Annotated in this window: 59 protein-coding genes and 1 tRNA gene (2 of these 60 only partly in view); 17 read left to right on the forward strand and 43 right to left on the reverse strand. The window is 56.7% G+C overall.

Annotated elements, in window-relative coordinates; genetic code table 11:
- The 3 genes in view from IM303_RS10825 to IM303_RS10835 are tightly spaced (at most 47 nt apart) and all read right to left on the reverse strand, a layout consistent with a single transcriptional unit that may run on beyond the window.
- On the reverse strand, positions 1-182 hold the beginning of the coding sequence (locus IM303_RS10825; RefSeq protein WP_193359901.1) for a DUF445 domain-containing protein. It extends 1,096 nt beyond the left edge of the window; the window shows 182 of its 1,278 coding nt (coding positions 1-182); its start codon is at positions 180-182; the stop codon falls past the left edge of the window.
- 3 nt (positions 183-185) lie between these two features.
- Positions 186-839: a LysE family translocator gene (locus IM303_RS10830; protein WP_048999301.1), complete on the reverse strand. Its 654-nt coding sequence runs from the start codon at positions 837-839 to the stop codon at positions 186-188.
- 47 nt (positions 840-886) lie between these two features.
- The gene (locus IM303_RS10835; RefSeq protein ID WP_048999302.1) at positions 887-1,630 is read right to left on the reverse strand and encodes an AraC family transcriptional regulator; all 744 of its coding nucleotides are present in this window, start codon (positions 1,628-1,630) and stop codon (positions 887-889) included.
- 151 nt (positions 1,631-1,781) lie between these two features.
- Here IM303_RS10835 and IM303_RS10840 point away from each other — a divergent pair, with 151 nt between their 5' ends.
- On the forward strand, positions 1,782-3,152 hold the full coding sequence (locus tag IM303_RS10840) for an NAD-dependent succinate-semialdehyde dehydrogenase (RefSeq protein WP_192986774.1): 1,371 nt from the start codon (positions 1,782-1,784) through the stop codon (positions 3,150-3,152).
- Between the two features lie 44 nt (positions 3,153-3,196).
- Here the strand turns inward: IM303_RS10840 and IM303_RS10845 are convergent, their stop codons facing one another.
- Both IM303_RS10845 and IM303_RS10850 read right to left on the reverse strand, forming a co-directional pair.
- Positions 3,197-3,517: a hypothetical protein gene (locus tag IM303_RS10845; RefSeq protein ID WP_028015390.1), complete on the reverse strand. Its 321-nt coding sequence runs from the start codon at positions 3,515-3,517 to the stop codon at positions 3,197-3,199.
- Entirely contained in the window at positions 3,517-4,062 is a 546-nt protein-coding gene (locus IM303_RS10850) for a YfaZ family outer membrane protein (RefSeq protein WP_028015391.1), read from the reverse strand. Before IM303_RS10850 ends, IM303_RS10845 begins: the two co-directional genes overlap by 1 nt.
- Before the next feature lie 410 nt (positions 4,063-4,472).
- Here IM303_RS10850 and IM303_RS10855 point away from each other — a divergent pair, with 410 nt between their 5' ends.
- Complete coding sequence (locus IM303_RS10855; protein WP_192986776.1) at positions 4,473-5,831, forward strand: esterase-like activity of phytase family protein; 1,359 nt, start codon at positions 4,473-4,475, stop codon at positions 5,829-5,831.
- A gap of 53 nt (positions 5,832-5,884) precedes the next feature.
- Here the strand turns inward: IM303_RS10855 and yjiA are convergent, their stop codons facing one another.
- The 14 genes from yjiA to hpaG all read right to left on the reverse strand — a co-directional run bounded on the left by yjiA (position 5,885) and on the right by hpaG (position 20,662).
- Positions 5,885-6,838, reverse strand: a complete 954-nt coding sequence (gene yjiA / locus IM303_RS10860; RefSeq protein ID WP_193359902.1) for a GTPase — start codon at positions 6,836-6,838, stop codon at positions 5,885-5,887.
- Positions 6,839-6,848: 10 nt separating this feature from the next.
- The gene (locus IM303_RS10865; protein ID WP_003856610.1) at positions 6,849-7,052 is read right to left on the reverse strand and encodes a YbdD/YjiX family protein; all 204 of its coding nucleotides are present in this window, start codon (positions 7,050-7,052) and stop codon (positions 6,849-6,851) included.
- Positions 7,053-7,106: 54 nt separating this feature from the next.
- A complete protein-coding gene (locus IM303_RS10870; protein WP_028015394.1) occupies positions 7,107-9,260 on the reverse strand; it encodes a carbon starvation CstA family protein in 2,154 nt (717 codons plus the stop codon).
- 191 nt (positions 9,261-9,451) lie between these two features.
- Positions 9,452-10,369 (reverse strand): YafY family protein, encoded by a 918-nt coding sequence (locus IM303_RS10875; protein WP_048999305.1) that lies wholly within the window; start codon positions 10,367-10,369, stop codon positions 9,452-9,454.
- A 176-nt stretch (positions 10,370-10,545) separates the two neighbouring features.
- Entirely contained in the window at positions 10,546-11,058 is a 513-nt protein-coding gene (locus tag IM303_RS10880; RefSeq protein ID WP_041911318.1) for a 4-hydroxyphenylacetate 3-monooxygenase reductase subunit, read from the reverse strand.
- Between the two features lie 17 nt (positions 11,059-11,075).
- Positions 11,076-12,638, reverse strand: a complete 1,563-nt coding sequence (gene hpaB / locus IM303_RS10885) for a 4-hydroxyphenylacetate 3-monooxygenase, oxygenase component (protein ID WP_058678933.1) — start codon at positions 12,636-12,638, stop codon at positions 11,076-11,078.
- A gap of 195 nt (positions 12,639-12,833) precedes the next feature.
- On the reverse strand, positions 12,834-13,724 hold the full coding sequence (hpaA, locus tag IM303_RS10890) for a 4-hydroxyphenylacetate catabolism regulatory protein HpaA (RefSeq protein WP_048999306.1): 891 nt from the start codon (positions 13,722-13,724) through the stop codon (positions 12,834-12,836).
- A complete protein-coding gene (gene hpaX / locus IM303_RS10895; RefSeq protein ID WP_045259531.1) occupies positions 13,696-15,039 on the reverse strand; it encodes a 4-hydroxyphenylacetate permease in 1,344 nt (447 codons plus the stop codon). Before hpaX ends, hpaA begins: the two co-directional genes overlap by 29 nt.
- 21 nt (positions 15,040-15,060) lie before the next feature.
- Entirely contained in the window at positions 15,061-15,855 is a 795-nt protein-coding gene (gene hpaI / locus IM303_RS10900) for a 4-hydroxy-2-oxoheptanedioate aldolase (protein ID WP_059354706.1), read from the reverse strand.
- Between the two features lie 10 nt (positions 15,856-15,865).
- Positions 15,866-16,669, reverse strand: a complete 804-nt coding sequence (hpaH, locus tag IM303_RS10905) for a 2-oxo-hept-4-ene-1,7-dioate hydratase (protein WP_045259529.1) — start codon at positions 16,667-16,669, stop codon at positions 15,866-15,868.
- Positions 16,670-16,677: 8 nt separating this feature from the next.
- Positions 16,678-17,058 carry a 5-carboxymethyl-2-hydroxymuconate Delta-isomerase gene (locus tag IM303_RS10910; RefSeq protein WP_193359903.1) on the reverse strand — a complete coding sequence of 127 codons (381 nt, stop codon included), beginning with the start codon at positions 17,056-17,058 and terminating at the stop codon, positions 16,678-16,680.
- Positions 17,059-17,067: 9 nt separating this feature from the next.
- Positions 17,068-17,919, reverse strand: coding sequence for a 3,4-dihydroxyphenylacetate 2,3-dioxygenase (gene hpaD, locus IM303_RS10915; protein ID WP_041911312.1), 852 nt, complete (start codon positions 17,917-17,919; stop codon positions 17,068-17,070).
- A gap of 2 nt (positions 17,920-17,921) precedes the next feature.
- A complete protein-coding gene (gene hpaE / locus IM303_RS10920) occupies positions 17,922-19,388 on the reverse strand; it encodes a 5-carboxymethyl-2-hydroxymuconate semialdehyde dehydrogenase (RefSeq protein WP_048999309.1) in 1,467 nt (488 codons plus the stop codon).
- The gene (gene hpaG, locus IM303_RS10925; protein WP_193359904.1) at positions 19,385-20,662 is read right to left on the reverse strand and encodes a 4-hydroxyphenylacetate degradation bifunctional isomerase/decarboxylase; all 1,278 of its coding nucleotides are present in this window, start codon (positions 20,660-20,662) and stop codon (positions 19,385-19,387) included. The genes hpaE and hpaG overlap by 4 nt, the downstream gene beginning before the upstream one ends.
- Before the next feature lie 271 nt (positions 20,663-20,933).
- Between hpaG and hpaR the strand changes: the two genes are divergently transcribed.
- Positions 20,934-21,374 carry a homoprotocatechuate degradation operon regulator HpaR gene (hpaR, locus tag IM303_RS10930; RefSeq protein WP_023334396.1) on the forward strand — a complete coding sequence of 147 codons (441 nt, stop codon included), beginning with the start codon at positions 20,934-20,936 and terminating at the stop codon, positions 21,372-21,374.
- 83 nt (positions 21,375-21,457) lie between these two features.
- Positions 21,458-23,122: a methyl-accepting chemotaxis protein gene (tsr, locus tag IM303_RS10935; RefSeq protein ID WP_045259638.1), complete on the forward strand. Its 1,665-nt coding sequence runs from the start codon at positions 21,458-21,460 to the stop codon at positions 23,120-23,122.
- Positions 23,123-23,214: 92 nt separating this feature from the next.
- Here the strand turns inward: tsr and IM303_RS10940 are convergent, their stop codons facing one another.
- From IM303_RS10940 to IM303_RS11020, 17 genes are all read right to left on the reverse strand, one after another.
- Positions 23,215-23,721 (reverse strand): GNAT family N-acetyltransferase, encoded by a 507-nt coding sequence (locus IM303_RS10940; protein WP_192986782.1) that lies wholly within the window; start codon positions 23,719-23,721, stop codon positions 23,215-23,217.
- Between the two features lie 29 nt (positions 23,722-23,750).
- A complete protein-coding gene (locus IM303_RS10945; protein WP_048999312.1) occupies positions 23,751-24,224 on the reverse strand; it encodes a hypothetical protein in 474 nt (157 codons plus the stop codon).
- A 1-nt stretch (position 24,225) separates the two neighbouring features.
- On the reverse strand, positions 24,226-24,966 hold the full coding sequence (locus tag IM303_RS10950) for a winged helix-turn-helix domain-containing protein (RefSeq protein ID WP_193359905.1): 741 nt from the start codon (positions 24,964-24,966) through the stop codon (positions 24,226-24,228).
- A gap of 123 nt (positions 24,967-25,089) precedes the next feature.
- Positions 25,090-26,046, reverse strand: coding sequence for a spore coat U domain-containing protein (locus IM303_RS10955; protein ID WP_193359906.1), 957 nt, complete (start codon positions 26,044-26,046; stop codon positions 25,090-25,092).
- Positions 26,037-28,325 (reverse strand): fimbria/pilus outer membrane usher protein, encoded by a 2,289-nt coding sequence (locus IM303_RS10960; protein ID WP_227014148.1) that lies wholly within the window; start codon positions 28,323-28,325, stop codon positions 26,037-26,039. The genes IM303_RS10955 and IM303_RS10960 overlap by 10 nt, the downstream gene beginning before the upstream one ends.
- On the reverse strand, positions 28,246-29,022 hold the full coding sequence (locus tag IM303_RS10965) for a molecular chaperone (RefSeq protein ID WP_192971576.1): 777 nt from the start codon (positions 29,020-29,022) through the stop codon (positions 28,246-28,248). Before IM303_RS10965 ends, IM303_RS10960 begins: the two co-directional genes overlap by 80 nt.
- Before the next feature lie 2 nt (positions 29,023-29,024).
- The gene (locus IM303_RS10970; protein ID WP_028015413.1) at positions 29,025-29,519 is read right to left on the reverse strand and encodes a spore coat protein U domain-containing protein; all 495 of its coding nucleotides are present in this window, start codon (positions 29,517-29,519) and stop codon (positions 29,025-29,027) included.
- A 178-nt stretch (positions 29,520-29,697) separates the two neighbouring features.
- The gene (locus tag IM303_RS10975) at positions 29,698-30,336 is read right to left on the reverse strand and encodes an EAL domain-containing protein (RefSeq protein WP_048999315.1); all 639 of its coding nucleotides are present in this window, start codon (positions 30,334-30,336) and stop codon (positions 29,698-29,700) included.
- A gap of 180 nt (positions 30,337-30,516) precedes the next feature.
- Positions 30,517-32,808, reverse strand: coding sequence for a phosphatidylglycerol--membrane-oligosaccharide glycerophosphotransferase (opgB, locus tag IM303_RS10980; protein ID WP_063438201.1), 2,292 nt, complete (start codon positions 32,806-32,808; stop codon positions 30,517-30,519).
- 268 nt (positions 32,809-33,076) lie between these two features.
- The gene (locus tag IM303_RS10985) at positions 33,077-33,559 is read right to left on the reverse strand and encodes a DUF2501 domain-containing protein (protein ID WP_028015416.1); all 483 of its coding nucleotides are present in this window, start codon (positions 33,557-33,559) and stop codon (positions 33,077-33,079) included.
- Between the two features lie 84 nt (positions 33,560-33,643).
- Positions 33,644-34,381 carry a DNA replication protein DnaC gene (gene dnaC / locus IM303_RS10990; RefSeq protein ID WP_028015417.1) on the reverse strand — a complete coding sequence of 246 codons (738 nt, stop codon included), beginning with the start codon at positions 34,379-34,381 and terminating at the stop codon, positions 33,644-33,646.
- Positions 34,378-34,923: a primosomal protein DnaT gene (dnaT, locus tag IM303_RS10995; protein WP_028015418.1), complete on the reverse strand. Its 546-nt coding sequence runs from the start codon at positions 34,921-34,923 to the stop codon at positions 34,378-34,380. The genes dnaC and dnaT overlap by 4 nt, the downstream gene beginning before the upstream one ends.
- Positions 34,924-35,070: 147 nt before the next feature.
- A complete protein-coding gene (locus IM303_RS11000) occupies positions 35,071-35,499 on the reverse strand; it encodes an organic hydroperoxide resistance protein (RefSeq protein WP_013095463.1) in 429 nt (142 codons plus the stop codon).
- 84 nt (positions 35,500-35,583) lie between these two features.
- Positions 35,584-36,036, reverse strand: coding sequence for a MarR family winged helix-turn-helix transcriptional regulator (locus IM303_RS11005; RefSeq protein WP_028015419.1), 453 nt, complete (start codon positions 36,034-36,036; stop codon positions 35,584-35,586).
- Between the two features lie 41 nt (positions 36,037-36,077).
- Positions 36,078-36,719 (reverse strand): TetR family transcriptional regulator, encoded by a 642-nt coding sequence (locus IM303_RS11010; RefSeq protein WP_028015420.1) that lies wholly within the window; start codon positions 36,717-36,719, stop codon positions 36,078-36,080.
- Positions 36,720-36,786: 67 nt separating this feature from the next.
- On the reverse strand, positions 36,787-37,260 hold the full coding sequence (locus tag IM303_RS11015; protein ID WP_041911301.1) for a threonine/serine exporter: 474 nt from the start codon (positions 37,258-37,260) through the stop codon (positions 36,787-36,789).
- Positions 37,251-38,027, reverse strand: a complete 777-nt coding sequence (locus IM303_RS11020) for a threonine/serine exporter ThrE family protein (RefSeq protein ID WP_028015422.1) — start codon at positions 38,025-38,027, stop codon at positions 37,251-37,253. The genes IM303_RS11015 and IM303_RS11020 overlap by 10 nt, the downstream gene beginning before the upstream one ends.
- A 410-nt stretch (positions 38,028-38,437) precedes the next feature.
- Between IM303_RS11020 and IM303_RS11025 the strand changes: the two genes are divergently transcribed.
- Positions 38,438-39,175, forward strand: coding sequence for a LuxR C-terminal-related transcriptional regulator (locus IM303_RS11025; protein ID WP_041911300.1), 738 nt, complete (start codon positions 38,438-38,440; stop codon positions 39,173-39,175).
- Positions 39,172-39,807 carry a DNA-binding transcriptional activator BglJ gene (gene bglJ / locus IM303_RS11030; protein WP_041911299.1) on the forward strand — a complete coding sequence of 212 codons (636 nt, stop codon included), beginning with the start codon at positions 39,172-39,174 and terminating at the stop codon, positions 39,805-39,807. The genes IM303_RS11025 and bglJ overlap by 4 nt, the downstream gene beginning before the upstream one ends.
- Positions 39,808-39,847: 40 nt before the next feature.
- On the opposite strand, the gene IM303_RS11035 is transcribed toward bglJ, so the two are convergent.
- On the reverse strand, positions 39,848-40,306 hold the full coding sequence (locus tag IM303_RS11035; protein ID WP_023331967.1) for a YbaK/EbsC family protein: 459 nt from the start codon (positions 40,304-40,306) through the stop codon (positions 39,848-39,850).
- Between the two features lie 328 nt (positions 40,307-40,634).
- Here IM303_RS11035 and IM303_RS11040 point away from each other — a divergent pair, with 328 nt between their 5' ends.
- On the forward strand, positions 40,635-41,981 hold the full coding sequence (locus IM303_RS11040) for a PTS sugar transporter subunit IIC (RefSeq protein WP_028015425.1): 1,347 nt from the start codon (positions 40,635-40,637) through the stop codon (positions 41,979-41,981).
- A 96-nt stretch (positions 41,982-42,077) separates the two neighbouring features.
- Here IM303_RS11040 and fhuF read toward each other — a convergent pair whose 3' ends face one another.
- Both fhuF and IM303_RS11050 read right to left on the reverse strand, forming a co-directional pair.
- Positions 42,078-42,866, reverse strand: a complete 789-nt coding sequence (gene fhuF / locus IM303_RS11045) for a siderophore-iron reductase FhuF (RefSeq protein ID WP_028015426.1) — start codon at positions 42,864-42,866, stop codon at positions 42,078-42,080.
- A 94-nt stretch (positions 42,867-42,960) separates the two neighbouring features.
- Complete coding sequence (locus IM303_RS11050) at positions 42,961-44,025, reverse strand: GGDEF domain-containing protein (RefSeq protein WP_048999318.1); 1,065 nt, start codon at positions 44,023-44,025, stop codon at positions 42,961-42,963.
- A gap of 216 nt (positions 44,026-44,241) precedes the next feature.
- Between IM303_RS11050 and IM303_RS11055 the strand changes: the two genes are divergently transcribed.
- Positions 44,242-44,511, forward strand: coding sequence for a DUF1435 domain-containing protein (locus IM303_RS11055; protein ID WP_048959803.1), 270 nt, complete (start codon positions 44,242-44,244; stop codon positions 44,509-44,511).
- A 41-nt stretch (positions 44,512-44,552) separates the two neighbouring features.
- Here the strand turns inward: IM303_RS11055 and IM303_RS11060 are convergent.
- Both IM303_RS11060 and rsmC read right to left on the reverse strand, forming a co-directional pair.
- Positions 44,553-44,639, reverse strand: a tRNA-Leu gene (locus tag IM303_RS11060).
- A 174-nt stretch (positions 44,640-44,813) separates the two neighbouring features.
- Positions 44,814-45,842: a 16S rRNA (guanine(1207)-N(2))-methyltransferase RsmC gene (gene rsmC / locus IM303_RS11065; RefSeq protein WP_047367286.1), complete on the reverse strand. Its 1,029-nt coding sequence runs from the start codon at positions 45,840-45,842 to the stop codon at positions 44,814-44,816.
- A 102-nt stretch (positions 45,843-45,944) separates the two neighbouring features.
- On the opposite strand from rsmC, the gene IM303_RS11070 reads away from it, so the two are divergent.
- The 8 genes from IM303_RS11070 (at position 45,945) to IM303_RS11105 (ending at position 52,307) form a co-directional block, all read left to right on the forward strand.
- A complete protein-coding gene (locus tag IM303_RS11070; protein WP_041911296.1) occupies positions 45,945-46,358 on the forward strand; it encodes a DNA polymerase III subunit psi in 414 nt (137 codons plus the stop codon).
- Positions 46,327-46,770, forward strand: a complete 444-nt coding sequence (gene rimI / locus IM303_RS11075; RefSeq protein ID WP_028015431.1) for a ribosomal protein S18-alanine N-acetyltransferase — start codon at positions 46,327-46,329, stop codon at positions 46,768-46,770. Before IM303_RS11070 ends, rimI begins: the two co-directional genes overlap by 32 nt.
- 19 nt (positions 46,771-46,789) lie before the next feature.
- Entirely contained in the window at positions 46,790-47,467 is a 678-nt protein-coding gene (yjjG, locus tag IM303_RS11080; RefSeq protein WP_041911295.1) for a pyrimidine 5'-nucleotidase, read from the forward strand.
- A 91-nt stretch (positions 47,468-47,558) separates the two neighbouring features.
- On the forward strand, positions 47,559-49,148 hold the full coding sequence (prfC, locus tag IM303_RS11085; RefSeq protein ID WP_028015433.1) for a peptide chain release factor 3: 1,590 nt from the start codon (positions 47,559-47,561) through the stop codon (positions 49,146-49,148).
- 300 nt (positions 49,149-49,448) lie between these two features.
- Entirely contained in the window at positions 49,449-50,066 is a 618-nt protein-coding gene (gene osmY, locus IM303_RS11090; RefSeq protein WP_028015434.1) for a molecular chaperone OsmY, read from the forward strand.
- A gap of 127 nt (positions 50,067-50,193) precedes the next feature.
- Positions 50,194-50,355, forward strand: a complete 162-nt coding sequence (locus IM303_RS11095; protein WP_003856556.1) for a DUF1328 domain-containing protein — start codon at positions 50,194-50,196, stop codon at positions 50,353-50,355.
- Positions 50,356-50,475: 120 nt separating this feature from the next.
- Positions 50,476-51,528 carry a patatin family protein gene (locus tag IM303_RS11100; RefSeq protein ID WP_032644971.1) on the forward strand — a complete coding sequence of 351 codons (1,053 nt, stop codon included), beginning with the start codon at positions 50,476-50,478 and terminating at the stop codon, positions 51,526-51,528.
- Positions 51,525-52,307, forward strand: coding sequence for a TatD family hydrolase (locus IM303_RS11105; protein ID WP_193359907.1), 783 nt, complete (start codon positions 51,525-51,527; stop codon positions 52,305-52,307). The genes IM303_RS11100 and IM303_RS11105 overlap by 4 nt, the downstream gene beginning before the upstream one ends.
- Here IM303_RS11105 and IM303_RS11110 read toward each other — a convergent pair.
- Positions 52,302-53,162, reverse strand: a complete 861-nt coding sequence (locus IM303_RS11110) for a YjjW family glycine radical enzyme activase (protein WP_193359908.1) — start codon at positions 53,160-53,162, stop codon at positions 52,302-52,304. The genes IM303_RS11105 and IM303_RS11110 overlap by 6 nt on opposite strands.
- Positions 53,137-54,672 (reverse strand): YjjI family glycine radical enzyme, encoded by a 1,536-nt coding sequence (locus IM303_RS11115; RefSeq protein ID WP_049001327.1) that lies wholly within the window; start codon positions 54,670-54,672, stop codon positions 53,137-53,139. The genes IM303_RS11110 and IM303_RS11115 overlap by 26 nt, the downstream gene beginning before the upstream one ends.
- Positions 54,673-54,934: 262 nt before the next feature.
- Between IM303_RS11115 and deoC the strand changes: the two genes are divergently transcribed.
- Positions 54,935-55,328 carry the 5' portion of a deoxyribose-phosphate aldolase gene (deoC, locus tag IM303_RS11120; protein ID WP_032644972.1) on the forward strand. It continues 386 nt past the right edge of the window, so 394 of the gene's 780 nt are visible here — the first part of the coding sequence; it begins with the start codon at positions 54,935-54,937; its stop codon lies beyond the right edge, outside the window.

Genomic DNA, 55,328 nt, shown 5'->3' on the forward strand with positions numbered 1-55,328 from the left:
AGCGCGACGACGGCAAACCAGTCCGCCAGCGCGCCGACCATCGCCGCCTCGGCAATGGCTTTGACGCCGCGCACCCAGAAGGTCTGCGGCAGGAAGAGGGTGGTGACAAAGGCCGCGGCGGCAATCAGCAGCAGCGACAGCGCCAGCAGCTTGGCGCGTTTGAGTTCAGCGATTTTTTCCATGGGTTAAGGATAGAGGGAAGCGGGGGAAAAGTGCAAAAATCGCCACAGCACCCACCCGCCAAACCCCATCAGCACCACGCCCGCCGTGCGCTCAATCCACCACAGCGAACGCCTGAGCTTCTGTTGCACCGCCGATAGCCCCATCATCGACACCAGCGCCAGATCCCACGCCAGCACCACCATCACCATCCAGACGCCGCAGGTCGCCTGCTGAAGCAGCGTGACGTCCGGCCCGAGTAACGCCGTCATCAGCGCCAGGTAGAACAGCGCATTTTTCGGATTTAACAGCGCCGACCCCAGCCCCAGCAGGATCTGCTTCATCAGAGAAGGGCACCGCTGTCGGGTTTCTGCAAGCGCCAGCGCCTGCGTTTGGCTGCGCACCAGATGCGAGCCGATCCACAGCAGGTACAGCGCCCCGCAAAGCTCTATCAGCGTAAACAGCCACGCAAACTGCCGCAGCGCGCTCCAGCCGATAATCACCAGAACAATATAGAGCGCGTTACCCGCGGCGATGCCGACGCACAGCCCGGCGCTGCCGCGCAGCCGATAGCGCGCCGCGTAGCCCAAAAGCAGGAAAAAATCCGGACCCGGGCTCAACAGCGCAACAAAATGCGCCAGCGCCAGAGCGAGAAAAGCGGAAGGGAAGAACAGTTCCATAGCGACCTCAGTTAACCATCTGAGGACAGGATACGGCGCTGCAGATCCTATTTATTGTCTGATATTGATCGGCCCGTGGCGTACTGGCGCGGCGTGGCGGCGGTATAGCTGACGAAGGTCTTATGAAAATGGCTCTGGTCGGCAAAGCCGCTCTGGTAGCCGACGTCGGCGATGTCGTCCCCGGCACGTAGCCGCGCTTTGGCGAACTCCACGCGGGAGATGTTGAGGAAGCTGCCCGGCGTCAGGCCGGTGTCCTGCCGGAAGGTGCGGATCAGCGTCTCCTTGCGCAGCGAGAAGCGTTGGGCAAGTTCGTCGAGAGAGGGCGGGCTGGTGAGATTGGAAAGAAACGCCTCCTGAACCTGCTGGCTGGTTGGCCGAAGCGCGTCTGCGTTATCTGCGCAGCGGGGAAGGGCAGAAAGCAGCGCCTCCACGGACGCTGGAGACATTGTCTTAACGACGTCCAGGTAATGGGCAAACAGGGCAGGGTTACGAATCACCTGTAGCGCCAGAGGAAAATCGGTGTCGATATAGAGCATATGGTAGCTGCGCGGCTGCCCGTCGACGGGGTTGCAGCTGTGCGGCACATAAGCCGGGATCGCAATGAGGTCCCCGGGATGAAGAATGTACTCTTGGTCATGACACACGCAGCAGGTCTGGCCCTCAACAATCGCGCCGATGGAGAGTTGAGGGTGACAGTGGCGTTTGTACGCCTGCGTGCTCTGCCAGGTGCTGCGCAGCTCAAGGCCCCTGGCGCGGTGAAAAGTCTGGCGAACGTGTCGGGTATCGGTCATGGAAACTCCTTCTGGACGTTTTTTATACCACGTCAGCGAACCGTCCGGCACTGCTTAACTCAGAACCTTCCGGATATACCCAACTTTACGTCCACAGCCAGTCATGTTGACTACCCTTAATACCCTAAGCGGTAAAACATGGAGATTCGATATGGCTTATCAGACAGTAAATTCTGCCACTAACCAGCTCATCAAAGAATACCCCTCACATACCGACGCGGATATCGAAGCGGCGCTGAAGGCGGCCGATGCGCTTTACCATTCGGAATGGGCGAAAGGCGACATCAGCCAGCGCCTGCCGGTGCTGCATAAGCTTGCCGACCTGATCGACGAGCGCGTGGAGGATCTGGCCAAAATCGCCAGCCAGGAGATGGGTAAGCTCATCGAACAGAGCCGCGGCGAGGTGAAGCTTTGCGCGCAGATCGCCCGCTACTACGCCGACAACGCGAAGCAGTTCCTCGCCCCGGTGAAGTACGACTCTGAACTTGGGGAAGCGTGGGTGGAGCATCACCCCATCGGCGTGCTGATGGCCGTCGAGCCGTGGAACTTCCCGTACTACCAGCTGATGCGTGTCCTGGCACCAAACCTGGCGGCGGGTAACCCCGTTATCGCCAAGCATGCCAGCATCGTGCCGCACTGCGCCGAGACCTTTGCGCATCTGGTGCGCGAGGCGGGCGCGCCGGAAGGGGCGTGGACGAACCTGTTTATCTCGTCCGAACAGGTGGCGAATATCATCGCAGACGATCGCGTGCAGGGCGCAGCGCTAACCGGCTCCGAAAAGGCGGGCAGCGTGGTGGCCGCGCAGGCGGCGAAGCACATTAAGAAATCGACCCTCGAACTGGGCGGTAACGACGTCTTCGTGGTGCTGGACGACGCGGACCTGGATAAAGCGGTTAAGATTGGCGTGAATGCGCGGCTCAACAACGCCGGGCAGGTCTGTACCGCGGCGAAGCGCTTTATCCTGCACGAGAAAATTGCCGACGCGTTCCTCAGCAAATTTACCGAGGCGTTTAAGCAGGTGAAGATTGGCGATCCGCTGGACGAGAGCACCACGCTGGGGCCGCTCTCTTCCAAAGATGCGCTGGAAACGCTGACCAAACAGGTTAACGAGGCGGTGAAAAACGGTGCCACGCTGCACTTTGGCGGCAAGCCGGTGCAGCGCGACGGGAGCTTCTTCGAACCGACGATCCTGACGAATATCTCCCGCGATAACCCGGCGTACTTCGAAGAGTTCTTCGGCCCGGTTGCGCAGATGTACGTGGTGAAAAACGACGACGAGGCGGTCGCGCTGGCGAACGATTCCCACTACGGCCTGGGCGGGGCGGTGTTCAGCCAGGACATCGAGCGCGCGAAGGAAATGGCGTCGCGGATCGAGACCGGGATGGTGTACATCAACTGGCTCACCGATACCGCAGCAGAGCTGCCGTTCGGCGGCGTGAAGCGTTCCGGCTACGGACGCGAGCTGTCGGATCTGGGGATCAAAGAGTTTGTGAACCAGAAGCTGGTGGTGGTGCGTAAGTAAGAGGTAATAAAAAAACCTGCCGGTTGGCAGGTTTTTTCAGTTGATTACTGTACTTCGATCTTGTCCCAGCCGCTTTTAAACATGCAGCTGTCGACTAACGTATCCCGGCGATATTCATTCGCGTCTTCAACCGTGTAGCTCGTGGAAATATCCTTTTTCTTGTTCTTTTTGTCCGTTTTTTCCGAGCTCGAACCGGTCACTACGTTATCCGGAGGCAGATCGATCAGGGCCTGCGCTTCGCATTCCGTGAGCTTTTTATTCATCTCAGCGTCGCTCACGCCCGGTTTTACCCATTTGTACTGGACGCAGCCGGTGAGCATCAGCGTGAGGCTCAGAACGCAAAGCGCGGTAATGCGGTGTTTCATCAGAAGCTAACTCCACCGCCGACATATGCGCCATCAATCAGGGTGTGGTTTGGACGACCATCTTTACCGTCAACGCTCACGTGGCGGTAGCCTACTTTCAGCGTAACCGGTTTGATTGGGGTCCAGCTTACGCCGCCGTTAGCTTCAACGTAGTTTTTCACGCTGTTGTTCAGGCCTTCTGGTGCCGCATAGCCTTCGCCATAGACGTGGATGCTGTCGGTCAGCGCAACGTTTACGCCGCCGCCAATCGGGAAGGCCACGCCGTTATCGCCTTTTTTCGGGCCGATGTAGATGGCTTTTGCGCCCGCATTCAGCATCACCGGGCCCACTTCCAGGTTGTAGCCTGCGCCCACGCCACCGGTCTGGGTACCGTCGTCGGTGTTTTTCAGCCAGTTACTTTCGAGATAAACACCGGATGAGGATTTGCCCATTTCCAGGTTGAGGTTGGTAAAGTTTTTACCCTGCTCAATGCTGCCGCCCATTGCCAGTGCGGAACCCGAGATGGCGGTCAGTGCAGAAAGAAGAAGAATGTTCAGTTTTTTCATGTTTCGTGCCTCATCATCAAATTAATCTGGGGGCACCTTAACAAGCGATGTTTATGACTGCAAATGTGATGCAAATCGACTTTTCATGCTGTAATTGTTAATTCTTTTATATTTATTTGTAACGCTTAAGTTGGGTTGTCGGTGTGTCAACGCGCAAATTTCAGATGTTGAGGAATAGTTTAATTTTTTGACTAAACGAAATCTGAACGAGGCAGGGATAGTGATTTGAGATGCATTAATTGCGCTTCTAATAATTTCCAATTCCATTTCTAAAATCACATAAAAAAACGAATTTTTACATTTTTATGGTCATTATTCGTTCAGATGTCCGGCCACGTTTCCTTTCCATGTCATTTTTCTGACACGTTTGTTCATTACGTTGTGGGCTTCACTTTCCGGATGCTAACAATATGAAAAGAAAAATCATTCCTGTGCTTATCGGCTGTACGCTCTCTTTCTCTGGCCTGGCGGCGCAGCCCACGGCTGAGCGCTATGTTGTCAGCTTCCCTGACGGCTCACACGTGAAATACAGCGGCGCGTTTGCCGGTGCGTTTCCGAATGGACTCCCGGTAGGGATTGGCTCCGGCCTGCTGTTTACGGGCAAGCAGGGCGATGCTCTGACCTTCGCGACCGTGACCGATCGCGGTCCTAACGCCGATGCGCCCAAAATGGGTAAAAACGAAGCCAAAATTTTTGTCACGCCGGATTTCGCGCCGCTGCTGATGACCATCCGCGTTCAGAACGGCAAAGCGGAGGCAACGGATGCCCGCCCGCTGCATGATGATAAAGGCGAGATTAACGGCCTGCCGCTGCAAAGCGGCGTGATTGGAGCCACCAATGAGGTGGCGTTCAGCGATACCCTCAAAATTCTGAAGGGTGACAACCGCGGGCTGGACACGGAAGGCATCACCCCGGACGGCAAGGGCGGTTTCTGGCTGTGCGACGAGTATGGCCCGTTCCTGATTAACGTCGACAGCAAAGGAAAAATTCTGGCGATCCACGGGCCGCAGGCGGCGGAAGGGGAAAAATCCATCGCGGGCGGTCTGCCAAACGTTATCAAATGGCGCCAGCCGAACCGGGGCTTTGAAGGCCTGACCCGGATGCCGGACGGGCGGATTATCGCCGCCGTGCAAAGCACGCTGGATATCGACGGTAAGAGTAAAAAGCAGGCGCTGTTTACGCGTCTGGTCAGCTTCGACCCGGCGACCGGGAAAACGGCGATGTACGGCTACCCCATCGACAGCGCGGCCTACAGCAAAAACAGCGACGCCAAAATCGGCGACATCGTGGCGCTGGACGACCAGCACATCCTGCTGATTGAACAGGGTGAGGATAAAAATGACGCGATGCGTAACCTTATCTACAAGGTGGATCTCAGCAAGGCGAGCGACCTGACCGCTTTCGACAAGCCGGGCGAGTACCCGGAGTTTGATGATGAGAAAACCCTGGCACAGCGCGACATTACCCTTGCAGCAAAAACGCAGGTCGTCGATCTGCGCGCGCTGGGCTGGAAACAGGAGAAGGCCGAAGGGCTGGCGCTGATCGACGGCAAACGGCTTGCGGTGGCGAACGATAACGACTTTGGCGTGAAGGTGGCGATGCAGCATCCGGTCGAGGGCAAAAAGCTCAAGGACTATCGGGTTAACGAGGAAGGCAAGCTGACGCTGGATGATAAACCGGTGGAAACCACGCTCAGCGTGAAGCCGCTGAAGAAGCCGGAGTCAGAGAGCGAGCTGTGGATTGTGACGCTGCCGGAGGCGTTGAAATAATTTTACCCCTCATCCTAACCCTCTCCCCAAAGGGGAGAGGGGAAGCAAGGCGGTTATTTCTTCAGACCCGCAAACGCTGCCCGAATCTCCTCCTCCGGCAGCTGGATACCAATAAACACCATCACGCTATGCGGCGCTTCATCGCCCCACGGGCGGTCCCAGTCGGCGCTGTACAGGCGCTGTACGCCCTGAAACAGCAGGCGGTTCGGCTCGCCGTCGATCCACAGCATGCCTTTGTAGCGCAGCAGCCTGTCGGCAAACGACAGCAGCAGGTTTTCCATTACCCGGGAGACCTCGCTGATGTCCACCGGATAGTCCAGCTCCACCACAATCGACGCCACGTCGTTTTGCTTGTCTCCCATAAAGTGGAAGCGCGGTTTCGTGGTGACGCTCTCTTCCAGCATAAAGCCGTTGGTGTTAAACAGCTGGGATAGATCGATATCGCCATGCGTCACCGTATAAATCGGCGCGCGCGAGTTGATGCGCGTCAGGCGCTCGCGGAGTTTTTCGCTGTCGCCTGCCACGTCGGTTTTGGTCAGCAGAATGCGGTCGGCGTAGCCCACCTGAGACTGGGCAATGGTGAACTGGTTCATCTGCTCGTCGGCGTGGACCGCGTCTACCAGGGCAATCACCCCGTCCAGCAGGTAGCGCTGGCAAAGAATATCGTGCGAGAAAAAGGTCTGAATAATCGGGCCGGGGTCGGCCATGCCGGTGCACTCGATCACCAGGCGGTCGAAGCCGATGTCACCGCGATCGCGGCTGTCGAGCAGGTCCAGCAGGGCGTCTTCCAGCTCGTTAGAGCGGGTGCAGCAGATGCAGCCGTTGGTCAGGGTTTTGATTTGCGTGGCGCGGTCTCCGATTAATTGATCGTCAACGGAGACTTCGCCAAATTCGTTTTCGATGACGGCGATTTTGAAGCCGTGCTGCTCGTTCAGGATGTGGCGCAGCAGGGTGGTTTTACCGGCGCCGAGGAAACCGGTCAGCAGGGTAACGGCAATCGGGGTCATGGTCTCTCCTTTAGCAGCAGCGGACGCCGCCTTCTCCACTTCCGCCGTAGCGCGCTTCCTGACGCTCGCGGAAGAATTCGGTGTAGGTCATGTACGGCTTATCCGGATGGTTGGTCTTCATATGCTCAACGTAGTTGTCATAGTCCGGAATGCCAATCAGCATTTTCGCCGCCTGACCGAGGTATTTTTTTGCTTCGCCTAAGTTACCAAACATAGTCCATCCTGATAAGAACAAAGCCCCGCCGGAGCGGGGCTGAATACAACCAGATTAATGGTGTGAAGAGGTCTTCACGCCGCCTTCCGGCACCGGCACGTACGGGGTCTCTTTATCCGTACGGCCTTCGGTGTTGCGCACTTTCATCCAGGTTTTGATGCCGTAGAAGATAATGCTGTACACCACCACCAGGAACAGAATGCTCAGACCCGCGTTGGTGTAGTTGTTCACCACGATATGGTTCATGTTGGCAATCTGCTGTGCGGTCAGATCCGCGCCGCCTGCGGCAATCTTCTCTTTGTACTGGTTAGCCATGAAGAAGAAGCCTTCCAGCTGCGGGTTGGTGCTGAACAGCTTCAGGCCCAGCGCCCAGGTGGTGCAGAGCAGCAGCCACAGCGCAGGAACCACGGTCACCCAGATGTATTTGGTGCGTTTCATCTTCACGAGGACGACGGTACCGAGCACCAGGGCAACGGCTGCCAGCATCTGGTTAGAGATACCGAACAGTGGCCACAGGCTCTTCACGCCGCCGAGCGGGTCGACAACGCCCTGATACAGCAGGTAGCCCCACAGGCCTACGCACCCGGCAGTACCCAGAACACCCGCTACCAGAGAGTCGGTTTTCTTCAGGAACGGCACGAAGTTGCCCAGCAGATCCTGCAGCATGAAGCGGCCCGCACGGGTACCGGCATCCAGCGCGGTGAGGATGAACAGCGCTTCGAACAGAATACCGAAGTGGTACCAGAAGCCCATGTCCGCCCACGGCAGCACTTTGTGGAACACGTGTGCGATACCCACGGCCAGCGTCGGCGCGCCACCTGCGCGGTTCAGCACGGACGGTTCGCCAATGTCCTTCGCGGTCTGCATGATCTGCTCAGGCGAGATCACGAAGCCCCAGGAGCTGACGGTCGCCGCCGCGTGTGCGCTGGCCTCTTTCAGCTGCGCCATGATCAGCGCGGTATTTTCCCCGCCCATCTCATGCAGGTTTGGCATGGTGATGCCCAGACCCGCCGGCGGGGTGTTCATCGCGAAGTACAGGCCTGGCTCGATAATCGAGGCCGCAACCAGCGCCATGATCGCCACGAAGGACTCCATCAGCATCGCGCCGTAACCGATAAAGCGTGCGTCGGTTTCGTTAGCCATCAGCTTCGGCGTGGTGCCGGAAGCGATCAGCGCGTGGAAGCCTGAAACGGCGCCGCAGGCGATGGTGATAAACAGGAACGGGAACAGGGCGCCTTTCCACAGCGGACCGGTGCCGTCAATGTACTGGGTCACCGCCGGCATTTTCAGCTCAGGGTTGATGATCACAATCCCGATCGCCAGCCCGACGATGACACCGATTTTCAGGAAGGTCGCCAGGTAGTCGCGCGGAGCCAAAATCAGCCACACCGGCAGCAGGGCGGAAACGAACGCGTAACCGATCAGCGCGAAGGTGATGGTGGTGTCTTTAAAGGTCAGCGCCGGGCCCCAGTACGGGTCGTGCGCAATCACGCCGCCGAAGTAGATGGAGGCGACCAGCAGTACGATACCAATGACCGACACTTCACCCACGCGGCCTGGGCGCAGGAAGCGCATATAGATGCCCATGAACAGCGCAATCGGTACGGTAGAGCAGACGGTGAAGACGCCCCACGGACTTTCGGCCAGCGCTTTCACCACGATCAGCGCCAGCACTGCGAGGATGATGATCATGATCAGGAAGCAGCCGAAGAGGGCGATAGTGCCCGGCACGCGGCCCATCTCTTCTTTGATCATCTCGCCCAGCGACGAACCGTTACGGCGCGAGGAGATAAACAGCACCATAAAGTCCTGCACCGCCCCCGCCAGCACCACGCCCGCCAGCAGCCAGAGCGTACCCGGCAGGTAGCCCATCTGGGCGGCCAGTACCGGGCCAACCAGCGGGCCAGCACCGGCGATAGCGGCAAAGTGGTGACCAAACAGCACGTAGCGGTTGGTTGGCACGTAGTTCAGGCCGTCATTGTTAATGACCGCCGGGGTGGCGCGCGTCGGGTCGAGCTTCATGACCTTCTGCGCGATGTATAAGCTGTAGTAGCGATAAGCCACAAGGTAGACGGAGACCGACGCGACCACGATCCACAGGGCGCTGACGTGTTCGCCCCGGCGCAATGCGACAACCGCCAGACAGAAAGCGCCGAGGATCCCGAGTAAGGCCCAGGGCACGTGCTTAAGTAGTTTTTTAGTATCCATAGTAAGACCTGGTTTTTTATGTAAAGAAAAAAGGGTCAGGGTTCGTTGTGAGGAGGTATTGATTAATGCTGGAGCGATCGTGCCAGATCCGCGCGCGCGTAAAGGACGATAAATGAGTGAGAGGTTGAAAGTGACGGGTGAGCGGTCAAAGGACGCGGCGAGTGGTTCAGGCTCGCCGCTGGTCGGGAAAATTATGTGATTGAGATCACGTGGTTTTCCGGGCTGCGCTCCATCGACAGGTAGCTTTCCAGCGTCTTGATGAGTTTCTCCTTCAGCCAGCTCGGCTCCAGGATCTGAATATTCGGCAGCCAGTAGAACAGCAGCGGCAGGATCTGGTTTTCGTGTGCCGCCTGGCAGCGCAGAGTGACGCCGCCGCGCCGCTCCTCCAGCAGCTCCTGTTCCGGCAGGAGATCGCGGCGCAGGAAGTAATGTGAAATATTATCCTTAATGAATATTTTCACGGTGAAAGTAGTTTCGGACACCCACGGGTCGAGGCTTTTTTCCAGCAGTTCCCGAACATTTTCATCAGGAGTAAAAAAGGTTTTTTGAACATCAAACCAGCTAATCTGGCTTAATGAAAAGGATTTCAACCGGCTATTTTCGGTAGCTTGTAAATACCATATATTTTTTTTGTTAATGAGTTTATAGGGATTAATCTGACGGGTTTTACCCTTATAAACGATCTGACAGACATTATGGTTCTTAATCGATTTCTCGATTTTCGCTAAATGACGGCGGATATCACGCTGCACCGTGTGCTCTGCGTCATTACCGAGGATAAGAATATGGTTTTCGTCGACGCGCGTCTCCAGCTTTTGCCAGAAGTCCGTATTTCTTTCAGGGAAAAAATTATCGGCATTCAGGAAGTTAGCCAGAGCATGATGTAATCCCTGCCCGCCGGGAGATTGGGCGGAGTGGATCAGTCGATATAGCCCGTTACCGGTATGTTCAACAATGGGCGAGAGCGCATTTAAATCCCGGTAGACGGTACGCTCGGTAATTTTAAATTTCTCCATTAGCGCACTGCGGTTTACCACCCCGTGTAAATGTAGCTCAAGGAGAATATCGACCAGACGTTCAGCCGAGCGGCTCCGCGTCGTTTTAGCCATAAGGTCTTCCTGTATATTGGGTATGCGCTGAACAATGCAAAAGCACTGACCGGAGATGTCAGTATTCAGGCACAGAAAATTTCTCTTATGGATATATAACGGCGTGATTTAGCGGAAACCTTAGGAATTTTTGTAGAAAGCGGCGCTGGCCCGAAAAAAGGCCAGCGCGAGGGGGATCACACGACGGCTTCCATCTCCATCATCACCGGGTGGAAACGGCGCTTAAAGTAGATCAGGCCATGTCCCGCGTCACTCAGGATGATGTTTTTCACTTCGACAAGATAAACCAGATGCGTGCCGATGGTTTGCACCTGGGTAATCTCGCCTTCCAGGCTCGCCAGCGCGCCTTTCAGCACCGGCTGCCCCAGCGGGCCTTTCTGCCAGCAGGAGAGGGCAAAGCGCTCCTCCATTGCCATCCCGGTCATCCCGGCGAAGTGGCGGGCCATGATCTCCTGCTCGTGGTTCAGCACGTTGACGCACAGCCTGCCGTTGCCCTGAAAGACCGGGTTCATGGCGCTGTTGGCGTTAATGCAGACCATGACCGACGGCGGGGTATCCGTCACCGAGCAGACGGCGGTGGCGGTAATGCCGCAGCGTCCGGCGTCGCCCTCGGTGGTGACCACATTGACCGCCGCCGACAGGCTGCTCATTGCGTCGCGAAAACGCAGGCGTTGTTCATCTGAATGCATTGTAACCTCCCGCTGCGCTATTTCAGCAGCTTGTCGAGCATGTTGATATCGCTGTTGTTGTGCAGGTGCGGCACGGTCCAGCCGTGCTGGTCGTACTCGGACATGCAGCGGTCGACCATTGCCATCATCTTGTCCATATTCCCGGAGCTTTGCGCCTGACGCAGACACTGCAGGCGGATCTCATCCTGGCTGCCGGAGTAGTTGATTTCGTACAACTCGTGACGACCCCCAAACTCGCTGCCGATGGCGTCCCACATCAGTTTCAAAATCTTGATGCGTTCGACGTGATCCATTCCGTTGGAGCCGCGCACGTACTTCGCCAGATACTGGTCGATCTGCGGGTTGTTCAGGTCCCGCGCGCTGGACGGCAGATAAATCAGCCCGGAGGTCACGTTGCGTTCGATGATGTTCTTGATCTTCGCGTAGGCCATCGGGGCCATCACGCGGTAGGTTTGCAGCGCCGCGTGGTCCGGCAGGTACGCGCCGTTCACCCACGGCGTGGCTTCGGAGCACATGGAGTCGCTCAGCGCCCAGAACATATTGCGCCAGGCCACTACTTCACCGAGATCCGCCTGCACGCCGCGGAACTCCAGGGTACCGGTGCACTCCAGGGATTTCTTCAGCAGGGCGGTGATGAAGTCGAGCTTCACCGCCAGACGTACGCAGGCCTGCAGCGGGTACATGCGGGCGAAGCCGCCCTCCATCGTCCAGCGACGGCAGCGGTCGAAATCGCGGTAGATCAGCACGTTTTCCCACGGGATCAGCACGTTATCCATCACCAGGATCGCGTCGTTCTCGTCGAAGCGGCTGGAGAGCGGGTAGTCATACGGGGAGCCGGTTGCGCCTGCCACCATCTCGTACGAGGCGCGGGAGATCAGCTTCACGCCTTCGGCATCCATCGGCGCGACGAACATCAGCGCGAAGTCCGGGTTTTCGCCCATCACCTGCGCGGAGCCAAAACCGATCATGTTGTAGTGGGTCAACGCCGAGTTGGTTGCGACGACTTTCGCACCGCTGACGATAATCCCGGCATCGGTCTCTTTCTCCAGCTTGATGTAGACGTCCTTCACCTCGTCCGCCGGCTTGTGGCGGTCGATCGGCGGGTTGACGATGGCGTGGTTAAAGTACAGGCCGGTTTCCTGAATGCGGGTGTACCAGTTCCGGGCGTTCTGCTCGAACTGACCGTAGAAGGCAGGGTTCGCTCCCAGCGCGCAGCCGAACGCCGCTTTGTAGTCCGGCGTGCGGCCCATCCAGCCGTAGCTCAGGCGCGACCACTCGGCGATGGCGTCGCGCTGCTGGCGCAGGTCGTCGGCGCTTTTCGCCACGCGGAAAAATTTGTGGGTGTAGCCGCCGCTGCCGGTGTCGGTGCCCCAGCACAGCGTGTCCTGCATGTCCGGCTTGTGCAGGGCGTCGTACATCTGGGCGATGGACGCCGCCGCATTGCGAAACGCCGGGTGGGTGGTGACGTCCTTAACGCGCTCGCCGTAGATATAAATCTCACGACCGTCCTGCAGACTTTTTAAATACTCTTCGCCGGTTAACGGACGTTTGGCATCAGCGCGGAATTCTTCAGGCTTCATAGGGACCTCGTATCGGAAGATGGTTGTTAAATTTATGTTTTGTTTTTGTTGTTTAATTGAAGCGTGAGAGAGGCGGAACGTGAAGGGACGTTTGGGGCAACGGCGGGTACTTTTCGGGTGGGATGTGGTTTTGTGATCTGTGCGGCTTTTTGGCGGGTGGCGCTGCGCTTACCCGCCCTACATACCGCGATGCGCTCAGGAAACCGGTACTTTCTGCGCCCGATACGCGCTGGGCGAGCAGCCCGTCAGGCGATTGAAAAACCGGGCGAAGTAGGCTGGATCCTTAAATCCCAGCTGCCAGGCAATCTCGCTGACCGCGCTGTCGGAAAACAGCAGCAGGCGCCTGGCCTCGCGCAGCTGCCGGTCGAAGATCAGCCGTTTCGGCGAGCGGTTGGCGAAGCGGCGGCAGATGTCCGTCAGGCGGGATTCGGTCAGGTGCAGCTCGCTGGCATATTCCGGCACCGTCCAGTGCTGGTGATAGTGGGTGTCGATCAGCTGGGTAAAGCGCTGGAACAGCTTCAGCTCGCCGCGCATGCCGCCTGACGCGTGGTCGTCGAGCTTCGCGTTGCGCAGCAGCAGGGTAAATACCGCCTGCGCCAGCAGGACCAGCGTATGCTCACGGCCCGGCAGCTGCGCCGTGGATTCCCGGGCGATGAGCAGCCAGTAGTGCTTCAGCGCCGCCAGTTCGTCAGGTTTGTCGGCAAGCGACAGACAGATCCCCGGCAGGCCAAACGCTTCCCGCGTGCCGGGGTAGAGCACTTCTAATAGCGGCCAGATGAGATCCTCGCGCACCGTCAGCACGTGCCCGTCGCTGTCGGATTCGGTGATAAACGCGTGCGGCACCGACGGCGGCGTCAGCACAAATAGCGGCGCCTGCACCGAATAGCGGTGGTCGTCGAGCTGGAGTTCAATCTGTCCGGTATCGAGAAAGTGCATCTGAAAATACTGGTCGTGACGATGCGCCTGCATATCGCGGCCAAAAAAGGCCGCCATGCGGGCGAACGACTGATAGTGCACGTCGTCGGTGCCCAGACTTTCGTCGTACTCCTTGCTGATATCAATGTTGGCGATAGGGCTCTGGCACATGATCGTTCCTCTGTTGAACCCGCTGCGTCATCGGGATGCGCGTCAGCACCAGCGCGCCGACCACCAGCAGACCCGCCACAAACCACAGCCCGGAGCTGAAGCTGCCGGTCGCGTCGCGCAGGATCCCAATCAGCAGCGGGCTGACTGCGGATCCGACGTTACCGATGGCGTTGATCACCGCCAGCGCCACCGCGCGTGACTGCAGGCTAATAACCTGGTCCGGCGTGGTCCAGAATATCGCCATGGCGGTAAACGATCCGGTTGAGGCCATGATGATGCCAAGCAGCTGGATCAGGCTGTGATCGGTCACGGAGGCCAGCATCCATCCCGCCGCGGCAAACAGGTACGGCAGGATGGTGTGCTTTTTTCGCTCTTTCAGCCTGTCGGAGCGGCGACTCCACCAGATCATCCCGAGGATGGTACAAAACTGCGGGATCGCCGCCAGCAGGCCAATCACGATATTGCTGCTGCCGGTGTTGAAGCTTTGCAGGATCTGCGGCGTCCAGATGTTGATCGCGCTCAGCGTATTGGTCAGACAGAAGTAGGCCAGCGTGTAGAGCAGCACGGCGGGCGTAAGCACCTCGCGCAGCGTCGAGCGCGGCGTGACGGATTGGGCGATGGCGACCTCCTGCTCGCGCGCGATCATCGTTTTCAGCGCCTGCTTTTCGTCCTCATCCAGCCAGGTGGCCTGATCCGGCGTGTCGTTGAGGTAAAACCAGGTCACCACGCCGAGCACCACCGACGGCAACCCCTCCAGCAGAAACAGCCACTGCCAGCCCTTCAGGTTCCACAGCCCGTCCATCGCCAGAATATACCCGGAGAGGATCGAGCCAAGCATCATGGTCACCGGCATGGCGATCATAAACAGCGCGTTGGCGCGGGCGCGGTGATAGGCCGGGAACCACCAGGTGAGATAGACCAAAATCCCTGGCAGGAAACCGGCTTCCGCAATGCCAACCAGCATGCGCAGGACGTAAAGCGTTTCGGGGCTGGTGGCGAACATGGTGCAGGTGGAGGCGATGCCCCACACCACCATGATCCCGGCGATCCAGCGGCGTGCGCCGACCTTCGCCAGCATGATGTTGCTGGGGATCCCGCACAGCACGTAGGTGACGTAAAACAGCGTCGCGGCCAGGCCAAACATGGTCGACGTGAGGCCCAGATCTTTGCCCATCGTCAGCCCGGCAAAGCCGATGTTGATGCGATCGAGAAACGAGAAAACAAACAGGATAAAGAGAAACACGATCAAACGACGGAACAGCTTATTTATTGCGCGATGTTCTACATCTTTATTATGCAGGGTTGAGGTCGTCATGTTGCGCTCCACATCGTACGTTTAGTAGACGGATTTATTGTTATCAACTGCTGTGGTGACGTCGGTAAAGCGGGCCGCCAGCGCTTCGGCGCTGCGGGCGAGCAGGGTGGTATCCACACCGACCGCCACAAACAATGCGCCGAGGCCGAGATAGCGTTTCGCCAGCTGTTCATTCGCCATCAGGATGCCGGGCGCTTTGCCCGCGCTGAGGATCTGCGCGATCGCCTGCTCAATAGCGGCCTGCACCTCCGGATGCTGCGGGTTGCCGGCAAAGCCCATGTCGGCGCTCAGATCCGCCGGGCCGATAAACACGCCGTCGACGCCTTCCACGTCCAGGATCTGCGGCAGGTTTTTCAGCGCCTCGCGGGTTTCGATCTGCACCAGCACGCACATGGCGTCGTTAGCCTGATGCAGGTAATCCGGGATGCGGTTCCAGCGCGACGCGCGCGCCAGGGCGCTGCCGACGCCGCGAATGCCCGCAGGCGGGTAGCGGGTGGCGCTTACCGCCAGCCGCGCCTCGTCAGCGTTTTGCACCATCGGCACCAGCAGGGTTTGCGCGCCTATGTCCAGCAACTGCTTGATCTGCACCGGATCGTTCCACGACGGGCGCACTACCGGCTGGCTGGGATAGGGGGCGATAGCCTGTAACTGAGTTAACACGGTCTGCACGCTGTTCGGCGCGTGCTCGCCGTCGATCAGCAGCCAGTCAAAACCGGCCCCGGCCAGCAGCTCGGCGCTGTAGCTGCTGGTCAGCCCCAGCCATAAACCGATTTGCGGGCGGCCCGCCTTCAGCGCCGCTTTGAATGCGTTTTGCATGGTCGCCTCCTTATACAAAGCGGCAGCTGATGGAGCCCATGTTGCCGTAGTCAACATGGAAGGTGTCGCCTCTGCTGGCGGCAACCGGACGGGTAAACGAGCCGCCGAGGATGATTTGTCCGGGCTCAAGCTGCACGTCGTACGGCGCGAGCTTGTTGGCCAGCCATGCCACGCCGTTCGCCGGGTGGTTAAGCACGCCCGCGGCGACGCCGGTCTCTTCGATCACGCCGTTGCGGTAGAGCAGGGCGGAGATCCAGCGCAGATCCAGCGCGTCGGGCTTAATCGGACGACCGCCGAGGATCACCCCGGCGTTGGCGGCGTTATCGGAGATGGTGTCGAACACCTTGCGCGGGCGCTGGGTCTCCGGGTCAACGTTGTGGCAGCGGGCGTCGATCAGCTCCAGGGCGGGAATGACGTAATCCGTGGCGTTGTAGACGTCGAAGATCGTGCAGTTCGGGCCGCGCAGCGGTTTTGCCAGCACGAAGGCCAGCTCCACTTCGATACGCGGGACGATAAAGCGGTCGACGGGGATGTCGCTACCGTCGTGGAAGAACATGTCGTCCAGCAGCGCGCCGTAGTCCGGCTCGCTGATTTGCGAGCTGGCCTGCATCGCTTTCGAGGTGAGGCCAATCTTATGGCCTTTCAGCACGCGGCCTTCGGCAATTTTCAGGCTCACCCATTCGCGCTGTACGGCGTAGGCGTCTTCGATGGTGATCTCCGGGTACTCCAGCGAGATCGCGCGGATCTGCTCCCGGGACTGTTCCGCCTGATGCAGGCGGTGGGCGATCAGGGTATGGGTGTGTTTGTCCAGCATAAAAGACCTCAGCGAAAGAGCGCGTGCACGTTGTTTTGTTTGTAATTGAGCGTCGGATGCAGTTCGTCTATCTCCAACGACAGCGCCAGATATCGGCTTGCCATCAGCGCCGCGAAGTGGGTTTTGATCAGCGCAAACAGCATCTCCCCCACGGCTTTCCGGCTCTCCAGGCTGCGCCCGGCGCCGATCTTCAGCGTCATATGCACAAAGGCGTAATCATGCTTACCGTCCGCCATCTGCCAGGTGTCAAGCCAGTAGGCGCGGCTGCGGATGCCGCCGAGCGGGAAGATGCCCGTGGCGGCCAGCGCCTCGTTCACTTTGGCGAACAGCCCCGGCAGGTCGGCCTGCGCGCGGATGTTGTCGGTACATTCAGCAATAAAGTGCGGCATAACAACTCCTTATGCGGGAAGCGGGAAAACGGCGTTGACCTGGCCGGTGCCGGAGCTGGCGAACAGCTCGGTGAGGAACTCCACCTTGCCGTCGTATTTATCCCAGCCCAGCATCCCCAGCAGCATCACCGTGTCGTGCATGTTCCCCTCGCCGTAGCAGTAGTCGGCGTACTCCGGCAGCATGCTGCAAAACTCTTTAAACTGGCCTTCGCGCCACAGCTTGACCACCCGCTCGTCCATCTGACGGTCGAACTCGCGGGTGTAGCTGTTCATCCCTTCTTCCGCACGCTGGTCGTCGATAAAGCGGTGCGAGAGCGAGCCGCTGGCGAGCACCGCCACGGTGCCGTCGTACTTTTCGATGGCGCTGACGATGGCCTCGCCCAGCCTGCGGCTGTCGGCGAAATCGTGAACCGTGCAGAACGCGGAGATGGAGATCACTTTGAAGTGCTTATCCGCGTTCATGTAGCGCATCGGCACCAGCGTGCCGTACTCCAGCTTGAGGCTCGGGATGTTGTGCGCCTTGGCGCGCACGCCGAGCTTCACCGCTTCGTCGGCGATCAGCTGCCCGAGCTCCGGGTTGCCGTCGTAGTCGTAGGTCATGTCGCGGATAAAGTGCGGCAGCTCGTTGCTGGTATAGACGCCTGAAAAATGATCCGCACAGTTGATGTGGTATGCGCTGTTTACCAGCCAGTGGGTGTCGAACACGATGATGGTGTCCACGCCCAGCTCGCGGCAGCGCTTGCTGATCTCTTTATGCCCGTCGATGGCCGACTGGCGGCAGCCGTGGTTTTTCCCCGGCAGCTCGGAAAGATACATCGACGGCACGTGGGTGATTTTTGCCGCTAACGCTAGCTTGCCCATTGTCAGATCCCCCATTTTGGAATCGGATGGTCGCCCATGGAGATGCAGACGTTCTTCATCTCCGCGAACACTTCAAAGCTGTACTCGCCGCCCTCGCGGCCGGTGCCGGAGGCCTTCACGCCGCCAAACGGCTGGCGCAGGTCGCGCACGTTCTGGGTGTTCACGAACACCATGCCCGCTTCAATGCTGCGCGCCAGACGGAGCACCTTGCTGACGTCCTGGGTCCAGATGTATGACGCCAGGCCGTACTCCACGTCGTTCGCCAGGCGCAGGCCTTCCGCCTCGTCCTTAAACGGCAGCAGGCAGGCCACCGGCCCGAAGATCTCCTCCTGCGCCACGCGCATGCGGTTGTCGACGTCCGCCAGCACCGTCGGGCGCAGGAAGTTGCCGCCTTTCAGGTGTACAGGCAGATCGACCGGTTTGTCCGGGCCGCCCGCCAGCAGGGTGGCGCCTTCCTCGATGCCGAGGCGGATATAGCCGGAGACTTTCTCCCAGTGCTGCTGGCTGATGAGCGCGCCAATCTGGGTGTTCGGATCGGTCGGATCGCCCACGCGAAGGCGATTGGCGCGTTCGGCGAAGCGCTTGACGAACTCCGGGTAGATGCTCTGCTGGATGAAGATGCGCGAGCCCGCGGTGCAGCGCTCGCCGTTGATGGAGAAGATGGTGAACAGCGCGGCGTCCAGCGCGCGTTCGATGTCCGCATCTTCAAAAATCAGCACCGGGGATTTGCCGCCCAGCTCCATGGAATATTTCTTCAGCCCGGCGTTTTTCATGATGTTGCGCCCGGTGGCGGTGCCGCCGGTGAAGGAGACGGCGCGCACGTCGTGGTGGCGCACCAGCGCGTCGCCTGCCGTCGCCCCGTAGCCCTGCACCACGTTCAACACGCCCGCCGGAATGCCCGCCTCCAGCGCCAGCTCGCCCAGACGGTCGGCGGTCAGCGGCGAGAGTTCAGACATCTTCAGCACCGCGGTGTTGCCCAGCGCCAGGCACGGCGCGACCTTCCAGGTGGCGGTCATAAACGGCACGTTCCACGGCGACACCAGCGCGCAGACGCCCACCGGCTGCACCAGGGTGTAGTTGAGCATTTTGTCGTCGACCGGGTAGGTTTTGCCGTTCATCTGCTGGCACACTTCGGCGAAGAACTCGAAGTTGTGCGAGGCGCGCGGGATGAGCACATTTTTGGTCTGGTGGATCGGCAGGCCGGTGTCGGCGGTTTCCATGGCGGCGATCTCGGGCACGTTCTGGTCGATCAGATCCCCCAGGCGACGCATCAGGCGCGCGCGCTCCTTCATCGGCAGGTTGGCCCATTTCGGGAACGCCTCTTTAGCGGCGGCAACGGCCTGATGAATTTCCGCTTCACCGCCGGAGGCGACTTCCGCTAATACCTCGCCGGAGGCCGGGTTAGTGGTATGGAAGTACTCGCTTCCGGCGACGTTTTTACCGTTGATCCAGTGGTTAATCTTTTTCATTTTGCAGTCTCCTCGCTGACAATCCGGTTCACCAGGCGGCCCACGCCTTCCACTTCCACCACCACTTCATCGCCCGGCACCACGTCGGACAGCCCCTTCGGCGTGCCGGTGGCGATCATGTCGCCCGGCTGTAGGGTCATAAAATCGCTCAGATACGCAATCAGGTAAGGAATGCTGAAAATGAGATCGGCGGTGGTGCCTTCCTGACGCAGTTCGCCGTTGACGAAGGTGCGCAGGGTTAAGTTATGCGGATCGGGAATGGCTTCTTTCGGCACGATGTTCGGGCTGATGGGGGTTAATCCGTCGCGGCTTTTGACCCGCAGGTTCGGGCGGTAGTAATTTTCCAGGTAGTCGCGGATGGCGTAGTCGTTGCAGACCGTGTAGCCCGCGACATACTCCATCGCCTCGGCTTCGCTCACCTTACGCGCGGTTTTACCGATAACCACCACCAGCTCCGCCTCGTAGTGCATGTATTCGATATTGTTCGGGCGCACCGAGGTCTGGTTGTCGCCATTGAAGGTGTTCGGCGCTTTGATAAACACCAGCGGCTCGGTGGGCGGCTTGAAGTCCAGCTCGCTGGCATGATCGGCGTAGTTAAGACCGAGGGCGAACAGCGTGGCGTGTTCAGGCGTGCGGTGGGAAAGGGCAACGTCGCGCTCGTTCACCACCGGGTTTTCCAGCGGTGGGAAACCTTCCGCCAGAATCCGCACGCGATCGCCCGGGCGGATCTCCACGCGGCTTTGCGGCGTACCGAGCAGGATCGCATCGCCGGGATTGAGGGTGGCGAATTCGCTCAGGGCGCTCAGCAGTTCGGCGGCGCTGCGCTGCAGATCGGCGGTGTTCCAGTGGTCCGCTTCGCGGCCGTTGATCTCGGTGATAATGGTCAGGTTGTCGACGTTATCAACGGCGGCCAGCTCGCCAAGCGGGCAAAAGCCGTCCCGGCATTTGGCCTTAATGGCCGGACGGTAGAAGCTCTCTTCCGGCAGGCTCACCTCGTTGGCCAGCGCGTACCCCGCGATGTAGGCCGCGGCGTCCTCTACGCGCACCCTGCTGGCGGTTTTACCCACAACCAGCGCCACCGTCGCGCCGCTTAACACCGTTTCCCCCTGCGGGAAAGGAATGGGCTCGCCCGCGCGAATCACCGTGTTGTGCGGTTTGATAAACCACACCGGCGTTTTTGGCGGCGTGTTGTAAGGGGCTTTTTCAAACGCCTCAGCCCAGGCTGCTTGCTGACTCTGGTGGTTCAGCGCGACGGCAAATACGGTACCTTTCATTCACCTACTCCTCACCCCGACGGTCCGGGTTATGATTTCATTAATATGTTAATGATCTGTTTTTATGCTTTTGCTGTTTATTTCGCAATCAGAAGTGAAGAATTTGTGATATGAATAACAATAAATTTACATGTTGGATTTTAATGCTATGTAAATCAGTTGCTTAATAAAACAGAATGGTTTCTGTTAGACTTTCTGGCAGGAAACGTGTTGTTTATAAAAACATCTTTTATGAATCGTTTACTTGTTAATGATGTGAAGGGGAGAGGCTATGCATGATTCATTAACCATCGCGCTTTTGCAGGCGCGGGAAGCGGCGATGTCGTACTTCCGTCCGATTGTGAAGCGGCATAACCTCACCGAGCAGCAGTGGCGCATCGTGCGCGTGCTGGCTGAACATCCGTCGATGGATTTTCACGATCTGGCGTTTCGCACCTGTATTCTGCGCCCGAGCCTGACCGGCATTCTGACGCGCATGGAGCGCGACGGCCTGGTGCTGCGCTTAAAGCCGGTGAACGACCAGCGCAAGCTGTACGTGTCGCTGACCAAAGAGGGAAATGCGCTGTACGAGCACGCCCAGGCGCAGGTGGAAGAGGCGTATCAGCAGATTGAGGCGGAATACACCCCGGAGAAGATGAAGCAGCTGACGGCGCTGCTGGAAGAGTTTATTGAACTCGGGAACCGGCATAACGCAGCGCGGGAAGAAGAGTAAAAACCACAAATTCCAGGATGATTTTCGTAAAGTTTTCCCTTTCCAGGCCGAAAATTCTGTATCTGTCTGAGGAAAGAGAAAACATGTTAAACCGTATCAAGATTGTCACCAGCTTAATGCTGGTTTTAGCGATATTTGGCCTTTTACAACTCACATCCGGTGGTCTTTTCTTTAATGCTCTGAAGAATGACAAAGAGAATTTCACCGTCCTGCAAACCATTCGTCAGCAACAATCCACCCTTAACGGGAGCTGGGTTGCGCTGCTGCAAACCCGTAATACCCTGAACCGCGCGGGCATCCGCTACATGATGGATCAGAACAATATCGGCAGCGGCGCGACCGTTAACGATCTGATGCAGATTGCGTCTGCCTCGCTGAAACAGGCGGAAAAAAACTGGGCTGACTATGAAGCCCTGCCGCGCGACCCGCGTCAGAGCGACGCCGCTGCGCTGGAAATTAAACGTAACTACGATATCTACCACGGTGCGCTGGCTGAGCTAATTCAGCTGCTGGGGGCGGGCAAAATCAACGCCTTCTTCGACCAGCCGACCCAGAGCTACCAGGATGGATTCGAGAAGCAGTACGTGAGCTACCTGCAGCAGAACGACAAGCTGTACCAGATGGCGGTTGAAGACAGCAACAGCTCTTACACTCAGGCTATCTGGGTGCTGATCAGCGTGCTGGTTGCCGTGCTGGTGGTGATCGTGGCCGTCTGGCTGGGTATCAAGCAGGCGCTGATCTCTCCGCTGACGCGTCTCATTGACAATATCCGCCACATCGCCAGCGGCGACCTGGTGAAGCGCATCGACGTGGAAGGCTCTAACGAGATGGGCGAACTGGCCGACTCGCTGCGTCATATGCAGGGCGAACTGGTGCGTACCGTGGGCGACGTGCGTAACGGCGCGAACGCTATCTATAGCGGCGCGAGCGAAATCGCGATGGGCAATAACGACCTCTCTTCCCGTACTGAACAGCAGGCCGCTTCCCTGGAAGAGACCGCTGCCAGCATGGAGCAGCTGACGGCGACCGTTAAGCAGAACGCCGAGAACGCCCGTCAGGCGAGCCACCTGGCGCTAAGCGCGTCTGAAACCGCGCAGAAGGGCGGCAAGGTGGTGGACAACGTGGTGCAAACCATGCGTGACATCGCGGGCAGTTCGCAGAAAATTGCCGATATCATCAGCGTGATCGACGGCATTGCCTTCCAGACCAACATCCTGGCGCTGAACGCGGCGGTAGAAGCGGCGCGTGCGGGCGAACAGGGCCGTGGATTTGCGGTGGTGGCAGGGGAAGTGCGTAACCTGGCCCAGCGCAGCGCTCAGGCAGCACGTGAGATCAAGAGCCTGATTGAAGACTCCGTGGGACGCGTGGAAGTGGGTTCAACGCTGGTGGAAAGCGCCGGTGAAACCATGGGTGAGATCGTGAACGCGGTGACCCGCGTGACCGATATCATGGGCGAGATTGCCTCTGCGTCCGACGAGCAGAGCCGCGGTATCGACCAGGTGGGCCTGGCGGTGGCAGAGATGGACCGCGTGACCCAGCAGAACGCCTCGCTGGTAGAAGAGTCAGCCGCAGCGGCGGCGGCGCTGGAAGAGCAGGCGAGCCGTCTGACGCAGGCCGTGGCAGTGTTCCGCATTCAGCAAGAGCAGATGAAGGCGCGCGAGTTCGCTTCGGCGAAAGCCGTTGCCGCACCGGTAATGACGCGTAAAACCGCGACTGCCGATGCAGGTGATAACTGGGAAACGTTCTAACGCCGTGCGTTGTGCCGGGTGGCGGCTGCGCCTTACCCGGCCCACTGTTCAGGGTTTTGTAGGCCCGGTAAGCGCAGCGCCACCGGGCGATATTACAGAGGCAGGCGCATGGCGCAGCGGGAGTCATACGCTAAACCGTGCGCCGTCTCTTCTTCGCGTTTTTCACGCAATTCAGGCGTCAGCCTCGTCATCATTTCAAACCCCAGCCGCGCATAGAAGGGCGCATTCCACGGTACGTCCCGGAACGTCGTCAGCGTCAGCGCGGTCAGCCCCCTTTTACGGGCGCAATCTGCCACGCAGGCGATGAGCTGTCTGCCAATCCCTTTTCCCTGCCAGTTCAGATCAACCGAGAGTTCGACAATAAACAGTGATGACGGATGGGCTTCGGCAAGGACAAACCCAACGGGCTGGTCGTTTGCCAGCGCCAGCCAGCTGAGCCCGCGTTCGGCATAGTCGAGGTGTTGCTCAGCGGGAATGACCTCGCCGTCGGCAAGCCAGGCGAGTTCCGGGATGTCGCGGAATCGCCCGGCCGCCGCGCGTTCAATGGCGGACAGGGCGGCAACGTCGCTGAGGGTGGTGGGGCGAATGCGAATAGTCATGGCGGCAAGTATAGCCTGACCCGTCGACATTATTTCGAGCAGATCAGCACCGGCGAATAAAAATTGCTGATCACCAGCGCGTCTTCCGGCGTGCGCTCTATCGTCAGAAGCCTTTTATTGCCCAGCGTCAGGCCGGCAACGTATTTTTCAAAGACCCCGGGCGGCATCGCGTCATGGCTAAAGCGCTCCACTTTTTGAATGACGATCTCATACAGTTCGTCCTCCACGTGACGCCATTTAAACATCTCCTGGCGAGAAACCTCCCAGCTGCGCGGGGCATTCACCACGTTGCCGTTAACCGTGATGTACCCCGTTTTGTCGGGGTGAAAGCGCATAATGACCTCACCGTCAAAGGTGAAATTGTGGCTGTCGCGCTCGTCGGTAAACGTCAGGTTTCCGTCGCAGGTTACCGACAGCGGAGGCGTGTGAAAATACCACGCCAGCGCGGTGCCCAGCAGCAGCAGGTTGAGGATCAGGATTAGCCAAACTTTTTTCTGTCTCATATCACCACTCGTAATAGTAAAGCGTACGACAGGCGCTGGCTTTACCCCGCGTGAGGGAGCATTGGGAGAGCACCAGCCGCCCTTCGTGGCCGTAGAAAAGCGTTCTCTGAATGTGCATGTAGAAAATCGAATTTTTCAGGCACGGAAGGTGACCGTCCTTTTGAAGCGTTTGCGCGAGCGTAATCGCCTTCCCGTGAAACACGTCCGCCAGCGGCGTAAAGGTGTAAACCGGACAGGTGCCGATATGCGTCAGCAGATGGATCTCCCGCTGCGGGGCGTCTGGCTTGATGAGCGCGATCCAGATGCTTAGCGCAACGACGACCAGCGTGAGCGCGCCGCAGAACAGCCATTCCGGGCGAACGCGCCATGCAGGTTTCACCGTTTTGGCGATCGGGGGGGCCTCCTCCAGCGGAGTGACGGTGACGTCTGCGCTGAGCATAAAGCCCGTTTTCGGTACGGTAACGATAAACAGCGCGTCGGGAAGCAGGGTCGCCAGCATCTTGCGCAGAATGCTGATGTACTGATTTAAGGAGTTGTTAGACCCCTGGAGCCCTCGCCGATCCCAGACTTCCTGGAGAAAGGTTTCCCGTTCGACCACGTTCCCGTGATGCTGAACCAGCAGCCTCATGATGGTATTGGCCGTGCAGGTGAGGAGCTGCGCATCCTCAACCGGCGCATTGATAAGAGAAACAGAGCCGTCCTCGTCGTTATAGACGATGGCGTCAGCAAGCAGGTATTTCATAAGTTGTTGTAATAAAAACAGAGATAATGAATGAAAAAAGGCTTACGCCCTCAAGGCTGCATTGCTGGCTATTTTAACGCCACTGTTACCGATAACATTGATCCAGACAGGTTTTTGGGTGATTTAATAAGTCAGCGTGATAATCACGTCATCAATAAACTCCCCGGTATTGGTTAGCGGCTGTGCCGGGACCTCGCCGTAAACGGTGTAGTTCTGGGTGCCGCCTGCAGGGTTGGTGACCTGCAGCGCATCGCCGCTGCTTTGATCTCCCCAGCGTTGCGTGGCCGCCTCATCCTGCCAGAGACCGTAGCGCAGGCAATGACCCTCGCTGTTGCAGAGCTGCCGCTGGTTACCGCTGGCATGGTTGCCTTTTCCCATGGCAAGGGTGAACGCGGTTCCGGCCGGACAGCGCGTGGTGAGGGTGGCGGAGGATCGCGTCGGGCTCAGGGTAGCGGTGCTGGTCAGCGTGCCGAAGTTAAGCGGCGTCACGCGCTCGATGTAGCACCCCTGGCTGATTTCGGCCTGAGCGCTGGTGCCGCCCTGCACCTGCTCCCCCTCTGCGGAACCGTCCGAGCAGTTTTGCAGCGCGTCCTGGCGCAGGGCGCTGTGCCAGGCGATGCGCAGATTCATGTTGTAGTTGTAATAGTGATAGGCCGGAAGCTGGCTTTGCCCTGGCGGAATGGTAGCGATAAGCGGAAAGGTACCGCTGACGTTGGCATTGCTTTCCGCGGCGAGGGTCTGCTGAATCAGGTTCCCGTTGCTGGCAGGCCCCAGCTCCTGAGAGCGCGCTGCGCCGTTAAGCAGGCGGAAGAGGAGGGTGTACTGTTTCCCCTCCTGATCTCCCTGGGAGATCATCTCAAAGGGCGGGGCGTCTACGCTGCTCAGGCAGACGTTAATATATTCCGTCCTGCCCTCGTTGTCGGCCTGGCAGCTAAATTTGACCTCGGTGTTGACGGAGGTGGTATTGCCCGCCACGACGTTGCCAAAGTTAATGGCGGGCATGGAGGTTATCCAGCAGGCTGCCGCCATCGCCTTCACGGACAGGACGAGCAGCAATAATAACGGCGCTCTTAATGACACAGTTGTTCTCCGATATTCTGTATAGATGACGCGGTACGGGGCGCCGGAAGCGTGACCCGGCACTCTCCCTCACCGGTCTTAACCACCAGTTCGCCCGGCAGGGGCGGATCTTCAAGCCAGATAAAGCCGTCGCGTCCCACGATGGTGGCACCCTGCGGCGTTGACACGATGCTGCCCAGCGGGAGCGGCCTGCGGCGGCTGTCGACCAGCCGGGCCTGAACCGTGACGGCGTGATGGACGTTAAACTCGACTTTCACCGCGCTGCTGTTGCCCGGTCTGGCATGCATGTCGGTAACAGGGGCGATCACATCGGCGGGCAGATCGAGCGGGTTAATGCTGACTTTGCTGTTGTGGTAGCGCGGCAGGTCGGTTAGCAGGAGATAACCGTCTTCATCCGTTTCACCGGCCGGGCGGTTTTCCAGCATTACCGGTACGTGCCCAATGCCGTGGGTGGACACCAGCGCCATGCCCTGCTGGATGTAGCGCAGCGGGTACAGGCTGCCGTCCAGCAGCGTCAGGCTGCCTTCGGCGGAGGCGTACTGGTTGCCCTGGTTGGCACCTTGCTGCAGCCCAACGTGCCATTCGCCCGCTCGGCCCAGGTAGCCGAGGTCCGCATATCTTTCACGTCGTTCGCCGAAGCCCTGGCCCAGCTCCCATGACCAGCCGCCGGCCTCATCGTCCGGCTGGTGGCGGTAATCCATGCGCGGCGTATCCCGGCTGACCTGAGCGGAGAGCGTGTCCTCGCGACCCAATGGGACGGAAAGCAGCAACTGAACGTGGCTCGACGCGTCCGTAAACGAGCGGGTGTAGCTCAGCGTGGTGGAGATGTGTGCCGGCAGCGATACCGACCAGGAGGCGTTGAGGTAACGCTCTGTGCTGCCCTGAATGTTCTGCTGTACCCAGCCCGCGCCCACGGTACCGAAGTGGGGGATGGACTGGCTTACCCAAACGCTGTCGCTGCGTCTGACGGGCGCGGCACCGCTCATGCGGGCGTTGTCGGCGAAATCCGCCTCGGTACGGACGGTGCTGGCAGAAATGCTCGTTCCCCTGCCGTTCCACTGCCAGCCAAGGCCCCACTGAACGCCCTGACCGTAAGGGCTGTCGCTCACGGCAACGTGCTTGCTGACCACCCCCACGGCGGGAGAGACCAGCCAGTCAGTGCCCATACCCACGTTGCGCAGCCTGCGCTGCTGTTCCGTATGCAGCGCTAGCGTCAGGCTATTATTCACCCCATAGCGCCAGCCCGCGTCCAGCAGCGGCGAGGCGGCATAGTCGTCGGAGCGCAGGGCGTAGTTTTCGCGCATCCAGCCGATGTCCAGCGAACCGCTGCTGAACCCTTCCGCCAGCATGCCCGGCGCGCCGTAGAGGTCGAGCTGTACGGTGCGACGCTGGCCGTTGATATCGGTAATGACCACCTCCGCCTGTCCGCTTCCGGTGAAGGAGGGCAGGGTATCCAGTAGAAAGTCTCCCGGCGTGACGCGCTGGCTGCTCTGCTTAAGGCCGTCGATATACAAATCGACCGTGGAAGGCAGCACGGCCGTGTCGCTGTAGCGGCTGCGCGGTTCGGTATTGAGCTGGGGATTGAGCTCAAAGTTACGTGCCCAGTGCAGCCCGCCAAAGCGTACCTGTCGGCTCCAGCCGGTGCCGGTGGTGACGCTGTCGCCCAGCGCCAGCGTGGTCAGCGAGTCGGTGTTGTCCCACTGCCAGCGGGTTTCGAGACGCGTATGGGTCGGTCGACCGGCGCTGTTTTCCTCCCCGACATGGCTTGAAAAACTGCTGCTGAACGTTCCGGGTAGCCCACCGGACGCGGTCAGCATGGTCTGGGCGTTAAGCTGGCGCTTCCCTTGCACGTCGCTGGCGTAGAGCGCATATCCGAGCGTATAGGCGTTGACGGGCTGCGCATCAGGATAGCGGTACATCGGCGTGGGCCTTGAGACGGTCAGATGCTGCTGGCCCTCGAGCGCGTCTGCCTCTGCGGTAATCGACACCTGCTGGGACAGCACGTCGAGATTGACGTTCAGGCCCGGCAGGGAGGTCAGCTCAACCCACTCTGCGCGATCGTCCGGGGCGTGAAGCCCCAGCTTTTTCATGTCGCTGCGGCTTATCCATAGCGCATTATCCACCACCCGGCAGGCCCATAGCTCGCCTCGCGGGGCGTGGTTCACGGTAATGGCCAGCCATTGCACGGTGTCGGCGGGCTCAGTCCGGGCTGACAGCATGAGCGGTAGCCAAAACAGGAGCGCGAGAAGCGAGCGGGCGCAGGGGTATCTGGCTGTCATGATGGTCATCATTAAGATAGACGCGCAGCGAGCTGAGCGCGTGACGTGTGGGCTGCTTGAGCGATAAAAGGGCGGTTTGTCCCGGGAGCACATAGCCCGCCAGGCCTTTAATCGACCCGACAACCTTCCCATCGGCCGTCAGGGCCTCAAGGTGGCTCAGGCGGATGTGGCGGTTTCCGGCGTTAAAGCAGCGGAGAGTGGCCGGTATGTCTGCCTGCTCACAGCTCAGGGCATCGTGGCTGACGGGCGCGCTCTGGCTCCCGGCAATAAACACCGGAATCGAGTAGCGCAGCAGGAAGTGTACCGCGGAGGGGTTGGCGGCACGGGACGCGGCGTCCGGCAGTTCGTCAATAACCAGCCGGTAACTTTGCTCCTGCGCACGGATGCCGGGCTGCATGACGATAATGCGCACCAGTTGCTGCTGGCCCGGCGCCAGTGAAGTCATCGCCGGGCTGGTGACCACCTCCCCGGTGGACACCAGCACATCTTTACCGTTTTTTTGCGTCCATTCGTATACCCGAATCTGCGCATTGATGGCCGCTTTCCCACTGTTTGTGAGATAGACCGCCGCTGCCCGCTGGTCGCTCTGCAGATCGAGTGTTACCGGGGCCACCTGAAGCGTGGCGGCCAGCGCGTAGCGCGACAGCAGCGCCAGCATCATGAGCCACAGAATGAAGCAGGGAAGGTAGCGACGCACGATCAGTACTCCAGTTTTAACGTGATATCGTCGCTGTAGTTCCCTGCCTGGGCGGTTGTCAGCGCCCCGGCGTCAATGACGCCATACAGCGTTTCTTCCTGTTCCGCACCGTTGCCGGTATCGTCCAGACCAGTCGTCTCGTTGATTTGCTTCTGTTTGCCTTCGTCAGCAAAGAGTTTCCACGCAATCTTCTGCGCCCCGGTTTCGCCGTTTTCCGGCTTCAGCCAGAAGGTGCCGCTTTCGCCGTCGGGGCTGGTGGCGGTGAGGGTGAACGGCGTGCCGTTGGTACAGACGATATCGACCTGCGTTTTGGCCAGGATTTCGCTCGACTCATCGGAGCCGTGACGCGAGAAGTTGAGGTCGTTGGCTTTGAGGGTGCACGACTTCACGACCTCAAGTGATACATGCATCGTCGCGCTTGCGGTACTGTCTGCGGCGATCGCAGCAGCAGGAAGCAGGAGCGCGGAACAACATACAGCGGTGGGAATAATTTTCATGATCTTATTTCCTGACGTGAGTAACAGTGCAATTACAAAGCGAATGACTGAGCGTCCAGCAGGCAGCGTTTTTGATGGCATTCCGCCAGGGTATGGCAGCAAAAAGTGGGGCAAGGCCATAAGTAGGCGTTGCCGCGCAGAACGATGACCCGATCGCCAGCATTCAAAATGAAAGGGGTCATTTTCTCCCCCACAGATAGCCCTGGCCGTAATCGGCCGCGCTCGCGCAGGCCAGCGCGAAATCACCCGCGGTTTCGATGCCTTCGATCAGCACCTTGCTGGCGACGCGCTTGCACTCGCGGGTGAGATGCAGAAACTTCGCCTGCTCGGTCCGTCCGTTCCAGAAGGTATGTTTGTCAATTTTGATGCCGCAGAAGCGGATCTGGCTGGTCAGCAGGTCGGGAAGTAGGTCTTCGCAGACATCGTCTGCCCACACTTCTATCCCCCACTGATGGAGCGTCGCGATGCATTTCCTCAGCGCCTGGCTTTGCGTAACGTCGAGTTGGACCATCGTATGGAGATCGGTGATCTCGATAGCAAGTTTCTCCGGGCACGAGGTTTCTTCTTTTAGCCTGTCGAGGAAGTCCGTTTCCAGCAGTAAATCCGATGCTGCATTGAGGTAATACTTGTCGCCATCCTTGCAAAACATGGCGTGACGAAGCTGCGCAAAGAAGTGCGCTTTACGCTGCGCCGCCGACAGCGAGCCAAAGTAATCTTCAAGATTGACGTTGGGCTTTGCCGTGGACAATACCTCCCAGGCAATCACATTTTCAGTGCGCAGTGCCCGGATGGATTCGAACTTATAGCCGGTTAGCATGATAAACGTGCGTAACGCTCCGTGGTGATTTAAGGAGCTTGGAATTTTACGGATATGGATTTTGGCGGGATATTTATAGATTAAAATGGCTGATATAAAGTGTTTTAATCTAATTTATAAGAATATTATAGGATTATTTATTTTCATAAGCGCCCGGCAGAACGCCGGGCGCGACGCGTCTTAACCCGCTTTGCTGACGATTTTGATTTCGACCATGCCGATCCCGAGCTGGCGCGGTGAATGGCCGAGAATATTTCCTTCATTGGTGGACTGCGGGTCCGGCGGTACGATCACCAGGGTATTGCTGCGCGAAGGATTCTCAAAGTGCAGCGTGTGCGTGCTCACGTCGTTTCCAAGCGTTAACGTCTGCTCCCGATCTCCCACGCGAACGGGGACGGGCTTGTTGGCATTGGGTCCATAAGCCCTGGCGGTGATCACCAGGTCGAATTGTTCCGGCAGCGGATGGGTGTACTCAATTTTCACCTCGTTGCCCAGCTGCGCGTTTGACCAGCGTCCCCACGACTCCGGACGGGAGATGCCGCTAAACTGCTTCACCTCTTCGGGCGCGCCGGCCACGTTAAAGATAAAGCTGTCCGCTTTATAGCGGATGTCGTTGTCGACGATTTTCAGCATGTCGATGTTGTGCTGATAGCGAGCCGTATCAATCACCGTATCTTTAAAGGCGGTTTTGCCTTTCCACTGGGCTTTGTCGACATGCTGCACGGTTTGCTCCCCGCCAAGCTGGCCCTGAGAGACGCACCAGTCCGTAGAGAGCGCCAGCGGCTGCGACCAGAGCTGACCCATTTTGTAACACCGGTCAATCCAGACGAAGTTATCGCGAGGGGCGAAATCGGCCAGCTGGAAGCGCAGCGGCGCGGAATACTCGCTTTCCGGCAGCGGTTCGACGCGACTATCCGACACGCGCACCAGCAGCGGCAGGCGGAAATTGCTGCCGGAGAAGGCAACGGTGTTTTTATCCCGATCGACGGTGAAGTCTTTCATCTCTTTCGGGAAATTCCACAGGCGGATGATGTCGGGCTTCCAGGCGAGAATTTTTTCCTTCATGTTGAGGAACACTTCCGACAGGGATTGCCCCGACAGCGTGCTGCGCCCGAGGCCAATAAAGTTGTCGCCCCCCAGAATGTCCAGCACGGTTGCGCCGTTATCCATGGAGTTGCGTTTGGTGGCGATTAACTCCTGCTGCGGCTGGTCGCCGCGCAGCACGAAGAACAGGTTGCTGCGATCCTGCTTGCTGAGCTGGTCCCACGCGCTGTTTTTCATTGCCAGATGGTCAGACGATACGACGATGACGGTGTTTTTAAACCACGGCGAGGCTTTGATTTTCTCGACCAGCGCGGCGATGTGCTCCTGGCTACAGGTCACGGCGCTGAAAGACTTGTTGTTTTTGCCGTCCACATCATAGCTTTTTCGCTTACAGGTGCGCGAGACGAACCCGTCCGGATGGTGCGTATCTACCGTCAGCGCAAAGAGAGAAAAACGCTTCCCGGCGCGGGAAAGTTCCTCGAATTTCTTCCAGGTTTCGTCCAGCACCGTATCGTCATAGAAGCCCCAGTCGTTGCGGTAGGTGGGATCGGCAACCGTCGTTTTTAACTCTTCTGAGCCATACAGGTGGTCAAAACCGTGGGATTTCAGGAACACATCTTTTCCGGCAAAGCGCAGGTTTGCTCCCTGCATAAAGTAGTTTTCATAGCCGGAGTTTTTCAGGATATCGCCCAGGCAAATATTCTGCGGGAAGAACGTCGACATCGAGGCGGAGGCGTTGCCTTCAAAAGGTGCGAACAGCGGGATACCGCACTGGGAGGCCACCATCCCGGCGATAGTGTAATCCGTGCCGGGTAACTGCATGGTGTGGCTGAAATCGAGGCCTTCGTTTTTCAGCGCGCCCAGTTCCGGCGTGAGGTTCGGAAACGCATCGTTATCAAAGTAGGTGCGCTCCAGGCTTTCACCGTAGATGTAGACCAGGTTGAGCTTCGGGTTGGCGATCGTTTTCGACGGCTCTTTATAGTAGGCCACGAAGTCCGGATCGCCGTCGCGCGACTGGGATTTTACAAGCTCGGTGATCTGATGAAATGCGGGGCTGGCGTCAACGGAGGCCAGCGCCAGGAAAAGCGCCAGCAGGCTGTAGCCATGATGGTGAGGAAGATGGCGACGGCGGCGCAGCACCCAGGCGAGCGCGCCGAAAATCGTCACCAGCGCCACGATCAGTCCCAGCCCCGGAAGGATGTATTTACCTACTCCCGCGCCCGTCAGGCTGTTCGTCAGGGTGTAGAGCACAGCATCGTTAATGCCGTCGCCGGTGAAGTAATCGCTGGCGTATAAGGTAATGTTTAAAACGATAAAAATGCCGAGCACCACCAGCGTGGCGATAAACCACCAGGTGTTACGGCCGGCTTTCCAGGCATAAACGCCGACGGAAGCCAGAAAAAGGATAAGAGAGATGAATTCTGACAACAGCATATCCTCATGACGCCAGGTGCTTCGCTGGCTAACTGTTTATTTTTGGTAAGACAATGTAATGGCGATGTCGTTTAGCTGCAATTTTAGTGTCACGAAAGTGTGCTGTTGTTAGGATTTGGTTTATAAAATCGTTTTTATGAGGATGGTCGCATCCTGACAAACGGACGCTGAGACGGTGGCAGGTAGGAAAAACGCTCGTTTAACGCCGCGATGCAAGCCTATCGCATTAAACGCGGCGTGTTGTGGCAGAAAATGGGGCGGGTCAGGAGATGAAATTAACGCCTTGTTTCAGCACCAGATCGCAGGCTTTGGTTTTCACCTGTTTTGCCAGGGCGGAGTTGCCGAGGGTGCTCAGATTCAGCTGTTGGCCGTTTTGCGCGTTAAGCAGGCCCTGAATGCCGTCCATATAGCTGGTGTCCGCTTTTTGCTCCTGCGTGTCGAGACCCAGTTTACCCAGCACCTGGTTTTTAACGTTTTGCGCGTCGGTCACCGAGGCCAGCTTTTGCTTAGCGCAGTATTCCAGAATCCCCGCCGCGTTGTTCATCGTGCCCGCGCTCAGGCTCTGGGAACTGTTGCTCAGCAGGCTGGTGAGAGAAGAGGCCGAGAGCCCGCCCTGGGCGCTGCTGCTCTCTTTGGTCAGCTCATTCGCGGCGCTTGACAGGGACTCCTGCCACGAAGCCGCTTGTGCTGCGCCGGTAATCAGCAGCGCGCCTAAAAAGGTGCTGATAAGAATCTGTTTTTTCATAATGGCTTTCTCAAAAAGGTCCGTTTTGGGCCGGAAGGGGTTCCAGTATATACCTGCGCCCTGCTGGCGATTCCTGGAACTGTCTTAATACTCTTTGCCGGTGACGCGGCTGCGGTAACTGTCCCAGTCGAAGATGACATACAGACTGTTGCCCAGCTTCATGCGGTCCATGACGCGTTCGCCCAGTAAGCGGGTCATCTCGTCAATGTTGTGGTTCGTCAGCATGCCGGTGGGACGTTTGGACGAAGAGCGGCGATCGACTATCTGGTTAATGATGACCTTTTCATAACGGGATTCGGTCTGAACGCCAATCTCGTCGATGACCAGTAGATCGACATTGCTCAGATCGTTAAGAAGCTGCTCTTCGCTGGTTTCACGGTTGCTGAAGGTGTCTTTCATGGCGGACATGATATCGGCCACGGTGATGATGAGGACTGATTTACCGCGCAGAAGCAGTTCGTTGCAGATGGCGGCCGCGAGGTGGTTTTTACCTGTGCCCGGCTTGCCGCTAAAAATGAAGCTGGCGATATTGCCGTCAAATTCATCTACGTACTGACGCGCGGCGGCGAGCGCGTTCATCTGCCCGCTGGTCTCAATTTTATAGTTATCAAACGAGCAGTTCTGATGCAGGGGACGAATACCGGAGCGGTTAAAGGTGCGCTGCATTTTCATCGCCCGGTTTTCGCGGGCGAGCGCGGCGGCACGAATTTTACCTTGCTCCTTTTGCCACGCCAGCAGCTCTTCACCCGTGGTGAAGGCGGGCTTCACGTTGGCTGGCATCATTTTTTGCAGACGTTTCATCAGGTCGCCGACGTTCTTCATTTCGCACCTCGGAATCCACTCGGGATCTGTTTATCCGGTTCTGAAAACGTGTTGATATCGCGCTTAGGCTGGCCATTGTTACTGGCGCGGGTAATTTGAAGATGACGCGCGAGCTTTTGCTGCCACTGAATGTGGGTGAACACTTTGCCTTCCGCCTGCCACCAGGCGATAAACGCGGCGAGCTCTTCCGCGGTGGCTGGCTGAGTTAACGCAATGCCCCACAATGCTGCCTGCCGCTGAAAATCTGCGTCAGGCTGCCAGCCCGCGTACAGGACAAATTTGCCCATCGGAACGGTTAGCGGGGTATTAACCGGTTCTTCAAAAAACTGGTTATCCAGCGTGACGTCGCTTGCCGGACGTGACATCTGCGCTTCGATCTCCAGAAGCTGCGCCAGACGTTCCGGCGTGATTGCGTAAAACGCCGGCGCGTTGTCGGCAAAAACCGCAACCGTGCCGCCTTCGGCGTGGGTCAACACACCGCGTGGGTCGCGCATAAAGGCATCAATGCCAGCAATGCTGGTGGTCAGAATTCTGGAGGACATAACGCTTACTCAACTGATTACTACGGGCGTGATATGGGCTTATGGTAGCACAGAGAGGGGAGGGGATGGAGGGGATTTCCCCGGTGGCGCTGCGCTTACCGGGGCTACAGTCGTAGGCCTGAAAAGCGCAGCGCCATCAGGCAGTTATCACGCGATGATATTCAGGGTCACGTCGATGTTGCCGCGGGTCGCGTTAGAGTACGGGCAAACGATATGCGCCGCATCGACCAGCTTTTTGGCTTCCGCAGGATCCATCCCTTCAACGTGGATATTCAGTTTTGCTTCGATACCAAAACCGGTCGGCAGCGGGCCGATACCCACTTCGCCTTCAATAAACGCCTCTTTTGGCAGGGTAAATTTGTCGCGAGCCGCCACAAACTTCATCGCGCCCAGGAAGCAGGCAGAGTAACCCGCAGCAAACAGCTGCTCAGGGTTCGTGACTTCTCCACCCATACCGCCCATCTCTTTGGGCACGCCCAGTTTAACGTCCAGAACGCCATCGGAAGAGGTCGCGCGGCCGTCACGGCCCCCGGTTGCTTTTGCTTTGGCGGTATAAACAACTTTTTCTAAAGACATGGCAGGTTCCTCATTTTGCTTTAATGTGTGCTATTAAATAGCGTGCGATATATATGGTTAAATAATAACGCGTAAAGTATAGCCTTACGCGCGTTGAATCTGTTGTCGCAAAAGTTCCAGCTGCTGCTTGAGCGCCAGCATGGTGTCGGTATCACACTGTGCGGCGCACCCCACCGCGTGTGGGATACCCAGTGCCTGCTGCTGAAGTTCACGTCCGGCTTCAGTCAGCGTGACGGCGACCTGACGCTCATCTTTACGCGAGCGGTGGCGGTTGATTAGCCCTGCGCTTTCCAGACGCTTCAGAAGCGGCGTCAGCGTTGCGGAGTCAAGGAACAGCCGTTCACCGATGTCCGACACCGTCACGTCATCCTGCTCCCACAGCACGAGCATCACCAGATATTGCGGGTAAGTCAGGTTTAGCGGCGCCAGCAGTTGCCGATACAGCTTATTAAGCGCCAGATTTGCCGAATAGAGGGCAAAACAGAGCTGGTTATCCAGCAGGAGCGCAGCGGTCGTGTCGTTCGTTTTTGCGTTCATGAAATGAATATAGATTGTGCGCGATTTAATTGCAAGCAATTTTAGGGGCAAGTATAACGCAGCGCCACCTGAACGGCCATTTTACGGTAGTGCTGGCGCTGGGCCTGCTCGTCTGCACCTTCTTCAAACAGCAGGGTGAAGGTGTAGCTGTTGGCAACGTAGTGAAAGCTGAAGCTGCTGATCAGACGGTGAAGGTCGCGGGCATCAACCGTCTGGCTGAAAAGCTGTTTTTCTTTGCCCCGGCGCAGGATGCCTTCAAGCAGGTCGAGCGCGCTGCGGTTGACCTGACGCAGATAGTTTGACTGCTGCATAAAACGGCCGCGCTGCATGTTTTCCATGCAGATAATGCGGATGTAATCCGGGTGGTCGGCATGATAGTCAAAGGTGGCTTCAACCAGATGGACCAGCGCTTCGACGGGAGGCATATCCGCCAGGCTAAGCGCCTTTTCACTGGCGCGAATTTGGGTGTAAACGTACTCCAGGACGAGCAGGTAGAGATTTTCTTTGTTTTTAAAATGGTAAACGACCATGCGTTTGGTGGTACCTGCTTTCTCCGCGATCTGCTCCATGCGGGCGCCGTTCAGTCCAAATTCGGCAAACAGCGCGATAGCGCTCTGAAAAATTTTCTCTTTCAGGCTCGATTCTTCACTGTGATCGGGGTGTTCGCTGCCAGAGTTAGCCACATCCTTTCCTTATTTTTACCAAACGGACCAGAAAGATTATCTCCACGGCAGCGAAATAACACAAATATCAAACGCGCGGGCGTTTGCGGTAGAGCCATAGCCCGGGTATCGACAGCCCGATAGAGAGCGCACCGACGATGGAGGACGCCTTAAGAAAGTTGCTCAGGAGAAGGATCATCTGCGGCTCGGTGTAGCCAAAATGGCTGATTTTCACCGCGGAAATCATCGCCGTATAGGCAGATATGCCGGGGAACATCGGGATAACGGCGGCGACGGTGAACACTTTCGGATGCGCCAGATACCAGCGCGACCACTGAATACCGATGCTGCCGACCAGCATAGAGGCGATAAACGTCGACCATTCGATGTTAAAGCCCGCCGTCATCATCACCATTCGCGAGCCGTGGCCAATTGCGCCCAGCAGCGCACACCACGGCAGAGCGCGTTGCGGAACGTTAAATACCATCGCAAAGCCGACGGCAGGAATGGCCGCCAGGGCCATGTCCTGTGCCAGCGCCAGCAGAAAATCTATCACGCCCATCCTCGTAACCCCCATAGCGTCATCGCCATCACCACGCCGATGCAGGTCGCCAGCGTCAGCAGGCTGGCGATAGCCCAGCGTGCCAGCCCGGTATTGATGTGCCCTTTAAACATGTCGGCAACGGCGTTAATCAGCGGGAAGCCCGGCACCAGCAGAAGCACGCTGGCGGCCATCGCAATCGTCGGGGTAGCGGCAAACTGCGGCAGGCGCAGCAGCAGGCCAGACACCGTAGTGGCAACAAACGCGGTAATGCAGAAGTTAATTTGCGGGTGCAGCTGCCGGTGCGTCAGCAGCTGGCGCACGTACATGGCGATGCTGCTGGCGAAAAAGGTGACGATCGCGCCGTCCCAGCCACCTTTATTGAGCTTACAAAAACAGGCGCATGACAGCCCCACCATGAGCACGACCAGCCAGCGTGGATAACGTAATGGCTTGATTTGGTTAAAACGTTTTTCAATCTCCTTGAGATCGAGAAGCTTATGCTCAGCCAGGATGACGATGTGCTGGACCTCGGTTACAACGTGCATATTAATGCCGCGGTCGTGGTTTTTACGGGTGGACGTAAGACACTGCCCGTCTTTAATGGTGGTCAGCACAATGGCGTTGGACGAGATAGCGCTCTCAACGCTGTCCATCCCCAGCGCCAGCCCCAGCCGGGTTGAAAGCTCCTCGACCAGCGCGCTTTCCGCGCCGTGCTGGAGCAGAAAAAGACCGCACTGAATACAGAGCCGCGTGATAGCACGCTGCGTTGACCGATCTGCCTGCATGTATTATCCCGAAGATAAGGTGAATAGTTGCCGGTTGGCCCGTAATGCCTACTTTTAGCACAAAGTGCAGTGGCTCTTGCTGTGGGTCAGATCAAGGTTTATGCAAACAGTTACCCCCTCCTTGTCACGGCGACTTACAGGATTAATTTATCAATATGATGAATTATTAATTTGAAATAATAAAATATTTGTATTTAGAAATTCTAATTTTATTTTGTTGTTATTTTAATGTCTGCGCAATTAAATTGATTTGCGCTTTGTGAGATATTAGCGCTGTTTTAGGCATTTCCTAAACTAAGAACATATCTCATCTTCTGCTTGTATTAATCTTTTTATACTCAGGGAAGAAAATATTTATACCTTGGTGCGTTTTACATGACGCACCGAAGGAAAATGGACACGGAGGGTCTATGTTGTCGTTGCCTGGTAAGCATGGCGTTGTCATTAGCCGGATACCCGTCATGCAGAATGGGTTAGGGGACGTGATGGCACGTCATTTCCCCGATTTTGAATTGACCTACTGCCGCTCACTGCAGGAGTTAACCCTGCTTCAGTTGCGCCGCGCAGATGTGATTATCGCCGACGTTTCAGGCGAATACAGGAACCCACGGGGTACGCTCGAAGAGTATTACCGCTTACTGAACCAGTACCGGGAAATCCACTGGATCTTTTTGGTCTCCCGGCCGTTTTACCCTATTGCCGTTGAGCTGCTTATGCGGCCGGAAAGCACGCTGCTTTCTGATATGGAACCTATCGAAGGTGTCGTTAACGCTATCCGGGCAGGGAGTGAACGCGCAGAACGGATAAGCCAGACGTTATTAACCCCAGAACCTGAGGAAAGTGAGGATGACGACGAACACTTTATTGCGCTCACGCACTCAGAACGTAAGGTGCTTCGCCTGTTAGGCAAAGGGTGGGGGATTAACCAAATCGCTACGTTGCTTAAAAAGAGCAATAAAACGATCAGTGCGCAGAAAAACAGTGCGATGCGAAGGCTCTCATTGCGGAGTAATGCCGATATGTACGCCTGGATCAACAGTACACAGGGAATGAGAGAGCTGAGTTTAATGTCAGCCTATGGAGAGTTCGAGGAATGGAAAAAACCGATTCAACAAGACATATCGCCATCATCGAAAATTGCTCGATGAGTGCGGTCGGGCTGCAGCATCTTTTTACGCAGCCTGAACTCAGCCAATATCAACTGCACCTGTTTAATGATTTTGATGGCTTTAAGAAAGCACTGCAACACGTGAATTTTTTCTCGCTGATCTATTCGCTTTCCGATGCGCGAGAAGAACGACGTAACTGCCTGGCGCATCTGCGGGATCTCGCGTTTACGCATAGCCATATTCAGCGCATTATCCTGGTCTCGGATGAGATGGAGGCGAGGTTGATTAGCCATCTTTCGCCTTCACGTCTTCACGGTGTGGTCAGTAAATCGGTGACCCTTGAACACCTGCTGAAGGAGTTAGTGGTATTGTTGAGCGAAACGCTGCGCATTAATGACAATATGCTTAACCACTGGTACTGCAGTCAGAACCGGATGTTAAGCCCAACGGAAAGAGCAATTTTACGTTATATGTCATGCGGATATTCCATTCCCGAAATCGCGGCGCAGCTTGAACGCAATATCAAGACTATTCGCGCGCATAAGTTTAATGCGATGGTGAAGCTAGGGGTGAATTCTGACGTAGGATTGCTTGATGCAGCGGATATTCTTACCCATCTTCCGGTTAGAGAACCGCGAACTGTGGGGCTAAGCAAACCGACATTTTTGTAACCTGTGCCTTTTGCGCGCCAGATGTGCTCTGGCGCGTCATTCAGATGCACACATCAACCCACTTTGCTGAAGTCAGCTCTGCCATTCTGTCCGGAGAAATACGTACGGCACTATGAATAGCGCCAGCGGCGGGGAGCACTTCAGCGTATTGTTTTAAAGAGATATCGCAGTAAACCGCAAGTGGGTTTTCAAGCCCAAACGGGCAGACGCCACCAACGGGATGACCCGTCACGGTAACCACTTCATCACTGCTGAGCATGCGTGCTTTCGCGCCAAACGTGTCTTTCAGTTTTTTGTTATCCAGACGCGCATCACCCTTCGCCACCACCAGAATCACCTCATTTTTAACCTTCAACGATAGGGTTTTGGCGATTTGTCCCGGCTCTACACGGTGGGCGGCAGCAGCCAGCGCAACGGTAGCCGTACTCTGGCTAAGTTCTATTACCTCTATTTCCGGCGCGTTGTCGGCAAAAAACTGCTGTACGGACTGCAAACTCATTGTTTCCTCCTGACAAATATCCTGCGTAATCTGTCATAAGAATTTATGCTCTGTAAATATCTCTTAAGTAACAAATATCCAGGATGGCTGATTTCTGGATCCTCTTCACAATCACAGAAACCGGTTACAGTAACCGGTTGCAGAGCGTGATGCGTAGATTAATACTGAGTATGTAACGTCCCCTGTATCCAATAATAAGAGCCAATTATGAAACCATTTCGTCTGAGCAGTACCGCTGGTACGCAAGCCAGCAAGGTTGTGAAGCTGATTTATGGAACAACGTGCGGCGCGAGCGCGCCTGTAATAAACGTCTGACAGGAGATCAACCATGTCTGCCAACCATGCTGCGTTTAATCTGATATTCCGTTTCGTTGAAAATTACGTGAGCCCGATTGCCGGGCGGATCTCGTCCCAGCGTCATGTCATGGCTATCCGTGATGGGTTCATCTCTGCGATGCCGTTCATGATTGTGGGTTCATTTTTATTAGTGTTTGCTTACCCACCGTTTTCGCCAGATACCACATGGGGTTTCGCACGCGCCTGGCTGGATATGGCGAAGCAGTTTGAAGGCCAGATCCTGACGCCGTTTGATATGACCATGGGCATTATGTCCATTTATATCTGCGCGGCCATCGCCTATAACCTTGGCAAACATTATGTCAAAACGCACCAGCTGGATCCGTTCATGTGCGCCATGCTGTCGCTGATGGCGTTTCTGCTGGTTGCCGCCCCGAAAACCAAAGGCACGCTTCCCGTCGACAGCCTGGGTGGAACGGGTATTTTTACCGCCATTCTGGTGGCGATTTACTGCGTTGAAATGATGCGTTTCCTGAAGGCGCATAACATCGGTATTCGCCTGCCGGACCAGGTGCCGCCGATGATCAAAAATTCCTTTGACCTGCTGATTCCGGTGCTGGTGGTGGTGTTAACGCTTTATCCGCTGAGCCTGGTGATCCAGTCTCAGTTTGACATGCTGATCCCACAGGCAATTATGTCCATCTTCAAGCCCCTTGTTTCCGCGGCGGATTCACTGCCCGCGATCCTGCTGGCGGTGTTGATTGGCCACCTGCTGTGGTTCGCCGGGATCCACGGGGCGGCTATTGTCTCCGGGATGCTGCAGATGTTCTGGCTGACTAACCTTGGAGCGAACCAGACCGCGCTGGCTGCCGGCCATCCTCTGCCACATATTTTTATGGAAGCCTTCTGGACGTTCTTCATCGTGATTGGCGGGTCGGGTGCGACGATGGGTCTGGTGATTTGCTATCTGCGCAGCCGTTCAGCGCATTTACGCTCTATTGGCCGATTGAGCGTGGTGCCCAGCTTCTTCAACATCAACGAACCCGTTATCTTCGGTACGCCGATTGTAATGAACCCGGTGTTCTTTATTCCGTTCCTGCTAGCCCCGATGGTTAACGCCGTGCTGGCCTGGGCGGCGATGACGTTTGATCTGATTGGTCGTGTTATTTCAGTCGTCCCCTGGACGGCACCGGCACCGATAGGCGCAGCATGGGCCCTGGGCTGGGATTTCCGCGCGGCTATCCTGGTTGTGGTTCTGGCCTGCGTGTCGGCAATCATCTACTACCCGTTCTTCAAGGTGTACGAGAAGCAGCTGCTGGAGCAGGAAGCGGAAGAAGCACAGCGTAATGGGGAAGAGGACAATCAGCAGGTGGCTTAAAGACGTTGTGCCGGGTGGCGGCTGCGCCTTACCCGGCCTACGAGTCGAGGTTTTTGTAGGCCCGGTAAGCGAAGCGTCACCGGGCAATTCACTGCACTACTTCAGCGTGCAATCCCCGCACTGCTTAACGTCCGGCAGGCGATAGCGCTGGCAGCAGGTACGGCGTACCAGAAGCCCGTCACGGAGCACAACGGTACGGAATAACGGATTATCGCGACCATCGGAAAGCTGTTTGGCAAAGAAGCAGGACTGGCGCAGGGCCTCCACTTTCTCATCGCCAAGCAGCGGCTTCATTTCTGTTAAATACCAGTGAATTAAATACCCGGTATTACTCCAGATAAGCTTCCCGTTAATCTCGCCCGTTGCTTCAAGTGCCTCTACCACTGGGATCAGGGCCTGGATGACAAGCTGTTCCAGACGTTCCTGAGCAGAGAACTGCTCTGCGCCGCGATCTTCGTGCAGATCAATCCAGAAGCAGGCTGCTCGGCCAGTTTCGTGGAACTCGACGTGAAAATGATCCGGGGAGAGCGCCAGCATGCTCTTTTGGGTTAATACCGCCAGCATGAGCGGGGGAACCATCAGCCCGATATACCACTGTGCCCACAGGGAAAGCAGAGGTTTATTTTCCCGCGTTAGGGTCGGCTGATTGCGATAGATATGGTCGGAATAGGTTGCAAGCAGCGACTGCAGCGTAGAGGGCTGCTGCCACTCAGCGAGCGTCATGGCATGATGCGGGGGCGCTTCATCAAGCCTGATAAAGTCCAGCAGGTGGGCGCGCGTCTTAGCAATCTTGTCCCGTATGGCATCCGCAAGCGACGCATTCCCGCTGGTGAGGGGCGCTCGCCAGAGGAGTGGTTCAACGATGTGTGCGGTATGCGTAGCCATAGTTGAGATAGAAATCTAAATGATAATGATTGCCAATCCTAACTATTGCTCATACCAATGGCAAGACTTTTGTCCTGATTAACCGAAGACGCGCTTAAGCGGTTTGTAGCTCTTCACTCAGCAGAATGTTATTGCGACCTAAATGCTTTGCTTCATAGAGGGCTCTGTCCGCTCTCTCCAGAGCGCTTTCCACGTCCTCATTTTCGAAAATGGCAATACCGATGCTGATGGTGACATTGGTGGCGACGCTTTCGTTGAACAGATGGGGGATTTTCAAATCATAGACTTTCTGACGGATCCGCTCTGCCGTATGGCGGGCGTGTTCAAGTGAAATATTCGTCAGCAGCACCATGAACTCTTCCCCACCGAAACGCGCCACAATATCGCGCGAGCGGACGGCATCACGAATTGCCGCAGAGACGCGCTTCAGCGCTTGGTCACCCATCATGTGGCCATAATGGTCGTTATAGGCTTTGAAGTGGTCGATATCCATCAAAAGAACAAAATGTTCGCCGTTTTCTACAGCCGGCAGGTTCTCCAGACGGCTCTGCAGGCCGCGACGATTATAGAGCCCGGTTAGCGGGTCCATCATACTGAGATCGGTCAGAGTTTCCCGTTCTTCCAGCAGGCGAGAGAGCAGCTCCTGGGCGAAGCGATCGTTGCGCCGTTGCAAAATGTTATGAATAGCAATAGCCACCACAGGAAGTGCGAAAGAATAGGACATTCTTAGCCATATATCCTGGTCACTTAACCACAGGCAGACAATAAAGGCGGGGAGCGAGTGCAGCGTAAATGCTTTGATATTACTGGCGAAGGCCAGCGTTCCGATAAAAAGCACCGTGAGTAAAGCTATTATCAAATACATCGCCTGGTCATGGGTAATTAGCGAAAATTTCGAATCTATTTGCCAGGCCCACAAAATACCAAAGATTGCTGAAACGGCAGGAATATTTATCTTCCGCGCGCGCTTTTTCCAGTGCCAGATGAACAGGCCAGTACTGATCGCGAAAATAGCAATCAGAGGGGCAGAAAACACGCGTACAGAATAGAGCGGGTTTGTTACCGAGAACACGGCTGACGTTGCGTTCAGAAATAAAAATAAACGTAACGATAATTGATATTTTCTTTGAACCAAAGACCGCCAGGATTGTGATGTCATAGTCGTGCGTTTTTATTAAAACTTAATTAAAACAGATGAATAGGTGTGGTTTCGCACTTAATTATGCAAAAAACTCAAAGCGTAATTATAAGAAAAAGTTTATGTGTAGTTAACAGGTGAGCAATTTATCACCTTAGGAAATTTCTGTCATTCTACATAAGGAGAAAGGGCGATTTTTTTTGCTTCACTGCGCTGACAAATGATAATTTTTATCATATGATATTGTTTATCATTATCGTTATGAAAGGGCGATGTATGTTGAACAGGGCGCTGGGAAGTGCATGGGGAGTATTGCTGCCGGGCGTAATCCTTGGCGGTTTGATGTTTGCCGATCTCTCCATCGAAAGCTGGAAGGCCATCATTGTGGCAGGGCTGCTGATGACGTCAGGCATGATCTGGCATAAGCACCTACGCCATTATGTGTTACTGCCATCATGCGTCGCATTAGTCAGCGCAATTCTGGTGATAATGATGAGTTTGAAATAACAGGGAAAATAAGAGGTATTACAGAAGGGAGATAAGATAATTGGTGCGAGGGGGGGGACTCGAACCCCCACATCCGTAAGGACACTAACACCTGAAGCTAGCGCGTCTACCAATTCCGCCACCTTCGCATACCATCGATACTGTAAAAGTATCGTAACCACGGAGGCGCATTCTAGATGTTTTCAGCTTTACGTCAACAGAAAAGTGCGCGCCTTTTATTGATTGCTGCAAAAATGGACGGAATTGCGACGCCTGCTTGCCGGATGGCGCTGGCGCTTATCCGGCCTGCATTGTATGGCGAATTATTTTTTTGCCTGACGCGTCATCACGGTGCGGTAGACCTTAAAGCGGCCCGTCTGGGCGATCACTTCGTGGAAGCCGAAGGTTTCGTCCAGCACTTTCGGGTACGCCAGGAAGGCGTTCGCCACGATGCGCAGCTCGCCGCCGCTGTTGAGGTGACGAGTCGCGCCACGGATCAGGGTTTGCGCAGCTTCGAGGCTGGTTTCCATCCCGTCGTGGAACGGCGGGTTAGAGATGATCATGTCAAAGCGGCCGGTGACGTCAGAGAAGACGTTGCTGGCAATCACATCGCCTTCAATGCCGTTGGCCGCAAGCGTTGCGCGGCTTGCTTCAACCGCCGGGGCGCTCACGTCACACAGGGTTAAGCGCACTTTTGGTGAATGGCTGGCAAGCACCGTTGAAAGCACGCCCGCGCCGCAGCCCACGTCCAGCACTTTGCCTTTGGTGTGCGGCGTCAGGGTGGAGAGCAGCAGCTTGCTGCCCGTATCCAGCGCGTCACGGCTGAAGACACCCGGCAGGGTTTTGATGGTCAGGCCGTCAAGCTGGTACTCGTCCCAGTATGCCTGCGCATCAAACGTTGTCTGTTTTTCCAGACGGCCATGATACAGACCGCAGCGACGTGCGCTGTCGACTTTGGTCAGCGGCGCGTAGGCTTCCAGCATCTGCTCGGCGCTACGGACACCGCTGCGGTTTTCACCGACCACGAAAATATCGCAGCCAACCGGCAGCAGGGAGAGCAGGTTCATCAGCTGGAACTGGGCTTCTGGCTTGTTCTTCGGCCAGTAGTAGATCAGCGTATCGCAGTCGGCAATATCGCTCTGCTCCGCCACCAGGCTGAAGCGTGCGCGCTCGCCCATCTGGCGGCTCAGCACCTGCCAGTGGTGGTAGTATTGGGTGTGGGCACGGCTTTCAGCACAGTCGAAACGCGCGGGCAGGTCATCCTGCATATCTCCGGCAAACAGAATACGGCTTTCTTCGAAATCATCACTGTGACGCAGCAAGACTTCACTTGCCGGGGTAAATGCAGACATGAATTGTTCCTCAATAAACTCAGGCGGGGATTATAGTAGGTAGATGGCGCACTTTCGACACATTTGCTATATTTGCGCGCCTGAGAGACAGGAGTTATCCCTATGACATCCCGACGAGACTGGCAGTTGCAGCAGCTGGGCATCACCCAGTGGGCTTTGCGTCGCCCGACGGCGTTGCAGGGCGAAATCGCCATCTCCATCCCCGCGCACGTTCGGCTGGTGATGGTGGCGGAAGAACTGCCTGCCCTGAATGAGCCCCTGATCGGTGATGTCCTTCGCAGCCTGAAGCTGACGCCCGACCAGGTCTTACAGCTGACGCCAGAACGGGTTGCCATGCTTCCTCCTGATAGCCGCTGTAACAGCTGGCGCATCGGAGAGACAAACGACATCTCTCTTCAGGGGAGCCAAATCAGCTCACCAGCACTTGACGAGCTGAAAGCCAATCCAAAGGCGCGCAGCGCGCTATGGCAACAAATCTGCGAATATGAACACGATTTCTTCCCTCACGACGCCTGACCTGACCGCAGCGTTCGCGATTGAAACACGCGCCCACGCCTTTCCGTGGAGCGAAAAAACGTTTGCCAGCAATCAGGGCGAGCGCTATCTGAACTACCGTCTGGACGTTGACGGCACCCTGGCCGCGTTTGCCATCACGCAGGTGGTTCTTGACGAGGCGACGCTGTTTAACATCGCCGTCGACCCGGCGTTTCAGCGCCGTGGGCTGGGCAGAGAACTGCTTGAGCATCTCATTCGTGAGCTCGAAACCCGCGACGTTTTCACCCTGTGGCTGGAGGTGCGCGCGTCGAATGTCGCCGCCATCGCGCTCTATGAAAGCTTAGGCTTTAACGAGGCGACAGTCCGACGTAACTACTACCCCACCGCAGAGGGACGTGAAGACGCCATTATCATGGCTCTGCCAATTGGATAACGAATATAAGGTTGTAACGATGAAATGGGACTGGATTTTCTTTGATGCCGACGAAACGCTGTTTACGTTTGACTCGTTCGGCGGCCTACAGCGGATGTTTCTCGACTATAGCGTGACCTTCACCGCCGAAGATTTTCAGGACTATCAGGCGGTGAACAAGCCGCTGTGGGTGGATTACCAGAACGGTGCCATCACCGCGTTACAGCTTCAGCACCAGCGATTTGACGTCTGGGCGGAACGCTTAAAGGTCAGTCCGGGGACGCTGAACGAGGCTTTCCTTAACGCCATGGCCGATATCTGTGCGCCCCTGCCGGGCGCGGTTTCCCTGCTGAATGCGTTGAAAGGCAAGGTGAAACTGGGGATCATCACTAACGGCTTCACTGCGCTGCAGCAAATCCGCCTGGAGCGCACCGGCCTGCGCGATCATTTCGATGCGCTGGTGATCTCGGAAGAGGTCGGCGTGCCGAAACCGGATCCGCGAATTTTCGATTATGCGCTGGCGCAGGCCGGTAATCCCGACCGCGATCGCGTGCTGATGGTGGGTGATACCGCAGAGTCTGATATTCTTGGCGGTATGAAGTCAGGTTTGTCGACCGTCTGGCTGAATGCGCATGGCCGCGTGAAGCCTGAAGGCATCGAGCCAACCTGGACCGTAACGTCATTGACCGAACTGGAGCAACTCCTGTGTAAACAATGATTGCCTGCCCCCCGTTGATGGGTAAAATAGCCGCAATTTTGTATTCCATGATGCGTGGCGTGCTGCCGCGCTTATAAAAGAAGATTTAATTATGACGTTGTCTCCTTATCTGCAAGAGGTGGCCAAGCGCCGTACTTTTGCCATTATCTCGCACCCGGATGCCGGTAAAACGACCATCACCGAGAAGGTGTTGCTGTTCGGACAGGCGATCCAGACTGCGGGTACCGTTAAAGGCCGTGGCTCCAGCCAGCATGCAAAATCTGACTGGATGGAGATGGAAAAGCAGCGTGGTATTTCGATTACCACCTCCGTGATGCAGTTCCCGTATCACGACTGCCTGGTGAACCTGCTGGACACCCCGGGGCACGAAGACTTCTCCGAAGATACCTACCGTACCCTGACGGCGGTGGACTGCTGTCTGATGGTGATCGACGCCGCGAAGGGTGTAGAAGATCGTACCCGCAAGCTGATGGAAGTTACTCGTCTGCGCGATACGCCGATCCTCACCTTCATGAACAAACTCGACCGTGACATCCGCGATCCGATGGAGCTGATGGATGAAGTGGAAAACGAGCTGAAGATCGCCTGTGCGCCAATCACCTGGCCAATTGGCTGCGGTAAGCTGTTCAAAGGGGTTTATCACCTCTATAAAGACGAAACTTACCTGTATCAGACCGGTAAAGGCCACACCATTCAGGAAGTGCGCATTGTGAAAGGTCTGGACAACCCGGATCTCGATGCCGCCGTTGGCGAAGAGCTGGCCGCGCAATTGCGCGACGAGCTGGAGCTGGTGAAGGGTGCGTCTCACGAGTTCGACAAAGAGCTGTTCCTGAGCGGCGAAATTACCCCGGTCTTCTTCGGTACCGCGCTGGGTAACTTCGGCGTTGACCACATGCTGGACGGTCTGGTGGAGTGGGCACCTCAGCCGATGCCGCGTAAAACCGACACCCGCGAAGTGGAAGCGAAGGAAGAGAAGTTCACCGGCTTCGTCTTTAAAATTCAGGCCAACATGGACCCGAAACACCGCGACCGCGTGGCCTTCATGCGCGTGGTGTCCGGTAAGTATGAGAAGGGCATGAAGCTGCGCCAGGTGCGCATCGGTAAAGATGTCGTGATTTCCGACGCGCTGACCTTTATGGCGGGCGACCGTTCGCACGTTGAAGAGGCGTATCCGGGCGACATCATCGGTCTGCACAACCACGGTACGATCCAGATCGGCGATACCTTCACCCAGGGCGAGATGATGAAGTTCACGGGTATTCCGAACTTCGCACCGGAGCTGTTCCGTCGCATTCGTCTGCGCGATCCGCTGAAGCAGAAACAGCTGCTGAAAGGCCTTGTTCAGCTCTCTGAAGAGGGCGCCGTGCAGGTATTCCGTCCAATCGCCAACAACGATCTGATTGTCGGCGCGGTCGGTGTGCTTCAGTTCGACGTGGTGGTTGCGCGCCTGAAGAGCGAGTACAACGTGGAAGCGATTTACGAATCGGTCAACGTGGCGACCGCGCGCTGGGTTGAGTGTTCTGATGTGAAGAAATTCGAAGAATTTAAGCGTAAGAACGAAATTCAGCTGGCGCTCGATGGCGGCGACAACCTGACCTATATCGCGCCAACGATGGTCAACCTGAACCTGACGCAGGAACGTTATCCAGACGTTCAGTTCCGCAAAACGCGCGAACACTAATCCCCTCCCGGAGCACGGCAATCGCCGTGCTCATCTTTTATTCCTGTCTTATTAGTCCCTTGCGGAATGTTCTTAATTCACCGCAAATTCACGCTATTCGCGCGTTTTTTACGCAATTCTGAAAGCGGCATTGTGAGAGTGATCTATATTTAACTCAGTGTTTAGCACCGGGCATGGATGAATTAACTGTTCAATGCATGTCGATTGGTTCTCCATTTCACCCGTGTGTTTATTCGCGATATATAAAACTACTAAGGAAGTATTTAGCCCGAATAACGGGTAAAACACAGGAATACATCGATGAATATGACAAGACTGAAGATTTCTAAAACTCTGCTGGCTGTAACACTGGGTAGCGTTCTGGTTAGCGGTTCCGCCCTGGCGGAAAGCAGCACCATGGATAAAGCACAGTCCACGGCCGACACCGCAGGGCAAAAAATCGATAGCTCTATGAATAAAGTCGGTAATTTCATGGACGACAGCTCTATCACAGCAAAAGTGAAAGCCGCACTGGTGGATGATGAAGCCATCAAGAGCACCGATATTTCCGTTAAGACCGACAAAAAGGTCGTTACCCTGAGTGGCTTTGTTGAAAGCCAGGCCCAGGCCGAACAGGCTGTGAAGGTGGCGAAGGGTGTAGAAGGTGTCGCATCCGTGAGCGATAAACTGCACGTTCGCGACGGTAAAAACGCCTCGGTGAAAGGTTATGCCGGTGATGCCGCTACTACCAGCGAAATCAAAGCTAAACTGTTAGCAGATGACATCGTGCCGTCTCGTAAGGTGAAAGTGGAAACCACCGATGGCGTGGTTCAGCTTTCCGGTACGGTTGATTCACAGGCGCAAAGTGAACGCGCCGAGTCAATTGCGAAAGCCATTGATGGTGTTAAAAGCGTTAAAAACGATCTGAAAACGAAGTAATTCTGGACCATTCGCCCGTAAGGTTTAACCCTGCGGGCGAAATAAGAACGACTCTGGAAAAACGCCGGTGAGTGACCTGAGCGCTCACGTTTAGCGGCCGACATTAACTATGGTAAAGGAGAAGCTTATGTTTCGTTGGGGCATTATATTTCTGGTTATCGCGTTAATTGCCGCCGCATTGGGCTTTGGTGGTCTGGCAGGTACAGCGGCATGGGCAGCTAAAATTGTCTTCGTCGTCGGTATTATTCTGTTCCTGGTCAGCCTGTTTACGGGTCGTAGACGTCCGTAGCAAACGCAATATTCCTTCAACAAAATAAAGCCAGTCACTGCGACTGGCTTTTTCTTATTTGCGTTACAGGTCGGGTGCGTTACTGTGGAGTGATAAAATAATCAAAACAGGAAAGCAGAGGTGGGGCAACGAATTCCCGTTACGCTCGGCAATATTGCGCCGCTGACGTTAAAACCATTTAGTGCGGGTCAACTCGCACTGGTCTGCGAGGGGGGAGGACAGCGCGGCATTTTCACCGCCGGCGTGCTGGATGAATTTATGCGCGCGCAGTTCAACCCGTTTGACCTCTACTTCGGCACGTCCGCCGGGGCGCAGAATCTCTCTGCCTATGTCTGTAACCAGCCCGGCTACGCGCGAAAAGTGATCATGCGCTTCACCACGGCGAAAGAATTTTTTAACCCGGTGCGCTTCGTGCGCGGCGGCAACCTGATCGATCTCGACTGGCTGCTGGAGTCGACCTCCAGCCAGATGCCGCTGGCCATGGATACCGCCGCCCGCCTGTTTGATAGCGGCAAAGAATTCTGGATGTGCGCCAGCCGGGGGGATGACTATTCGCCGGGCTATTTCTCACCGCAGAAGGAGAACTGGCTCGACATCATCCGCGCCTCCAGCGCTATTCCCGGTTTTTATCGTACCGGCGCGCTGCTGGATGGCATCAGCTATCTGGACGGCGGCATCAGCGACGCGGTGCCGGTGCAGGAAGCCGCGCGACGCGGGGCGAAAACTATCGTGGTGATCCGTACCGTTCCGTCGCAAATGTATTACACCCCCCAGTGGTTTAAGCGGATGGAGCGCTGGCTGGGCGACAGCAGCCTGCAGCCGCTGGTGAACATCGCGAAGCAGCATGAAACCACCTACGGCGCGATGCAGCGCTTTATTGAAAAACCCCCGGGCAAGCTGCGCATCTTTGAAATTTATCCGCCTAAGCCGCTGCTGAGCATGGCGTTGGGCAGCCGGTTGCCTGCGTTGCGTATGGATTACAAAACGGGGCGGCTGTGCGGGCGTTACTTCCTGGCGACCGTCGGGAAAATGCTGGCCGAGCAACCGCCTCTGCATCGGCATAAACGCATTATTACGCCACCTGCAATTGTCGCCAATGACGCCCTGACCATGCCGCTGGTGGACATTCCGCAGGCGAATGACGCTTTATTAGATAACGAGGATCTGGCGTGACGCACCGCTTTGTTGATACCCACTGCCACTTTGATTTCCCGCCGTTTACGGGGAATGAAGCGCAAAGCATTGCGAAAGCTGCCGAAGCCGGCGTGCAGGCCATCATTGTGCCGTCGGTTGAAGCGGCCTATTTTACCCGCGTGCTGGATCTTTCCGCGCGATACTCCGCGCTTTATGCCGCGCTCGGCCTGCATCCGATTGTGATTGAGCGCCATCGTGATGAGCATCTTGAAGAGCTGGATCGGGTGCTGCAACGTGCAGGAGAGAAACTTGTCGCCATCGGCGAGATCGGCCTCGATCTCTATCGCGAAGATCCGCAGTTTGAACGCCAGCAGACGATCCTGGACGCGCAGCTTCGGCTGGCAAAGCGTCACGATCTGCCGGTGATCCTCCACTCCCGACGCACTCATGACAAACTGGCGATGCACCTGAAGCGCATCGACCTGCCGCGAAGAGGCGTAGTGCATGGTTTTTCCGGCAGCCTGCAGCAGGCGCAGCGTTTTATTGAACTGGGCTATAAAATTGGCGTCGGTGGCACCATCACCTATCCGCGCGCCAGTAAAACCCGTGACGTAATGGCGCATCTGCCTCTCTCTGCGCTGTTACTGGAAACGGATGCCCCCGATATGCCGCTGAATGGTTTTCAGGGGCAGCCGAATCGCCCGGAACAGGCGGCGCGGGTGTTTAACGTGCTGTGCGAACTGCGTCAGGAACCTGAAGAGGTCATTGCCAGCGCGCTGCTCGAAAATACCCGTTCGGTTTTTGGTATCACGCTATAGATAAAGCGCCGGACGAATCACCGTTATCTTCTGTTTTTCCAGCGCCCGCGCCAGCGGTTCAATATCCTCCTGCGTGGCGCTGCGCCATGACGCCGCCTCGCCGTAGATCCCGTGTGCATGAAACGCGTTAATACGCACCGGAACATTCCCCAGCTCGAGGATGAACGCGATCAACGGTTTGATATGTTCCAGATAATCACACTGTTCCGGGATGACCAGCAAGCGTAGCTCCGTCAAACGGTGACGGTCTGCCAGCCAGCGAATGCTCTCCTTAATCTGCGGGTTTTCGCGTCCGGTCAGGAAGCGGTGATATTCATTCCCCCACGCTTTGAGGTCCAGCATTGCGCCATCCAGCACCGGCAGCAGTTTTTGCCAGCCGGTTTCGCTTAGCAGACCGTTGCTGTCTACCAGGCAGGTTAAATGATGTAGCTCAGGATCGGTTTTGATCGCGGTAAACAGGGCGATCAAAAACGGCAGTTGGGTTGTGGCTTCGCCGCCGCTCACGGTGATCCCTTCGATAAAGGGCGCGGATTTACGGACCTGAACGAGGATCTCGTCGACGCTCAGGCGGTGCGCCATGGGCGTGGCCTGCTGCTGGCACAGGCGCAGGCAGGTGTCGCACTGCTGGCAGTGACTCTCCTGCCACCAGACGCGTCCGGCCTGAATGGTCAGCGCGTCGTGCGGGCAGTGGGGCACGCAGTCCCCGCAGTCGTTGCAGCGCCCGATGGTCCACGGGTTGTGGCAGGTTTTGCAGCGCAGGTTACAGCCCTGCAGGAACAGCGCCAGGCGGCTGCCCGGCCCGTCCACGCAGGAGAAGGGGATGACCTGACTAACTAAAGCGCATCTGCTGTTCATGGCTTATCACGCGCGGCTGACGTTCCAGAATACGGGTATTGCGTGCGGCCTCTTCCCCCAGCCACGTGGTGTTCGTTCTTGAACCCGCTTCCCGGTATTTCTCCAGATCCGACAAGCGAACCATATAGCCGGTCACGCGTACCAGATCGTTACCGGCCACATTCGCGGTGAACTCACGCATACCGGCCCTGAACGCCCCCAGGCAAAGCTGAACCACCGCCTGCGGATTGCGTTTTACCGTCTCATCCAGCGTTAAAATATCGCTGATCCCGGAATGATAGTGTTTATGGTGCGGCGCTACGGCCAGCAGATGACTGACAGGATCCGGCTCGTCACCGTACGGCAGACGCGCCCCCGGCGTGGTGCCCGAATCGGAGCTGATGCCTGACTGGGCGTGCAGCATCGCGCGATGCTTCCAGCCGTGCTTCACCGGCGTATTTTCAACAAACGCCGCAAGCTGTTCGCTGATGCGATAACCCAGCGCGTTGGCCTGCTCGTCTTTCCCGTAACGCCCCGCCATGCCTGCTTTCTCACACAGTACGTTCACCGCTTCGGCAAGACCGTACATGCCAAACATCGGCACAAACCGATCGGCATCAATCAGCCCCTCTTTCACCAGGAAGCTATTCTCAAAGAAGCCGGATTGCCCGTACAGAAAATTGCAGCGCGCATCGATGATGGCGATTTGCTGCTGGCAGTAGTGCGGGAGCGAGCGGGTGAAGAAATCGTCAATGGATGTGCTGTGTTCGGCGATTGCCTTGAGGTTAAGGCGCACCAGGGTGCTGCCACCGCCCGCCAGCGGCAGAGAGTTGTAACAGCTCACCACGCCAAAACGGCCTTTTGTGAAAATTTTATCATTCACTGGGCCGTTTGAAATATGCGGTTTGCTGCATTCACAAATGTTTTTTGCCACCTCAAGCAGTAAATCGTCTGGGGTGATCTCAGGATCGTAGATAAAGGTCAGATTGGGCGCAACCTGCTTCAGTTCAGCATCTGCACGCAGAATGGCACGGGTGACAGGGCCGTCGGCGGGCCCGATGTTGGCGTGCATAAACGCATCGGGCAGCGTTCTGTCGAGATAGCGCCAGAAACGTTTTATTCGGCTATCGATTTCTTCTTGTGTTAGAATTCTAACATACGGGTTCAGTAGTGCATCAAGCTGCCCCAGATAGACCGGCATTGATGTCACTGAAGGAACATGGTGATAGAGAATAGTTAACAGAGAGAGGGCGTCATCAAGATCTTTCGCGCCTTCCAGCTCCAGCCATTCCGAACCGTTAGCCAGGAATTTTTCATAATCCGGCAGCACGTAACGCGGTTTGTAGGGGGCATGACCTTCGTACATGTCGCAGATAAACCCCTCGTCCAGCGCGGCGCGGGCGGCCGGAGATAGCATCGGGTAGGGCAGATAATTTTCCGCTTCCAGCGCCAGAAAATGACGTTTTTGCTCCGGGGTTAACAGCGGGCTTGTCACAATGTGCTGGCAACGTTGTTGCAGGGCGTCGGGCATGTTCGCTTCCTTGAATGTTCTGCGGATGATGAACGGATTGTAGGAAGCCAGCCTGCCGGCGCTTTTGATCCAACAAGGGATATCGCTGCTTTAGTCAGCAATTTGCACGCTAAAGTTTGAACAAGATCTCATTACAGTAATGCAAATTTGTACGCAGTTTTCATTAACTGTGATGAATGTCGAAGTGTGGATGCGGGTGAATGTTAGAATACTCACAGACCCGCAAGGTAAAATTTATACGGCACTGCCGTTGGAGAATGTTATGACCGATTTAACTGCAAGCAGCCTGCGCGCGTTGAAGCTGATGGACCTGACCACCCTGAACGATGACGACACCAATGAAAAAGTCATCGCCCTGTGCCATCAGGCAAAAACGCCAGTGGGTAACACCGCCGCCGTCTGTATCTACCCGCGCTTTATCCCGATTGCGCGCAAAACGCTGAAAGAGCAGGGCACGCCGGACGTGCGCATTGCAACCGTGACTAACTTCCCGCACGGCAATGACGACATTGAGATTGCGCTGGCGGAAACCCGCGCGGCAATTGCCTACGGCGCAGACGAAGTTGACGTGGTGTTCCCGTACCGCGCGCTGATTGCCGGCAACGAGCAGGTCGGTTTTGACCTGGTGAAAGCCTGTAAAGACGCGTGTGCGGCGG

The sequence above is a fragment of the Enterobacter cloacae complex sp. P38RS genome (genome assembly GCF_014930775.1).
GTDB lineage: Bacteria > Pseudomonadota > Gammaproteobacteria > Enterobacterales > Enterobacteriaceae > Enterobacter > Enterobacter bugandensis.

Excerpts from the sequence above, each read along its gene's own strand:
- IM303_RS10985 (WP_028015416.1), bottom strand. The coding sequence starts at position 33,559 with ATGAAAAAACAGATTCTTATCAGCACCTTTTTAGGCGCGCTGCTGATT.
- IM303_RS10880 (WP_041911318.1), bottom strand. The coding sequence starts at position 11,058 with ATGCATTCAGATGAACAACGCCTGCGTTTTCGCGACGCAATGAGCAGC.
- rimI (WP_028015431.1), top strand. The coding sequence starts at position 46,327 with ATGAACACGATTTCTTCCCTCACGACGCCTGACCTGACCGCAGCGTTC.
- yjiA (WP_193359902.1), bottom strand. The coding sequence starts at position 6,838 with ATGACCCCGATTGCCGTTACCCTGCTGACCGGTTTCCTCGGCGCCGGT.
- IM303_RS11015 (WP_041911301.1), bottom strand. The coding sequence starts at position 37,260 with ATGGGCGTGATAGATTTTCTGCTGGCGCTGGCACAGGACATGGCCCTG.
- hpaI (WP_059354706.1), bottom strand. The coding sequence starts at position 15,855 with ATGCAAAACGCATTCAAAGCGGCGCTGAAGGCGGGCCGCCCGCAAATC.
- IM303_RS11040 (WP_028015425.1), top strand. The coding sequence starts at position 40,635 with ATGTCTGCCAACCATGCTGCGTTTAATCTGATATTCCGTTTCGTTGAA.
- hpaE (WP_048999309.1), bottom strand. The coding sequence starts at position 19,388 with ATGAAAAAGATTAACCACTGGATCAACGGTAAAAACGTCGCCGGAAGC.
- prfC (WP_028015433.1), top strand. The coding sequence starts at position 47,559 with ATGACGTTGTCTCCTTATCTGCAAGAGGTGGCCAAGCGCCGTACTTTT.
- IM303_RS10950 (WP_193359905.1), bottom strand. The coding sequence starts at position 24,966 with ATGAAATACCTGCTTGCTGACGCCATCGTCTATAACGACGAGGACGGC.
- hpaR (WP_023334396.1), top strand. The coding sequence starts at position 20,934 with ATGCATGATTCATTAACCATCGCGCTTTTGCAGGCGCGGGAAGCGGCG.
- hpaH (WP_045259529.1), bottom strand. The coding sequence starts at position 16,669 with ATGCTGGACAAACACACCCATACCCTGATCGCCCACCGCCTGCATCAG.
- osmY (WP_028015434.1), top strand. The coding sequence starts at position 49,449 with ATGAATATGACAAGACTGAAGATTTCTAAAACTCTGCTGGCTGTAACA.
- hpaB (WP_058678933.1), bottom strand. The coding sequence starts at position 12,638 with ATGAAGCCTGAAGAATTCCGCGCTGATGCCAAACGTCCGTTAACCGGC.
- dnaT (WP_028015418.1), bottom strand. The coding sequence starts at position 34,923 with ATGTCCTCCAGAATTCTGACCACCAGCATTGCTGGCATTGATGCCTTT.
- IM303_RS10870 (WP_028015394.1), bottom strand. The coding sequence starts at position 9,260 with ATGGATACTAAAAAACTACTTAAGCACGTGCCCTGGGCCTTACTCGGG.
- IM303_RS10945 (WP_048999312.1), bottom strand. The coding sequence starts at position 24,224 with ATGAGACAGAAAAAAGTTTGGCTAATCCTGATCCTCAACCTGCTGCTG.
- hpaX (WP_045259531.1), bottom strand. The coding sequence starts at position 15,039 with ATGACGACCTCAACCCTGCATAATAAAGATGTAGAACATCGCGCAATA.
- IM303_RS10975 (WP_048999315.1), bottom strand. The coding sequence starts at position 30,336 with ATGCTAACCGGCTATAAGTTCGAATCCATCCGGGCACTGCGCACTGAA.
- dnaC (WP_028015417.1), bottom strand. The coding sequence starts at position 34,381 with ATGAAGAACGTCGGCGACCTGATGAAACGTCTGCAAAAAATGATGCCA.
- IM303_RS11115 (WP_049001327.1), bottom strand. The coding sequence starts at position 54,672 with ATGCCCGACGCCCTGCAACAACGTTGCCAGCACATTGTGACAAGCCCG.
- IM303_RS10850 (WP_028015391.1), bottom strand. The coding sequence starts at position 4,062 with ATGAAAAAACTGAACATTCTTCTTCTTTCTGCACTGACCGCCATCTCG.
- IM303_RS11095 (WP_003856556.1), top strand. The coding sequence starts at position 50,194 with ATGTTTCGTTGGGGCATTATATTTCTGGTTATCGCGTTAATTGCCGCC.
- bglJ (WP_041911299.1), top strand. The coding sequence starts at position 39,172 with ATGAGTGCGGTCGGGCTGCAGCATCTTTTTACGCAGCCTGAACTCAGC.
- IM303_RS11020 (WP_028015422.1), bottom strand. The coding sequence starts at position 38,027 with ATGCAGGCAGATCGGTCAACGCAGCGTGCTATCACGCGGCTCTGTATT.
- IM303_RS11035 (WP_023331967.1), bottom strand. The coding sequence starts at position 40,306 with ATGAGTTTGCAGTCCGTACAGCAGTTTTTTGCCGACAACGCGCCGGAA.
- IM303_RS11025 (WP_041911300.1), top strand. The coding sequence starts at position 38,438 with ATGTTGTCGTTGCCTGGTAAGCATGGCGTTGTCATTAGCCGGATACCC.
- yjjG (WP_041911295.1), top strand. The coding sequence starts at position 46,790 with ATGAAATGGGACTGGATTTTCTTTGATGCCGACGAAACGCTGTTTACG.
- IM303_RS11070 (WP_041911296.1), top strand. The coding sequence starts at position 45,945 with ATGACATCCCGACGAGACTGGCAGTTGCAGCAGCTGGGCATCACCCAG.
- IM303_RS10960 (WP_227014148.1), bottom strand. The coding sequence starts at position 28,325 with ATGACAGCCAGATACCCCTGCGCCCGCTCGCTTCTCGCGCTCCTGTTT.
- IM303_RS10910 (WP_193359903.1), bottom strand. The coding sequence starts at position 17,058 with ATGCCGCACTTTATTGCTGAATGTACCGACAACATCCGCGCGCAGGCC.
- IM303_RS10840 (WP_192986774.1), top strand. The coding sequence starts at position 1,782 with ATGGCTTATCAGACAGTAAATTCTGCCACTAACCAGCTCATCAAAGAA.
- IM303_RS10865 (WP_003856610.1), bottom strand. The coding sequence starts at position 7,052 with ATGTTTGGTAACTTAGGCGAAGCAAAAAAATACCTCGGTCAGGCGGCG.
- IM303_RS11005 (WP_028015419.1), bottom strand. The coding sequence starts at position 36,036 with ATGAACGCAAAAACGAACGACACGACCGCTGCGCTCCTGCTGGATAAC.
- IM303_RS10875 (WP_048999305.1), bottom strand. The coding sequence starts at position 10,369 with ATGGCTAAAACGACGCGGAGCCGCTCGGCTGAACGTCTGGTCGATATT.
- tsr (WP_045259638.1), top strand. The coding sequence starts at position 21,458 with ATGTTAAACCGTATCAAGATTGTCACCAGCTTAATGCTGGTTTTAGCG.
- IM303_RS11055 (WP_048959803.1), top strand. The coding sequence starts at position 44,242 with ATGATATTGTTTATCATTATCGTTATGAAAGGGCGATGTATGTTGAAC.
- IM303_RS11110 (WP_193359908.1), bottom strand. The coding sequence starts at position 53,162 with ATGAACAGCAGATGCGCTTTAGTTAGTCAGGTCATCCCCTTCTCCTGC.
- IM303_RS10970 (WP_028015413.1), bottom strand. The coding sequence starts at position 29,519 with ATGAAAATTATTCCCACCGCTGTATGTTGTTCCGCGCTCCTGCTTCCT.
- IM303_RS10835 (WP_048999302.1), bottom strand. The coding sequence starts at position 1,630 with ATGACCGATACCCGACACGTTCGCCAGACTTTTCACCGCGCCAGGGGC.
- IM303_RS11050 (WP_048999318.1), bottom strand. The coding sequence starts at position 44,025 with ATGACATCACAATCCTGGCGGTCTTTGGTTCAAAGAAAATATCAATTA.
- hpaA (WP_048999306.1), bottom strand. The coding sequence starts at position 13,724 with ATGTGCCAGAGCCCTATCGCCAACATTGATATCAGCAAGGAGTACGAC.
- IM303_RS10940 (WP_192986782.1), bottom strand. The coding sequence starts at position 23,721 with ATGACTATTCGCATTCGCCCCACCACCCTCAGCGACGTTGCCGCCCTG.
- IM303_RS11000 (WP_013095463.1), bottom strand. The coding sequence starts at position 35,499 with ATGTCTTTAGAAAAAGTTGTTTATACCGCCAAAGCAAAAGCAACCGGG.
- rsmC (WP_047367286.1), bottom strand. The coding sequence starts at position 45,842 with ATGTCTGCATTTACCCCGGCAAGTGAAGTCTTGCTGCGTCACAGTGAT.
- IM303_RS10845 (WP_028015390.1), bottom strand. The coding sequence starts at position 3,517 with ATGAAACACCGCATTACCGCGCTTTGCGTTCTGAGCCTCACGCTGATG.
- fhuF (WP_028015426.1), bottom strand. The coding sequence starts at position 42,866 with ATGGCTACGCATACCGCACACATCGTTGAACCACTCCTCTGGCGAGCG.
- hpaD (WP_041911312.1), bottom strand. The coding sequence starts at position 17,919 with ATGGGCAAGCTAGCGTTAGCGGCAAAAATCACCCACGTGCCGTCGATG.
- IM303_RS10830 (WP_048999301.1), bottom strand. The coding sequence starts at position 839 with ATGGAACTGTTCTTCCCTTCCGCTTTTCTCGCTCTGGCGCTGGCGCAT.
- hpaG (WP_193359904.1), bottom strand. The coding sequence starts at position 20,662 with ATGAAAGGTACCGTATTTGCCGTCGCGCTGAACCACCAGAGTCAGCAA.
- IM303_RS10855 (WP_192986776.1), top strand. The coding sequence starts at position 4,473 with ATGAAAAGAAAAATCATTCCTGTGCTTATCGGCTGTACGCTCTCTTTC.